This is a genomic window from Nocardia blacklockiae, assembly GCF_015477355.1.
Taxonomy (GTDB): domain Bacteria; phylum Actinomycetota; class Actinomycetes; order Mycobacteriales; family Mycobacteriaceae; genus Nocardia; species Nocardia blacklockiae.
Window position 1 is genome coordinate 57,672 of the sequence record NZ_JADLRJ010000011.1, and the last position, 57,083, is coordinate 114,754.

The 57,083-nt window shown below is 68.1% G+C and carries 55 protein-coding genes and 2 tRNA genes (2 of these 57 cut by a window edge); 26 read left to right on the forward strand and 31 right to left on the reverse strand.

Translation table 11 applies throughout. The features are described 5' to 3' along the window. From IU476_RS27590 to IU476_RS27615, 6 genes are all read left to right on the forward strand, one after another. Positions 1-351, forward strand: partial view of a hypothetical protein gene (locus IU476_RS27590; protein WP_195104935.1) — the 3' portion only. It extends 93 nt beyond the left edge of the window; the window shows 351 of its 444 coding nt (coding positions 94-444); its start codon lies off the left edge, out of view; it ends in the stop codon at positions 349-351. Positions 352-482: 131 nt separating this feature from the next. Next, on the forward strand, positions 483-1,388 hold the full coding sequence (locus IU476_RS27595; protein ID WP_195104938.1) for a metal-dependent hydrolase: 906 nt from the start codon (positions 483-485) through the stop codon (positions 1,386-1,388). Further along, on the forward strand, positions 1,385-2,494 hold the full coding sequence (locus IU476_RS27600) for a PDR/VanB family oxidoreductase (protein ID WP_195104940.1): 1,110 nt from the start codon (positions 1,385-1,387) through the stop codon (positions 2,492-2,494). The genes IU476_RS27595 and IU476_RS27600 overlap by 4 nt, the downstream gene beginning before the upstream one ends. Positions 2,495-2,533: 39 nt before the next feature. Then, positions 2,534-4,297: an SDR family oxidoreductase gene (locus IU476_RS27605; RefSeq protein ID WP_195104942.1), complete on the forward strand. Its 1,764-nt coding sequence runs from the start codon at positions 2,534-2,536 to the stop codon at positions 4,295-4,297. A 58-nt stretch (positions 4,298-4,355) separates the two neighbouring features. Then, positions 4,356-4,580 carry a hypothetical protein gene (locus IU476_RS27610; RefSeq protein ID WP_195104945.1) on the forward strand — a complete coding sequence of 75 codons (225 nt, stop codon included), beginning with the start codon at positions 4,356-4,358 and terminating at the stop codon, positions 4,578-4,580. Further along, positions 4,577-4,717 carry a hypothetical protein gene (locus IU476_RS27615; protein ID WP_195104947.1) on the forward strand — a complete coding sequence of 47 codons (141 nt, stop codon included), beginning with the start codon at positions 4,577-4,579 and terminating at the stop codon, positions 4,715-4,717. The genes IU476_RS27610 and IU476_RS27615 overlap by 4 nt, the downstream gene beginning before the upstream one ends. Before the next feature lie 573 nt (positions 4,718-5,290). On the opposite strand, the gene IU476_RS27620 is transcribed toward IU476_RS27615, so the two are convergent. Next, positions 5,291-5,788, reverse strand: coding sequence for a UCP032817 domain-containing protein (locus IU476_RS27620; protein ID WP_324194359.1), 498 nt, complete (start codon positions 5,786-5,788; stop codon positions 5,291-5,293). A gap of 85 nt (positions 5,789-5,873) precedes the next feature. Further along, positions 5,874-6,896 carry a TerC/Alx family metal homeostasis membrane protein gene (locus IU476_RS27625; protein ID WP_195104955.1) on the reverse strand — a complete coding sequence of 341 codons (1,023 nt, stop codon included), beginning with the start codon at positions 6,894-6,896 and terminating at the stop codon, positions 5,874-5,876. Between the two features lie 264 nt (positions 6,897-7,160). Here IU476_RS27625 and IU476_RS27630 point away from each other — a divergent pair, with 264 nt between their 5' ends. Beyond that, entirely contained in the window at positions 7,161-8,150 is a 990-nt protein-coding gene (locus IU476_RS27630; RefSeq protein ID WP_195104957.1) for a zinc-binding dehydrogenase, read from the forward strand. A 214-nt stretch (positions 8,151-8,364) separates the two neighbouring features. Here IU476_RS27630 and IU476_RS27635 read toward each other — a convergent pair whose 3' ends face one another. Next, complete coding sequence (locus IU476_RS27635) at positions 8,365-8,796, reverse strand: nitroreductase/quinone reductase family protein (RefSeq protein WP_195104959.1); 432 nt, start codon at positions 8,794-8,796, stop codon at positions 8,365-8,367. 104 nt (positions 8,797-8,900) lie between these two features. On the opposite strand from IU476_RS27635, the gene IU476_RS27640 reads away from it, so the two are divergent. Continuing rightward, positions 8,901-8,974 (forward strand) — tRNA-Ile (locus IU476_RS27640). Positions 8,975-9,082: 108 nt separating this feature from the next. Beyond that, positions 9,083-9,598, forward strand: a complete 516-nt coding sequence (locus IU476_RS27645; RefSeq protein ID WP_195104962.1) for a DUF6879 family protein — start codon at positions 9,083-9,085, stop codon at positions 9,596-9,598. 101 nt (positions 9,599-9,699) lie between these two features. Here IU476_RS27645 and IU476_RS27650 read toward each other — a convergent pair whose 3' ends face one another. Together IU476_RS27650 and IU476_RS27655 are read right to left on the reverse strand one after the other, a co-directional pair. After that, positions 9,700-10,137: a DUF6879 family protein gene (locus IU476_RS27650; protein ID WP_195104964.1), complete on the reverse strand. Its 438-nt coding sequence runs from the start codon at positions 10,135-10,137 to the stop codon at positions 9,700-9,702. Between the two features lie 401 nt (positions 10,138-10,538). After that, positions 10,539-10,766, reverse strand: coding sequence for a hypothetical protein (locus IU476_RS27655; RefSeq protein WP_195104966.1), 228 nt, complete (start codon positions 10,764-10,766; stop codon positions 10,539-10,541). A gap of 513 nt (positions 10,767-11,279) precedes the next feature. Here IU476_RS27655 and IU476_RS27660 point away from each other — a divergent pair. After that, the gene (locus IU476_RS27660; protein WP_195104969.1) at positions 11,280-12,641 is read left to right on the forward strand and encodes an NsdA family TPR-like regulatory protein; all 1,362 of its coding nucleotides are present in this window, start codon (positions 11,280-11,282) and stop codon (positions 12,639-12,641) included. A gap of 71 nt (positions 12,642-12,712) precedes the next feature. Here the strand turns inward: IU476_RS27660 and IU476_RS27665 are convergent, their stop codons facing one another. Further along, on the reverse strand, positions 12,713-13,009 hold the full coding sequence (locus IU476_RS27665; RefSeq protein WP_195104971.1) for a DUF6968 family protein: 297 nt from the start codon (positions 13,007-13,009) through the stop codon (positions 12,713-12,715). Positions 13,010-13,018: 9 nt separating this feature from the next. Next, positions 13,019-13,234: a hypothetical protein gene (locus IU476_RS27670; protein ID WP_195104973.1), complete on the reverse strand. Its 216-nt coding sequence runs from the start codon at positions 13,232-13,234 to the stop codon at positions 13,019-13,021. A 316-nt stretch (positions 13,235-13,550) separates the two neighbouring features. Here IU476_RS27670 and IU476_RS27675 point away from each other — a divergent pair, with 316 nt between their 5' ends. From IU476_RS27675 to IU476_RS27685, 3 genes are all read left to right on the forward strand, one after another. Next, positions 13,551-14,939, forward strand: a complete 1,389-nt coding sequence (locus IU476_RS27675) for an NsdA family TPR-like regulatory protein (protein WP_500048436.1) — start codon at positions 13,551-13,553, stop codon at positions 14,937-14,939. A gap of 15 nt (positions 14,940-14,954) precedes the next feature. After that, on the forward strand, positions 14,955-15,341 hold the full coding sequence (locus IU476_RS27680; protein ID WP_324194360.1) for a hypothetical protein: 387 nt from the start codon (positions 14,955-14,957) through the stop codon (positions 15,339-15,341). A 98-nt stretch (positions 15,342-15,439) separates the two neighbouring features. Beyond that, complete coding sequence (locus IU476_RS27685) at positions 15,440-15,742, forward strand: hypothetical protein (protein WP_195104980.1); 303 nt, start codon at positions 15,440-15,442, stop codon at positions 15,740-15,742. A 117-nt stretch (positions 15,743-15,859) separates the two neighbouring features. On the opposite strand, the gene IU476_RS27690 is transcribed toward IU476_RS27685, so the two are convergent. The 10 genes from IU476_RS27690 to IU476_RS27735 form a co-directional block, all read right to left on the reverse strand. Next, positions 15,860-17,260 carry an outer membrane protein assembly factor BamB family protein gene (locus IU476_RS27690; protein ID WP_195104982.1) on the reverse strand — a complete coding sequence of 467 codons (1,401 nt, stop codon included), beginning with the start codon at positions 17,258-17,260 and terminating at the stop codon, positions 15,860-15,862. A 182-nt stretch (positions 17,261-17,442) separates the two neighbouring features. Next, entirely contained in the window at positions 17,443-17,853 is a 411-nt protein-coding gene (locus IU476_RS27695; RefSeq protein WP_195104984.1) for a group I truncated hemoglobin, read from the reverse strand. A 165-nt stretch (positions 17,854-18,018) separates the two neighbouring features. Further along, positions 18,019-18,594 carry a F0F1 ATP synthase subunit B family protein gene (locus IU476_RS27700; RefSeq protein ID WP_195104986.1) on the reverse strand — a complete coding sequence of 192 codons (576 nt, stop codon included), beginning with the start codon at positions 18,592-18,594 and terminating at the stop codon, positions 18,019-18,021. Next, positions 18,591-19,100: a F0F1 ATP synthase subunit B gene (locus IU476_RS27705; protein WP_195104988.1), complete on the reverse strand. Its 510-nt coding sequence runs from the start codon at positions 19,098-19,100 to the stop codon at positions 18,591-18,593. The genes IU476_RS27700 and IU476_RS27705 overlap by 4 nt, the downstream gene beginning before the upstream one ends. A 6-nt stretch (positions 19,101-19,106) precedes the next feature. Then, the gene (locus tag IU476_RS27710; protein WP_040753430.1) at positions 19,107-19,364 is read right to left on the reverse strand and encodes a F0F1 ATP synthase subunit C; all 258 of its coding nucleotides are present in this window, start codon (positions 19,362-19,364) and stop codon (positions 19,107-19,109) included. 55 nt (positions 19,365-19,419) lie between these two features. After that, positions 19,420-20,205, reverse strand: coding sequence for a F0F1 ATP synthase subunit A (gene atpB / locus IU476_RS27715; protein WP_195104989.1), 786 nt, complete (start codon positions 20,203-20,205; stop codon positions 19,420-19,422). Beyond that, the gene (locus IU476_RS27720) at positions 20,202-20,582 is read right to left on the reverse strand and encodes a hypothetical protein (protein ID WP_195104990.1); all 381 of its coding nucleotides are present in this window, start codon (positions 20,580-20,582) and stop codon (positions 20,202-20,204) included. Before IU476_RS27720 ends, atpB begins: the two co-directional genes overlap by 4 nt. 413 nt (positions 20,583-20,995) lie before the next feature. Beyond that, complete coding sequence (locus IU476_RS37130; RefSeq protein WP_195104991.1) at positions 20,996-23,047, reverse strand: helix-turn-helix transcriptional regulator; 2,052 nt, start codon at positions 23,045-23,047, stop codon at positions 20,996-20,998. A 266-nt stretch (positions 23,048-23,313) separates the two neighbouring features. After that, positions 23,314-24,255, reverse strand: coding sequence for a hypothetical protein (locus IU476_RS27730; protein WP_195104992.1), 942 nt, complete (start codon positions 24,253-24,255; stop codon positions 23,314-23,316). A gap of 3 nt (positions 24,256-24,258) precedes the next feature. Next, on the reverse strand, positions 24,259-25,305 hold the full coding sequence (locus IU476_RS27735) for a 3-oxoacyl-ACP synthase III family protein (RefSeq protein WP_195104993.1): 1,047 nt from the start codon (positions 25,303-25,305) through the stop codon (positions 24,259-24,261). A 513-nt stretch (positions 25,306-25,818) separates the two neighbouring features. On the opposite strand from IU476_RS27735, the gene IU476_RS27740 reads away from it, so the two are divergent. The 4 genes from IU476_RS27740 (at position 25,819) to IU476_RS27755 (ending at position 29,896) form a co-directional block, all read left to right on the forward strand. Next, a complete protein-coding gene (locus IU476_RS27740) occupies positions 25,819-27,495 on the forward strand; it encodes a fatty acid CoA ligase family protein (RefSeq protein WP_195104994.1) in 1,677 nt (558 codons plus the stop codon). Continuing rightward, entirely contained in the window at positions 27,492-27,764 is a 273-nt protein-coding gene (locus IU476_RS27745; protein WP_195104996.1) for a hypothetical protein, read from the forward strand. The genes IU476_RS27740 and IU476_RS27745 overlap by 4 nt, the downstream gene beginning before the upstream one ends. A gap of 25 nt (positions 27,765-27,789) precedes the next feature. Next, entirely contained in the window at positions 27,790-28,821 is a 1,032-nt protein-coding gene (locus tag IU476_RS27750) for an NAD-dependent epimerase/dehydratase family protein (RefSeq protein WP_195104998.1), read from the forward strand. A gap of 244 nt (positions 28,822-29,065) precedes the next feature. Continuing rightward, positions 29,066-29,896, forward strand: a complete 831-nt coding sequence (locus tag IU476_RS27755) for an alpha/beta fold hydrolase (RefSeq protein ID WP_195105000.1) — start codon at positions 29,066-29,068, stop codon at positions 29,894-29,896. Between the two features lie 719 nt (positions 29,897-30,615). Here the strand turns inward: IU476_RS27755 and IU476_RS27760 are convergent. Together IU476_RS27760 and pabB are read right to left on the reverse strand one after the other, a co-directional pair. Next, positions 30,616-32,232, reverse strand: coding sequence for a TerD family protein (locus tag IU476_RS27760; protein ID WP_195105002.1), 1,617 nt, complete (start codon positions 32,230-32,232; stop codon positions 30,616-30,618). A 72-nt stretch (positions 32,233-32,304) separates the two neighbouring features. Then, positions 32,305-34,470 carry an aminodeoxychorismate synthase component I gene (gene pabB / locus IU476_RS27765; protein WP_324194361.1) on the reverse strand — a complete coding sequence of 722 codons (2,166 nt, stop codon included), beginning with the start codon at positions 34,468-34,470 and terminating at the stop codon, positions 32,305-32,307. A 157-nt stretch (positions 34,471-34,627) separates the two neighbouring features. Here pabB and IU476_RS27770 point away from each other — a divergent pair, with 157 nt between their 5' ends. Continuing rightward, entirely contained in the window at positions 34,628-35,677 is a 1,050-nt protein-coding gene (locus IU476_RS27770) for a phosphotransferase family protein (RefSeq protein WP_438944079.1), read from the forward strand. 79 nt (positions 35,678-35,756) lie between these two features. Beyond that, the gene (locus IU476_RS27775; protein ID WP_195105008.1) at positions 35,757-36,338 is read left to right on the forward strand and encodes a DinB family protein; all 582 of its coding nucleotides are present in this window, start codon (positions 35,757-35,759) and stop codon (positions 36,336-36,338) included. A 30-nt stretch (positions 36,339-36,368) separates the two neighbouring features. Here the strand turns inward: IU476_RS27775 and IU476_RS27780 are convergent, their stop codons facing one another. Beyond that, complete coding sequence (locus IU476_RS27780) at positions 36,369-37,559, reverse strand: serine hydrolase domain-containing protein (protein ID WP_195105010.1); 1,191 nt, start codon at positions 37,557-37,559, stop codon at positions 36,369-36,371. Between the two features lie 294 nt (positions 37,560-37,853). Here IU476_RS27780 and IU476_RS27785 point away from each other — a divergent pair, with 294 nt between their 5' ends. Then, positions 37,854-38,687 carry a serine hydrolase domain-containing protein gene (locus IU476_RS27785; RefSeq protein ID WP_195105012.1) on the forward strand — a complete coding sequence of 278 codons (834 nt, stop codon included), beginning with the start codon at positions 37,854-37,856 and terminating at the stop codon, positions 38,685-38,687. A 94-nt stretch (positions 38,688-38,781) separates the two neighbouring features. Continuing rightward, positions 38,782-39,315, forward strand: a complete 534-nt coding sequence (locus IU476_RS27790) for a DUF3145 domain-containing protein (protein WP_195105014.1) — start codon at positions 38,782-38,784, stop codon at positions 39,313-39,315. 33 nt (positions 39,316-39,348) lie between these two features. Here the strand turns inward: IU476_RS27790 and IU476_RS27795 are convergent, their stop codons facing one another. The 7 genes from IU476_RS27795 to aceE all read right to left on the reverse strand — a co-directional run bounded on the left by IU476_RS27795 (position 39,349) and on the right by aceE (position 48,275). Further along, positions 39,349-39,585: a hypothetical protein gene (locus IU476_RS27795; protein ID WP_195105016.1), complete on the reverse strand. Its 237-nt coding sequence runs from the start codon at positions 39,583-39,585 to the stop codon at positions 39,349-39,351. Between the two features lie 123 nt (positions 39,586-39,708). Beyond that, positions 39,709-41,139, reverse strand: a complete 1,431-nt coding sequence (locus IU476_RS27800; RefSeq protein ID WP_195105018.1) for an acyl-CoA carboxylase subunit beta — start codon at positions 41,137-41,139, stop codon at positions 39,709-39,711. Positions 41,140-41,269: 130 nt separating this feature from the next. Further along, positions 41,270-42,520, reverse strand: a complete 1,251-nt coding sequence (locus IU476_RS27805; protein WP_195105020.1) for a KasA/KasB family beta-ketoacyl-ACP synthase — start codon at positions 42,518-42,520, stop codon at positions 41,270-41,272. Between the two features lie 12 nt (positions 42,521-42,532). Next, positions 42,533-42,835: a meromycolate extension acyl carrier protein AcpM gene (gene acpM / locus IU476_RS27810; RefSeq protein WP_187684323.1), complete on the reverse strand. Its 303-nt coding sequence runs from the start codon at positions 42,833-42,835 to the stop codon at positions 42,533-42,535. A gap of 130 nt (positions 42,836-42,965) precedes the next feature. Beyond that, positions 42,966-43,880, reverse strand: coding sequence for an ACP S-malonyltransferase (locus IU476_RS27815; RefSeq protein ID WP_195105022.1), 915 nt, complete (start codon positions 43,878-43,880; stop codon positions 42,966-42,968). Between the two features lie 127 nt (positions 43,881-44,007). Continuing rightward, complete coding sequence (locus IU476_RS27820; RefSeq protein ID WP_195105171.1) at positions 44,008-45,306, reverse strand: PucR family transcriptional regulator; 1,299 nt, start codon at positions 45,304-45,306, stop codon at positions 44,008-44,010. A gap of 77 nt (positions 45,307-45,383) precedes the next feature. Next, positions 45,384-48,275, reverse strand: a complete 2,892-nt coding sequence (gene aceE / locus IU476_RS27825) for a pyruvate dehydrogenase (acetyl-transferring), homodimeric type (protein WP_195105025.1) — start codon at positions 48,273-48,275, stop codon at positions 45,384-45,386. 333 nt (positions 48,276-48,608) lie between these two features. On the opposite strand from aceE, the gene IU476_RS27830 reads away from it, so the two are divergent. The 4 genes from IU476_RS27830 to IU476_RS27845 all read left to right on the forward strand — a co-directional run bounded on the left by IU476_RS27830 (position 48,609) and on the right by IU476_RS27845 (position 50,324). Next, positions 48,609-49,058, forward strand: a complete 450-nt coding sequence (locus tag IU476_RS27830) for an Rv2240c family protein (protein WP_324194362.1) — start codon at positions 48,609-48,611, stop codon at positions 49,056-49,058. Positions 49,059-49,199: 141 nt separating this feature from the next. Next, a complete protein-coding gene (locus IU476_RS27835) occupies positions 49,200-49,622 on the forward strand; it encodes a DUF3052 domain-containing protein (RefSeq protein WP_195105030.1) in 423 nt (140 codons plus the stop codon). Between the two features lie 99 nt (positions 49,623-49,721). After that, a complete protein-coding gene (locus IU476_RS27840) occupies positions 49,722-50,186 on the forward strand; it encodes a peroxiredoxin (RefSeq protein ID WP_195105031.1) in 465 nt (154 codons plus the stop codon). Positions 50,187-50,252: 66 nt separating this feature from the next. After that, positions 50,253-50,324: transfer RNA gene (locus tag IU476_RS27845), tRNA-Val, on the forward strand. A gap of 313 nt (positions 50,325-50,637) precedes the next feature. Here IU476_RS27845 and IU476_RS27850 read toward each other — a convergent pair. Continuing rightward, positions 50,638-51,423, reverse strand: a complete 786-nt coding sequence (locus IU476_RS27850; protein WP_195105033.1) for a hypothetical protein — start codon at positions 51,421-51,423, stop codon at positions 50,638-50,640. Positions 51,424-51,569: 146 nt separating this feature from the next. Between IU476_RS27850 and IU476_RS27855 the strand changes: the two genes are divergently transcribed. Then, a complete protein-coding gene (locus IU476_RS27855) occupies positions 51,570-52,034 on the forward strand; it encodes an AAA domain-containing protein (protein WP_228824434.1) in 465 nt (154 codons plus the stop codon). A 62-nt stretch (positions 52,035-52,096) separates the two neighbouring features. Here the strand turns inward: IU476_RS27855 and IU476_RS27860 are convergent, their stop codons facing one another. The 3 genes from IU476_RS27860 to pglZ all read right to left on the reverse strand — a co-directional run. Beyond that, the gene (locus IU476_RS27860; protein ID WP_195105036.1) at positions 52,097-54,241 is read right to left on the reverse strand and encodes a DEAD/DEAH box helicase; all 2,145 of its coding nucleotides are present in this window, start codon (positions 54,239-54,241) and stop codon (positions 52,097-52,099) included. Next, positions 54,238-55,554 (reverse strand): BREX system ATP-binding protein BrxD, encoded by a 1,317-nt coding sequence (gene brxD / locus IU476_RS27865; protein WP_438944078.1) that lies wholly within the window; start codon positions 55,552-55,554, stop codon positions 54,238-54,240. The genes IU476_RS27860 and brxD overlap by 4 nt, the downstream gene beginning before the upstream one ends. A 91-nt stretch (positions 55,555-55,645) precedes the next feature. Next, positions 55,646-57,083, reverse strand: partial view of a BREX-2 system phosphatase PglZ gene (pglZ, locus tag IU476_RS27870; RefSeq protein WP_195105041.1) — the 3' portion only. 1,448 nt of this gene lie beyond the right edge of the window; only the last 1,438 of its 2,886 coding nucleotides appear in the window; its start codon lies beyond the right edge, outside the window — the gene reads right to left on this strand; its stop codon occupies positions 55,646-55,648.

Consider the following 57,083-nt stretch of genomic DNA (forward strand, 5'->3'; position numbering starts at 1 on the left):
GGCGAAGGCTCCACCGCTGGTCACGCCTCCGCCGCGAACGCGGAACCCGAGGTGATCGACTGCGCGTTCGACAAGCCCGCCGTCCGGCCGCCGAACATCATCATGGCGTGCGCCGACCTGGGCCTGCGCGTGGAGCAGATCCAGTGGAAGTCCTGGGGGCCCGACCGCGCCGAGGGCGACGGTGTCCAGCACGTCAACACCTGCGACCCGAACTGCGCGGCCGGGAACTTCGTCACCGAGCCGGTCCACATCGTGCTGTCCGACCTCGTCGAGCCGGGCCACGTCTTCACCAAGGCGACCGCCACCAGCGCGAACGGCAAGACCCTGGAAAGTCCGATGACGCCGCGCTGACCGGCCGATAGGCAACCCCTAAGCGCTAGGTGTTACTCCCGGTAGCGGATATAGGTAAACTGTTGCTACGTTCATGAAGCAACGGTTGCCGACAGCTGTCGGCCACCGGGACCGGAACACCAGGAGTACCGATGAAGTTACTTCCCCATCGCGCGCGCCGCGAGACGATCGATCCGGGTGAAGTGGCTCTGCAGGCCCGGAACGTGTGGTTCGACTGGCGCGACACCCCGCTGCACTGGATGCCCGCCGAGCCCTTCGGCTCGCACCTCATCAACGCGCTCAATCTGCTGCTCCCCGAGGGCGAGCGGATGTTCTGCCAGACCTTCTCCGAGGCGCTGCCGCTGGTCAAGGACGAGAAGCTGCGCGAGCAGATGCTCGGGTTCATCGGTCAGGAGTCCATGCACGCCGAGACCCACAACGGGGTGCTCGACGAGGTCTTCGCGGCGCACGGCATCGAGGTCGAGCCGTACGTGCGGCAGATGGAGTTCCTGTTCCGCAAGACCCTCGGCCCGCGCCCCGGCCGCTCGCCGCGCGCGGAGTTCCAGACATTGGTCGAGCGCCTCGGGTTCATCGCAACGCTGGAGCACTTCTTCGCCTTCCTCGGCGACTGGGTGCTCAACGCCGACCTCGAGCAGTTCGGCGCCGACCCCAAGGTGCTGGACCTGTTCCGCTGGCACGGGGCCGAGGAGGTGGAGCACCGCTTCGTCGCCCACGATGTCGCGGAGTACTTCGAGATCGGCTACGTCCGACGCTGCGCGCTGATGCTCATCGTGTTCCCGATCTTCATCTCGCTGCTGCTGCGCGGCACGAAATACCTTGTGCACCAGGACCCTTCGCTGCCGAACCTGCGTTACCCGCGGCTGACGCTGAAGATCTTCGGATCGATGTGGCGCGGCGCCTCGCCCGGCGTGCCCTCGCTGCTGTGGAGCGCGCTGTCGGTGTTCCAGCCCGGCTACACCCCGGCGCGGGTCGGCTCGACCGCGCAGGCCGTGGCGTATCTGGCGAAATCCCCTGCGGCGCAGGCGTTGGCCTCGTGACGGTGCGGCGTCCCGTGCCGGTCCGGCCGCCGGCGGATCTGTTCGGCGGCAAGCGGGCGGATCGGGCGCTGCGGGTCTTCCACACCGTCGCCGAGACGCGCTTCCGGTGGACCGCGCTGATCAACCGCAAGACTCCCGCGGGCCGCGTGGACGATCGGCGGATCGAGCTGACCGTGGCGCAGCGGCGGGTCGAGGCCCACGACACCGACGTGATCAGCCTGTTGCTGCGGGCACCCGACGGCCGTGAGCTGCCGTCCTGGCGGCCCGGCGCGCACCTCGATCTGGAGCTGCCCTCGGGAAGACTGCGGCAGTACTCGCTGTGCGGTGACCCGGCGGACCGGCGCGCCTACCGCATCGCGGTGCGGCGCATACCGGACGGCGGCGGGGGATCGCTCGAGGTGCACGACGCCTTGCCGGTCGGCGCCCGGGTCACCGTGCGCGGTCCGCGCAATGCCTTCCCGTTCGTGCTGCCGGGTTACGGATCCGACGCCGCCCGAGTGCATTTCGTGGCCGGTGGCATCGGCGTGACCCCGATCCTGCCGATGGTGCGGATGGCGCACCGGCTCGGCGTCGACTGGTCGATGGTCTACGCCGGGCGCAGCCGCGACACCATCCCGTTCCTCGACGAGATCGAGGGCTTCGGTGACCGCGTGACCGTGCGCACCGACGACGAGTTCGGTCTGCCCACCGCCGCGGACCTCCTCCCGCGCGTGGGTCCGGACACCTCGGTGTACTGCTGCGGTCCCGTGCCGATGACCGCCGCCGTCGCCGCCGCCGTGCGCGACATGACGGGCGTGGAACTGCATTCCGAGCGTTTCTCCGCGCCGCCCGTCGTCGACGGCACTCCGTTCGAGGTGGAGCTGGCGAAAACCGGTGAGGTGGTGGCGGTTCCGGCCGACCGCACCGCGCTGGAGGAGATTCTGGCCGCCCGGCCGGACACCGCGTACTCGTGTCGGCAGGGCTTCTGCCGCACCTGCACGGTGCGCGTGCTGTCGGGTGCGGTCGACCATCGCGACACCGTGCTCACGGCCGACGAGCGCGCGGCCGGCGACATGCTGATCTGCGTATCCCGCTGTGCCGGTGACCGTTTGGTGCTCGACCTCTGACATCCGTCCCCGCACGACGTAGTGCCGAAGGAGAACATCGTGACCGACCAGACCCCCGTACCCGACGTCGAGCGGACCGTGCGCAGTGGCGAATTCGACCTCGCCGTCTACGAATACGGCGAGCCTGCCGCCGAGACCGTGGTGCTGGTGCACGGCTGGCCCGACGATCACCATCTCTGGGATCGGGTGATCCCGTTGCTGGCCGAGCGGTTTCACGTCGTCGCCTACGACACTCGCGGGCACGGCCGGTCCACCCGCACCAGCCGCACCGAGGACTACCGGCTGGATCGGTTCGCCGCCGACTTTTTCGCCGTCGCCGACGCCGTCAGTCCCGACCGACCCGTGCACGTGCTCGCACACGACTGGGGTTCGGTCGAGATGTGGGAGGCGGTGTGCGAGCCGCAGGCCGTCGCGCGGATCGCCTCGTTCACCTCGGTGTCCGGGCCGAATCTCGATCATCTCGGAAAGTGGATGCGGGCCAAGCTCTCTCGCGGCGCGGTGTGGGGGCCGTTCACGCAGCTGCTCTCGTCCATGTACACCTTCCTGTTCATGACGCCTGGCGTGCCGCGCGTGGTGCTGCGCCCGCTGTCGGCGGAGAAGGTGTGGCAGCGTTTCGTCGGGCTGATGAACGAGACCGAGCCGGGAAACGTGAAGCTGGGCCCGACGTTCCGTTCCGACTTCTTCGACGGCATGCGGATCTACCGCGCCAATATCGTGCAGCGCCTGCTGAATCCGCGCGAACGCCGCACCGAGGTGCCGGTGCAGCTGGTGATCGCGCGCCGCGATGTCGCGGTGCGGCCGGCGGGCTACGCCGACTCGCAGCAGTGGGCGCCGAAGCTGTGGCGGCGGGAGGTCGGCGGCGGGCACTGGCTGCCGTTCTCGCATCCGGAGCTACTGGCCACGGCCACTACCGAACTGGTGGATTCGGTCGCCGGCGGCACGCCCACCCGGGCGCTGCGGCGTGCCGAGGTGGGCCGCGAGCGCCGGCAGTTCGAGGACCAGCTGCTCGTGATCACCGGCGGGGGCAGCGGGATCGGGCGGGAGACCGCACTGGAATTCGCGCGCCGCGGCGCGGAAATCGTGCTGTCGGACATCAATCTGGACGCGGCGAAGGAGACCGCCGAACTCATCACGGCCGCAGGCGGTGTCGCGCACGCCTACGAGCTGGACGTCTCCGACGAGACCGCCGTCGCCGAGCACGCCGCCGCGGTGCTGGCCGCGCACGGCGTGCCCGACATCCTGGTCAACAACGCGGGCATCGGGCAGGCCGGCGACTTCTTCACCACCAGCGCAGCCGAATTCGACCGGGTGCTGCGGGTGAACCTGGGCGGCGTCATCAACGGCTGCCGCACCTTCGGCGCCGCCATGGCCGAGCGCGGGCTCGGCGGGCACATCGTGAACCTGTCCAGCATGGCCGCCTACACGCCGCAGCGCGGATTCAGCGCGTACTCGACCAGCAAGTCGGCGGTGTTCATGTTCTCCGACTGCCTGCGCGCCGAACTGGCGGGCCAGGGGATCTCGGTCCATACCGTCTGCCCCGGCATCGTCCACACGAATATCGTTGCCACGACCCGCTTTTCGGGAGTGTCCGCCGAGGAGGAGGCACGCAAGCAGGCGCGCTACGACGATCTCTACCGGATGCGCAGCTACGGTCCGGAGAAGGTGGCCGCGCAGATCGTGAAGGCGGTCGAGCGCGATCGGCCGATCGTTCCGGTCACCCCGGAAGCCCACCTGCAGTACCGTTTCAATCGTTTCGCGCCGGGGCTGGCGCGCTTCGTCGCCGCGCGGATCAAGCTGACGTAGGTTCGCCTGCAACCGAACCTTAAGCGGGCCATAGGGAACCGTTCCTAGGTTTCCGGTCATGGATACCGTGACCCTTGTCGCCGCCGTCGTCCTGGTCTGCGGGTGCGTCGCGCTCATCGCCAGGGCGGTGGCCGACGCCCGGGGTCGCACCGGCGACGACACGGTTTCCGACGATGACTGCGACCTCGACCCGCTCGACGACATCGTCGAAATCTGCCGTGCCGGTGAGGACAACCGGATCTTTGGCCGTTCGTTGGCGAGCATTCATAGCGTGCAGCCATGAACATCATGTTTGTCGCCGCGGTGCTCTACCTGATCTGGCTGGCGGCGATCGTCGTCAAACACACCGTCGCCGGGCCGCGCCGCGGCCGGCATCGGGCCCGGGACGGTCGCGATTCCGGTGAAAGCGACAGCGCGTAACCGAATCTTTGGCCGTCCTTTGGGCCGAGCCGATACCGTCCGGGGCATGGCAATCGTGGTGGTACTCGCAGTTCTCGTCCTGGTGGTCTCGCTGATCACAATCATCATCAGCCTGTCCGTGCGCTCCGCCGAGGCCGCCCGCCGCCGAAACCGCTGGGGCTACGGCAGATCCGGGTACGGAGGCTCGAGCGGCGATTCCTCTGGGGGCTCGTACTACTCGAGTGGTTGTACCGGCGGCGACAGCGGGTCCGGACATCATCATGGCAGTGGCTGCGGTGGCGGAAGCAGTTGCGGCGGTGGGGGAAGCAGTTGCGGTGGCGGGGGTGGCTGCGGCGGCGGTGGCGGTGGTGGGGGCGGCGGGGATTAGCGCGTGCTCGGCGATCGTGGCGCGGCGGGGGATCCGCGTGTGCTCGGCGATCATGGCCCAGCGGGGTTAGCGCGTTCTCAGTGGTCATGGGGCGGCGGGCTCAGAGCGTGCTCGGCGGTCGAAGGGCAGCGGAGGATCAGCGCCCGCTCGGCGGTCTTGGGGGAGCGGCTGAGGGGGTTCCGCTCGGTGTCCGGGTAGTGGGCGGCTCAGCGGGCCGTGGCGGGGAGGGCCGATTCGATGGCCTCGACTCGTTCGTGCGGTACGCCCCACGGACGATCGACGCCCACCGTCTTATCCAGGTCCCACAGCACGCACTTTTCGCCGGGCCGCGCGACCATGGACCACGCCACCACCGTGCGGCCGAGCTGGGTGTCCATGGAATCGCCGGTGCCGCCGCCGAATCCGTCGCCTTCGGGGAAGTGGTGCAGGAAGCGCCCGTACGCCTCGTCGCAGAAGCGGGCGTAGCGGGCGGTGCACAGGATCAGCCCGTGCCACGCCTCGTCGACCGCGTGGGACGGCATGCCGATCACCTGGTCGTCGCGCATGGCCGCCCCGCAGCAGCGCAACCATTGGCGCAGACCGGTTTCCACCAGTTCGCGCGGCTGCCACGGGCAGGTCTTGAACACCGCCTCCGGCAGGGTCAAGTTGTCCACGGCCCGTTGGGTCCGGCTCAGGTCGACGCGGCGGAACCGTTGTAGCAGCACGGGATCCAGTATGGCCACTCGCGCCCGGCGGGCAACCCGGTGACGCCTCGGCCGAGCGGTCCGGGCGCGTCGTGGCAAGGCACGGCTAGGAGGAGGCGGACGTCGTCTGCGAATCCACTTCTCGGGATCCGCGTGTCGCGCGCAGGCTGGTGAGCGTCACCACCGCGAGCACCACCACGATCACGCCCAGCGAGGCGGCCGTGGGGATCTCGGGCAGCCAGTCCCACACGCCGTGTGCCCAGTGCAGCACCAGCTTCACGCCGATGAACGCCAGGATGATCGCCAGGCCGTAGGCCAGGTGCACCAGCCGCGACAGCGCCGCCTGCAATACGAAGTACAGCGCGCGCAGGCCCAGCAGCGCGAAGGCGTTGGTGGCGAACACCAGATACGGGTCACCGGTCACGCCGTACACCGCGGGCACCGAGTCGACCGCGAACACCAGGTCGGTCGCCATCACGGCGGTGACCACGAGCGCCAGGGGAGTGAGGGCGCGTCTGCCCGCTTCGCGCACCGTCATCCGGGTGCCGCGGTAGTCGTCGGTGACGGGCATGAGCTTGCGCATCAACCGCACCGACCGCATGCGGGAGATGTCGACCTCTTGCTCGTGCCCGCCTGCCGCGTCGATCAGGAGTTTGGCGGCCGTCACCAGCAGGATCGCGCCGAACAGCAGGAAGGCCCAGTCCAGCGAGGCCAGCGCGGCCGCGCCCAGCGCGATGAAGATGCCGCGCAGCACCAGCGCGCCCACGATGCCGAACAGCAGCACCCGTTGCGCCAGCGCGGCCGGCACGGCGAAGGCCGCCAGCAACAGCATGAAGACGAACAGGTTGTCGACCGACAGCGATTTCTCCAGCAGGTAGCCGGTGAAGAACTCGGTGGAGACGGTGCCGTTGTAACCGGCCCAGAGCACGAGGCCGAAGATCACCGGCAGCGCGATGTAGAACACCGACCAGCCGACCGCTTCTCGCATCGACACCTCGTGCGGCTTGCGGGTGACTATGAAATCGAGCACCAGCAGGGCCAGCACACCGGCGATGGTCGCGGCCCACAGCCACGGCGTGCCGATGGTCTGCAAACCACCGGCTGCGAGGACGGAATCGGTCGGGCTCATAGGTCTCCTCGGGCATGAAAAATTACCCGAGGTCTCCTTCACCCTCACTCGGGCGGCCACCCGGGGATCCCGACGGCGGAATCCGTACTGACCGGCATGGCACTTGGGAAGTACTCCCCTCGACAGCCAGGGTAGCGGAGTCGAGGCGCGATGACCAACCGACGGGCCGTGTGGCGAAGATCCGGCACACCGGCTCTTGACCTGAACCTTGCTTCAGGTAACAGGCTGGGCGGACAACGTTGCGACGAAGGGAAGTGGTCGAGCATGCGAGTGATCGAGGCGAAGGCGTTCGGCGGGCCGGAGGTGCTGGCGGTGGCCGAGGCGCCGAATCCGGTCCCAGGCACGGGCGAAGTGGTGGTCGATGTCGCCGCGGCGGATGTGATGTTCCTCGACGCGCGGCTGCGCGCCGGCTGGGGCACCGAGTTCTTCGCCGTGCGGCCGCCGTATGTGCCGGGCGGCGCGATCGCGGGCGTGGTGTCCGCCGTGGGTCCGGACGTGGACGCCGCCTGGGTCGGCAAACGCGTGGCGAGCGCCACGGCCGCCAGCGGCATCGGCGGCGGACTGCCCATCGGCGGGTACGCCGAACAGGCGCTGGCCAAGGCTGCCACGCTGGCCGAAATTCCGGACGAGCTGGATTTCGTGCCCGCCGCGGCTCTCGTCCACGACGGCATGACGGCGATCGCGGTGTCCTCGCGGGCGGCCCTGCGCGCCGACGAGTGGGTGCTGATCACCGCCGCCGGTGGCGGTCTCGGCACCCTGCTCACCCAGCTCGCGCGCTCGTCCGGGGCGCGGGTGATCGCCGCCGCGCACGGCGACCGCAAGCTCGACCTGGCTCGGCGACTCGGCGCGACCGAGGTGATCGACTACGAGGAGCCCGGCTGGACGGACCGGGTGCGCGAGCTGACCGGCGGCGTGGCCGCGGTCTTCGACGGCGCGGGCGGGCAGATCGGTCAATCCGCGCTCGGAACCATCGTCCCCGGCGGCCGCTTTCTCGGATACGGCAATGCCGCTGGCGGATTCGCGGAGCTCGACACCGAACACGCTGCCGCACAAGGCATCACCGTGCTGAGTCTGATGGACATCACCGCCGGTGGCACCGACTGGGACGCGCTGCGTCCCCGCGCCTACGCGCTGGCTGCGAAGGGGGAGTTGGAAGTTGTTGTGGGGCAGACGTTCCCGCTGGAGCTGGCGGCTGACGCGCACGCGGCGATCGAGGCGCGGCAGGCGGTGGGGCGGACGATTCTGACGGTGTGAGGGGTGGGGGTGCCTGCGGTTATAAGTTGATCGCAGGCACCCTGAGTGCTCGGTGTCGGCAGAGAAGTGCGCAGGATATGGGCTGACTGGGCCTGTGCGGCGACTGCCGTGTGCTGCCCCGAACTCGTTGGTTCGCGAGCCTTGTATCAGGACGCCGATTCCGGCGGGCGTGCAAGGCAGGTGGGCGGGCTCGGGACGACAAGCGCGAGTGGAATCAGGTGCGCGGGCTCAGCACAACGAGCGCGATCGGGCGCTTTGTCATGGTCTGGTACTGCGTATACCGGCCCTTGTTCACCTTGTCGGCCAGCTTCCACCGCCGCGCATAGTCCGGGTCGTCCGGGTAGGTCGCCCGCGCGGTCACCGGAATCCTCCGCCGCCCCACCTGAATCTCACACTCCGGCTTGTCCTTCAGATTCGCCAGCCACCCCGGCGCCCGCGGCGACCCACCATTGGACGCGGTCACCACAAAGTCCGTCCCATCCTCGGCATAGGTCAGCGCATTGGTCCGCTGCTTCCCGGTCTTCCGCCCCACCGTCCGCAACAACAAGGTCGGATTCCCGAACAACAGCCGATGCCCCACCAGCCCCCCGGACTTCTCATACACCCACTGATGCCCCCGCAACACCTTCACGAACAGATCCGCCACGCCAACCTCCCTCGTCGCCTCCCCCCACCCTAACCGGCGATCCGACTAGGCCCACCCACCCCCAACCCGGTACCATCTTGACGCCCGCAGCCACCCTGCGGCGGGGGACGGTAGCTCAGTCGGTTAGAGCCGCGGACTCATAATCCGTTGGTCGTGGGTTCGAGCCCCACCCGTCCCACCCAACCCGCCTCACCAACAGAAACACTGAATAGTTGCTCCGTTCGGCGACGATTTCGGCGACCCGATCACGATTCAGCCATAAGGTCTCGATCGGAACGGAGGCGGCATGCAGCACCTTTCGTTCGATGACCTTGCCAGCGTATTTCGTTCGCATCGACGGGCGTTCCATCTGGAAGTCCGTGACGACTACAGCGGGGTAGTCGGCGAAGCTGATCGGGTTCGGCGGTTTATGAATGGTGAGCCGCAGGATCCGTCGGCGAGCGCACGCTGGCAGGCCCTCGTACGCGAGGTCACCGGGCGAGGGCACGCCGTGCAGCGCGTGCGGGTCATCACCGAGCCACATGGTCAATACACCCGATTTTCTGTCGGTACGACAGCCGCAAATATTCGAGCGGGCGAAGATATTCGTTGGTTGCCACGGCACGACGCGCCGCCCGGTCTGCCGGATGACGACTGGTGGCTGTTCGATGATGAGTTCGTCGCGTTCACCGCGTTCGAGCGAGACGGGTCGGCGCTGCCGGGCTGGATGGCCGTCGACGATCCTGCGATTGCCGCTCACTATGCGGAGCGCCGGGAGCAGCTGTGGCGGAGGGGAATACCGCACCACGAGTACACCGAGTGACCGCAATACGTGAGGCGCGGCGCGACTTCGGGCTCGGCGTCGTGGGCTCAGAGTCGCGTGCCTGCGTGAATACCAACTAGCCGAAAGTGCCTGGAGGGCGGTCACCGCAGCAAGGACGAGACATATTCGGCATGGGCGACGGCGGCCGGCCACGCTCGATCCCGGACCGTCCGCAGGTGAGTGGCGATAACCGGGTCTGTGGTCACCGAGAATCCGGCGCCCTCGCCGTTACGAGTAAACACGCTGAAGGCGCAGAGGTGGTCATCGAACAGCCAGCAGTCGTCACTGGCCAGATAGGATGTCGGCATCGAATACCTTGGCAACCAGCCGATTTCCTCACCGGCCGCAATGTTGCGTGGTGACACCGACAGTGCCCACCGCGTGTAATCGGTATGCGGTTCAGTTACCACCCGTACCCGCTGCAGCAACTTGCCTGCCGCCGTTATTTCCTGCACCAGGTCCAGCCAGTTCTGCTGCCAGGTTGTATCTTCGGGTTCCCCGTCGAGGAACTGGCGGAGCGGCTCGCACTCACTCGACACTGCGTAGTGTCCTGGAGTTCGAGGTGGAAGGTACGTTGCCACGGTGACCGGCACAACTCATCGAACGAACGGTGGGGTGGCTCTTGGGCTGCGGTGCTAGCACTGGTCCAGGAGGAACACTGCCACTGCCAGGTGGACGCGGCACTCGTCTGGGTGGTGGTTTTGGTGGGCGACGCGCAGCTCGTAGGCTCGTGCTTCGGTCAGTTCGAGGAGTTCTACCTGGCACAGGTGCTCGGCGAGTGGGCTGTCTGCCCTTACGAAAGTGTTTGTACTCAAAAGTTCTAGTCTCCTGTCTGGAAACGGCATGGTTCTGTTCGGGGCAGGACGATGGCTGCCGTCGGTTGTAAGACGTGGAAATCGTTGGGAAGTAATAGGTTCAGCGAGGCGGGAGGTGGGTGCCCTCATTCCCACAATCTCGCGCATGGCAGGGGTGGAAGTTCGGGCCGCACTTTGTCGTCCACCGTCACGCGAAGATTCATGTGGGCGAAAGCGCCCGCCAGTTGGGCGGCGACATCCTGAGCTTGCTCCGCGCTGGCTTGGTAATCGAGCAAGAGTTCGCCCGATTCGATGCGGATGTGTTGGACGCGCCGAGGCCTTGCCAGCGTGTGACGAGCCGCGTCATCGGTCACGTCTCCGGCAGCAGGACTCGTTCCGACGGCCGCGCCGACTGTGTGTTCACCTCGCTCACCGCGGGTGGATTGTGGATGGCACCAAGCGGCCGACCTCGGCCAGGACCTGGAGTGCAGCGGCCTTACGCGGGCAGGATTTTGCTCGACACGCAACATGGAATTGCATGACGGTGTGGGCGCGGTCGACGCTGAACGGCGTCTGTGGTGCGGAGTGGGTTCGCTGCTCGGACATGGCGACGAGATGGTGAATCGCAAGCGTGTTGTAGGGCATCGTGCTGATACCTCCAGAGCGGTCCATAGGGCTGTCGGAGTCACCCGGTGCCAAGCGGTTCGCGGCCCCGTCCGATTGATCGGAAAGGGTGTGACCCGAGAGGCCACGGCCTCGGCTTGGTATCGGATGCCCGTTTCACCTTGCCTCCCAAGCTGTTTCGGCGGCGATAGGCCAGCGGTGGGGTACTGTGGGGCTACTGAACGTATTTGCCCAGGTCAGAATGGCTGAACTTAGGTGAGGGTATGGTCAGAGGGCGGGAATGGACCGGGTTCGAAGCGGTGGCGCTGCAGGAAGCGATGCGCCGATCCGTGCGAGAGTTTGCTGCCCTGCTAGGCATCGACCCCTCTACCGTCATCAATTGGCGTAGTGGGCTCGGCTCCGTACTTCCCCGGTCCGTCACCCAAGCCATGCTCGACACCACGCTGGAGCAGAGGGTTACCGCAGAGGATCTGGCGCGTTTCGAGCAGATCGTGGCCGAAGGGGAATTCGCTTGGCGGACAAGGCATGAACGTTCGCTGGCAAAAAGAGAGCCCACGGCGTCTACCGTGGGAGGTAGTCCTCCGGGTGCGGAAGGGGAAGATGCTGTGGAGCGTAAGACGTTCTTGCAAATGCTCACCGGCTCGATGGCGGGTCTTGCGCTCGGTGCGACCGGTCTGAGCGAGGCCCATGAGCGGCTTGTTGCCACCGTCGATGAACCGCCGCGGGTCGACGCTGCCCTTGTGGCGCATTTCGATCGAATTTGCGACTACTGCCGCCATCAGGACGATGTCCAGGGCGCTCAGGCTGTACTGACCGTGGCACAAGCCCAACTTCGCCTGCTACACGCCATGTTGGCGGATTGTCCTGCCCGACTTCAGCCGCAGCTTTTGGCGGTGTACAGCAAGTTCGCAGGTCTGGCGGGGTGGCTGTCACTCGATGGTCGGCAGTTCGCCAACTCCTGGCGCTATTTCGAGGTGGCTCGTGCCGCGGCCGAGCAGGCCGGCGCTCCGGCTCTGATCGGATTCACACTGGCTCGGATGAGCCACGTGGCCAAGGCGCAGGATCGAGTGGATCTGGCGACGGACTACGCCTCCGCTGCGGTGGCCACCACACAGCAGGCTGAGCCGCTGGTCCGCACCTTTGCCTATGACCAACTGGCGCGGGCATATGCCAAATCCGGCGATGAAGCGAAGTGCCTCGGTACGTTGGAACAGACTCACTCGTCGTACCAACACGCCAAATCCGAAGCGGCACCACAGGATACGTCGCTCGCTTACTTCTACGACGATGGTTTTCTGCCGCACACCGAAAGCCAGTGCTTCTTGAATCTCGGACAGCCGGAACGGGCCGTGTCCCGGGCGGAACAGTCGCTCATGCTGCACGATCCGAAGTTGGTGCGCGACAACGCTTTCTCGAAGCTCTACCTGGCTACGACCTATGTCCATTCCGATGAACCCGAGCAGGCTGTCGGAGCCCTGATGGACGCGGCCGGGTGGGCGCGGCAGAACCGGAGTGTGCAGCTGGCCGAACGTATCCAAACTGTCCGTGCATCGATGGGGCCGTGGCAGGGTTCGGCGCCGGTAGTGGAGTTGGACGGGTACTTGCGGGACCAGCCGCTGACGTAGCTGCACTTCCTATGGCAAGAAGGTCCGCCAGCTCTGGACCGGCTGGCGGACCCTAGACCTCCCGGAGCGAACTACGTTGAACTCTGCGGAAATCCGAGATCGGTGCTGCCGAGATAGGTGTACGGCTCTCCGCTGGCGGCCAGTACATCCCCGATACGGGTCAACGTCAGGTTGAGCGCCTGCATGGAGTCGACGCCGATCGTGTAGCCCTCCTCCAGCAGTCCGGATCCAGTGATGCGGAATGGGCAGAAGAAATCTTCGCTCTCCATATACGGGCGTGGGCGGCCTACTTCCACCGTCACCGGCTCCTCGCCTCGTTGCAGCGTGCGGACAGCGATCGGCTCACCCAGCTCCCACGTGGTCGGCATGCCCCGATCCTATTCGGCCGTTTCGGCTTCCGGGAGGCGCGCGTGTGCCCACCGGAACGGATAGTGCTTGCCGTTGAGGCAATCCGCGTACCACTGGTTGGCCAGTTCGTAGCATTGCCGTCGCTTGTCCGAGGTGCTGAACCGAGACTGGCAGCCGGGAACCAGTTCGTCGTAGTACTGGCGGTCGCAGTACTCCTTCACGTTGTCGGGTACGCCGAAGTGCACCGGAGCCGCGACTGGGCAGCGGCCGGGTGACGTGGTGTCCGCCGACCCGTCGTTAGCGCAGATCAGTATCGAACCGAAAACTGCCACAACCGTGATGAATACGCGAAACAGTCTGCGAGGCACGGGATTCCCCCTTGATATGAAGTGAACGGTGCCTTTCAGCGTGGCGCGCGGCCGGATTCCCTAGCGAGGGCACAGTGGTGGCCTGGTGTGTGGGTTTCGTATGGATTTGCCCAGGTCAGCGCGTACCGTTGGTGAGGCTATGGTCAGAGGGTGGGAGTGGACCGGTTTCGAGGCGGCCGCATTGCAAGAAGCTATGCGGCGGTCGGTGCGTGATTTCGCAACGCTCTTGGGGCTCGAAACCACAACTGTGACGAACTGGCGGTCGGGGCTCGGCAGTGTAAGGCCGCGCTCAGCGACGCAGGCCATCCTGGATACCACACTCGAGCAGCGAGCTACCTCGGCGGATCGGGCGCGGTTCGAGCAGATCCTCAGCGAAGGAGAGGACGTCTGGAGGCAGCGGCACCATATATCTTCCCGCTGCGGCTCGACGTCATCTATTGGCTTGACCAGCGGTGAAACGTCGGGAGATGACGTTCTGGGCGTGACGAGTGCCCAAGCCGGCGGAGCGGCTTCTACTACTGTGGGTGGCAACCCTCCCGCCACGCCCGGCGGTGCGTACCCCACGGAGATAGCGGACATGAATCGGCGAGAGTTGTTGCGGCTGCTCAGCATTGCTACAACGACTTTGGCCGCGCCGGTCACGATCGACTGGGAACGGCTGCGCTTCGCCTCGATGACGGGCCGGATCGATGCCGCCTCGTTTGCGCAGCAGGAGACGGTGAATCGGCTGTTGTGGCAGGACTACGGTGCGGCGGAGACCAAAGCTGTGGTGTTCGGAGCGGCCCGTGAGCAGTTGAGCGCGCTCATCGAGGGCCTTCGCGACGCTCGTAGTTCTGAACTGCGTCGCCGCCAACAGGAACTCATTGCCGACGTCTTGCAACTGTCCGGCGAGATCCTGCTGGACGCCAACCACTTGACCGAAGCGGCTCATTGCTACGCACTTTCGGGCACCTTCGCGGCTGAAGCGCGTGCCTATGATCTCTGGGCTTGTGCACTCACACGGCACGCCTATCTCGGCATCTTCGATACCCGCTACCGCGATGCCTTGCCTTTAGCGGAACAGGCGGCCCGGATTGCACGTCGTGGCGACAGCACTCTGCCCACTCGTTACTGGGTGGAGAGCGTGCGGGCGCAGGTCTTGGCCGGCCTCGACAACGCCACCGAGTGCGAGCGTGCTTTCGATGCCGCCCGCGGTGTGGACAATATTTCCGCGACGGCGTCTGTCGGTTGGCTGCGCTTCAACGGAGCACGCATCGATGAAGAGCACGCCAGCTGCCTGGTGCGATTGGCCCGGCCGGAACCGGCCGAGCAGATTCTGACACCGCTGCTCGACCGGCCGCTGTCCACGCGCAGGCGCGCCAGCGTGCTGGTCGACTTGGCCGCGGCAGGAGCACTTCAGAATGATCCGGTCCAGGCTGTGTGGTACGGCGGAACCGCCGTAGATATTGCCCGCCGCACAAAATCCGGGTATCTCAGCCGACGGCTCGGCCAGTTGCGTCAGCACTTGACCGCGCTGGACGGGGACCGGCATATCACCCATCTGACACAACAGATTTCGACGCTCGCGGCGTCACCCACCTAACGGATGAGGAGCACAGTGACCGGCGATATCGACCATGGCGGCAAGGTCTTTCGGGAAGCGTGGATTGCGGGTGTGACCGCTCATTACCCGGGCACGCCGAAGGACGGTTACATCACGCCGTGGGAGGAGACGCCGGATTGGGAGCGAGCGAGTGCGGCGGTGGTGTATGAGCAGGTGGCGGAGTTCATTCGGGTTACCAACGGTGCGGCTAGCAAGCTGAGTCCTGAGGTCAAGGGGCAGTTTGTGGCCATCTGTTGGGTTGGGCAGATCTATGCCCGTATCCCTGATCCGAAGCCGGGGTATGTGGCGCCGTGGGAGAAGCTGCCGGAGTGGCAGCAGAAGACGGATATTGGGATTTTCGAGGCGGTGGAGAGGGAGCTGGCTGGGGACGACCGCGTGTGAAATAGGATGGCACCGAAGCGACTTACTCCACGTGTGTCCCCGACAGCGGGCGTTGTCTGTACTCGATGAACACCCGTCCTGCTGGCTAGGGTCGGGGGATGGGTGTCAATGTGAAGTTTTGGTTTGAGGTTCGGGGGCTTAGTGGGGAGGAGGAGGCCAAGGGGGTGACGGAAGCGTTGGCGGAGTTGGTGAAGGGGGAGGATCTGGAGGATGAGGTGGGGTTGGGGTGGAGTGTGGAGGAGGGGGTGTACTGGGTTTCCGGGGAGACGGATTATCCGGTGGGTATCGCCCGGTTCTATGCGTGGCGGCCGCGGTTCGAGGATGACTTTCAGGGGCGGGTGCGTGCTGTTGCGCCGGGCGCGGTGGCGACGATCAATTGGGAGTATCCGGATGAAGAGTGAGCCGGGTGGCGTCGACTGAAGGGTGGCGCGGTGGCGTCGACGGCTTCGAGCGGCGGTGCCAGTGTCACCGGCGGCTGTCGGCGGGTGTCACCGGCGGCTGGCGGCGGGCGAAAACACTTATCCGGCAGCGTAACCCGTGAAGTCGCGGGCGGTTGTCGTGACCATGCGGCCGCCCATCGCCTTTACTCCTGAGCGGAGTCGGGCGTCGCCGCTGGGCGGGAGCGGGAAGGACCAGGCGACCGTGCCGTCGGTGGCGGTGAAGGCGTGGGCGGTGGTGCCGTCGGTGAGGATCAGGTGGGTGCCGTCGGTGATGCCGTCGTAGCGGGCGGGAGCCGGGAAAGGTGAAGGGCGACGCCAGATTTGGTGGCCGTCGATGAGGTCCAGCCCGGTGAGCTGAGAGCCGTCGAGGGAGCGGACGACCACCGTGTTGCCCACGACTCCGAGGACCGCGGTTTGGCGGCCGGTGGGTTCGTCGATGCCGAGTTGCGGGTTGGTCCAGAGGGGTTGGGCGGTGGTGCGGTCGTAGGCGGTTTCGCCGGTGAGGATCGGGGGTGGGGTGGTGGTGGCGGTGGGGTACCACTCGAGGAGGAAGCTGGGGTTGGTGACGTCGGCGAGGGGGTGGCCGGTGCGGTCGAGGAGGGCGACTTTCCCTGCGCTCCAACCCTTTTCGAACGCCTGCGTGGCGAGGATGCCGCCGTCGAAGACGTGGGCGACCGGGCCGGTGAACAACGGGTCGCCGGTGTGGAGGTCGAAGACGCGGACGTTGCGGTCGTGGCCGTCGCGGAAGTAGTCCGGCGCGTCGATGCGGGGAGTGACCGGGTCGCCGGGGACGGGTGTGGGGTACGTCCGCTGCCAGGCCGCGGCGATATCGACGACGGTGCCGCGGGTGACGACGGCGGTCATCCGGTCCTCGGTCCGGCCGGCGACCGAGACGACGCCTTCGCGCACCGTCACGTCGGTGACCTCGAAATCCGTCGAACGGTCGAGGAGAACTGCGCCCGTGGTGGCGTCGACGATCAGCACCCGGTGCGGGCCGCGGCAGGCGAGCTGTCCGTCGAAGACCCGTTCGCGGCAGCCGTTGAGTTCGCCGACATCGGTGTTCCAGCGCACCACGCCGGTGTCGGGGTCGATGCCGTGCAGCCGCACCGGCCCGGCGGCCACGCCGCCGTTGCTGCCCGTTCCGTCGGGCACCGCCGTGGCCGCGACGATCATCGTTCCGGCGTCCATCGGCGACCCGTAGCCGTAATAGCGGCCCAGGGTCTGCGGCGCGGCCAGCAGGACCGCTCCGGGCTGATCCGAGAGGTCGGCGGCGCGCACCGTCCACCGTGGCGCGGGCGCGGCATCGAGCCGGGGCGAGACGAAGAATTTCCCTGCGGCAGGAGGCATGTCGGCCGACTGTTCGGGTGCTCGGTTCTCCCACACGACCGCGGCGACCCCCGCCACCACCACGACGACCAGCAGTGCGATCCACAACTTGCGCCCGCCCCGACCGGAGAGCCAACGTGCCGCCGCGTCCATGAAGCTCCTTCGTGCACCGACCCGGCCCGAGTACGGACCGCGCGAATACGCAAGGTATCAACCCGTTTCGGCGATGAGCATCAGGCCTGCCCAGCGCTGGCGGTGCGGGAGCGGTGACGGCCGGGCACCGGACACCGGCCGTCATGAGCGATCAGGCGAGGCGGGCCGGACCCACCCGCGAACTACTGTGCGCCGGAAGTGATGTCGTCGGCCAGCGGCGCGACCGCGCCGATGATCTGCTCGACCAGATCGTCCGGCACGCCGGCGGCTTTCAGCGAATCGGTGAGATGCCCGGCGACCAGACCGAAGTGGTGCATGGTGATGCCGCGGCCCTGGTGCACCTGCTTCATCGGGGCACCCGTGTATGGGTCGGGCCCGCCGAGCGCGGCGGCGAAGAATTCGACCTGACGCCCCTTCAGCCGGGACATGTTGGTGCCGGTGAAGAACGGGGCGAGTTCGGCGTCGGCGAGGACGCGCACATAGAAATCCTCGACGACCGCTTCGAGGGCCTCGTGACCGCCGATCTGCGCGTAGATCGTGGCGGGTTCGGCGGCCGGTTCGGACTTGGACTTGAACCATGACGTGATGCTCATGGTTCCAGGACATCAGCGATCGGTTTCGGCGCTGTTATTCGACGGTCGCGGAACGTTTTCGGGTTTGTACCCTGTGCGTTGCGTCACACTCACAGCGGCGAATCGCGGCTGTGAGGACTCGAAACAGGCGGTGCCGCCGAGCGGGACGTCTCGGCGGCGCGGCGGTCAGTTCCAGCGGGGCTGCACCTGGCGGCGGACGCCGGAGCCCGAATTGGCCAGGGCCTCCAGGTCTTCCAGGAACCGTTCGATGCTCTCGGACTTCGCCTGCGGGGTGCTGACCTGATCGCGGACCTTCTCCTCGGTCAGCTCCAGCATGGCGGCGGCCAGGTCGGTCTCGAGGTCGCGGATCATCTGGCGGCGCAGTTGCAGGATCTGCGCGCGGCCCTGCTTGCGCACCCGCTCCACCTCGGCGGCGGCCGCCTCGCGCATCTGCGCGATGATGAGTTCCGAGTCGGCGCGCGCCTCGGCGCGCAGCACCTCGAGTTCGGCCTGGGCCTGCGCCAGCGCGCTGTCGTAGGCGGCCTTGGCCTCGGCCAGTTTCGCCGCGGCCTGCTCGCTTTCCTCCAGCTGTTTGCGAACGGTCTCCTGCGAGCGTTCCATCAAGGATTTGACCGGCGGGACGATCCATTTCGCGAAGACGAAGACGATCACCGCGAAACCGAAGAGCTGGCTGAGAAAAACGGGCCAGTCGATGGTGATGTCGTAGATGCCCTCGGCGAGGATCCCGGTGGGTTGATTCATGACGACGCCCGTCCTGTTTGATGGCCGGAACCCGTTCCGGCGTGCCGATCGTCGCCGGTGACCACGCGGTGGGCCAGCGCCTGAGCCATCGGCTCGACGTCCTGGCGCAGCTCCGCCGCCACCTGATCCGCCTGGGCGCGCAACTGCGCCGCGGCTTCGGCGACGATCTCGTCCGCCTCACGCTGAGCGTCGCCGCGCATCTGCTCGAGAATGGCCCGGCCCTCGGCGCGGGCCTCGTTGCGAATGTCGGCGGCTTCGGCGCGCGCCTTCTCCAGCGCGGTCTGATAGCGGGCGTCGGCCTCGGCGAACGTCTCTTTGGCCGCTTTGCTGTTGACCGCGGTCTCGGCAACCCGGTCCTCGCGTTCCGCCAATACCTTCCGGATCGGCGGAACGACGAAGAACCAGATGACACCGAGCACGATCAGGAAGATCACCAATTCGGCGAGGAAGGTCCCGTTGGGAACGAGGAAGTTCCCCTCGGCGACCACATCTGTACTCGGGGACATGCTGTGTTACTTACCGGGAGTCGCGAAGACGAACAGTGCCATGAAGGCCAGGTTGATGAAGTACGCCGCCTCGACCAGACCGACGGTCAGGAAGAAGTTGTTGCGCAGCCGCCCCTCGGCCTCCGGCTGCCGGGTGACCCCGTTGATCAGCGCGGAGCCGGCGAGACCGTCACCGATGCCGGCACCGATGGCACCACCCGCCATGATGAGGCCGCCGCCGATGAGAGCGCCCTGGATGATGGTCGCGGTTGCTGGATCTGCCATTTTTACTTCCTGTTCTCGTACGTTGGTCGACCGGCGGCGCCGATCGGGATTCCGCTCAGTGGTCTTCGTGCTCCAGCGCCATGGATTGGCTGAAGTAGAGAATCGTCAGCAGCGAGAAGATGAACGCCTGGATGAAGCCGACGAACATGTCGAACATCTTCCAGATCGCGTTCGGGCCCCAGCTGATCCAGAAGGGGAACAGCGTGATCACCGAGACCATCACGCCGCCGGCGAACATGTTCCCGAACAGCCGCAGCGACAGCGAGACCGGTTTCGCGATCTCCTCGATGACGTTGATGAAAACCATGGGGCCCCAGCCGGTGTGGCCCTTCAGCAACTGCTTGAAGTGCGTGCCCGGGCCGCGGCGGGCGATGCCCGCGCCCTGGTAGAACACGAAGACGAACAGCGCCAGCGCGTAGACGAAATTGACGTCCGAGGCCGGGGGCGCGATCAGCTCGCCGTCGCCGTATTGCACCGGCAGCACCGACAACCAGTTCGACAGCAGAATGAACGTGAACAGGGTGACCGCGAGCGGCAGCACGAACGGGGCGATCTTCACGCCGATCGCGTTCTCCACCTGATTGCGCATGCCGACGGTCACGGATTCGAAGAACAGTTGCACGCCGTTGGGCACGCCCGAGGTCAGTTTGATGCGCAGGGCGATCGCCAGCGCGATGACGATGATGGCGGCCACGCACGTCGACACGATGGTGTCGACGTTGAATTCCATGCCCAGAAAATGCGCCACCGCGTGGTGGCCGACCTTGATCTTCTGCTCCGACTCGCCTTCGGCGAGGAACGCCGGGGATGTCGAGGCGAGCAGTACCGCGGGAGTTGTCATGACTGCTGGCGGAGCCCTTTCACTTCGGGCACGAGGGTGAAAAGAATGAGGACGACCTGAAATACGGCCAGTCCGAAGAAGATTCCGATTCCATCGGGACGCGCCAGGAAAGCGACCAGGAGAGAAAGCAGCGTAATACCGCACAGTCGCCCGGCGGTGGAGGCCGTCAGCGCCTGTTTGTTCGGCGATTCCGAACGGGTTATCCGGGTGACCGATGTCCAGGTCAGCCGGGTGTTCGCCCAGCCGAGACCCAGGCCCACACACGTGAATACACCCAGCAACAAACGATCGAATGCGCCCGCCGCCATCAGGGTCAGCACGCCGACAGCTATCGCGATGATGGCCGCACGGCGTATCCGGATCCTGTTGACATTCACCTACGACACCGCCCTCGCGTCGTCCCATTCCGTGATGGGAACTCGAACGATCCTCAGCATACACAGACGAAACATCGTTGCGTAGCAAGCTTTTTGATCTTTCTTTAGTTGATCTTGAATTGTTTCGCAGCCACCTATCCGCTATCAATTTCGGCGAATCCGGGCCGAACCCGGCGAAACTCAGCGGCTACATCCGGACATTCCGGGAACGCTTTCCATCGCGGCTCGTTGCCGGGTCAGTGATCCCGATCACCCGGGCGATTCGCCGTGTGGCAGTACAGTGCGCTACCATGCCGCGAATCGGCGGCCGGAAGCGAAAGCTAATCAATGGAGAATTCCGGACAATAGGGATAATGCTCGCAAATATCCCGGGCCGCGCCGGGCATTTTCGACGCGGCGCGGCCTCGGGACCCCTAGCCGGCGGCCGATTCGGCCGTTTCCCGCACGGCCAGCACGAAGCGCAGCTCGCCCCGGCGGGCGACCGAGAGCTTGCGGTAGACCCGGGTCAGGTGCTGCTCGACCGTGCTGGTGGTGATGTCGAGGATGTCGGCGATCTCGCGGTTGCGTTTGCCGAGCGCGGCCAGTTCGGCCACCCGCCGCTCGGCGGGACTCAGCGCGTCGACGCGGCTGGGCGTGACCCGGACCCGCGGCGGCGGCACGGGGCTGCTCGGGGCGCGGTCGCCGCGCAGCCGGCGCACCAGGACCCCGGAACCGCACGCTTCGGCCAGCCGGACCGCCTCGCGCAGCAGGGGACGGGCCTTGTCGGTGTCGCCGATCGAGCGGTGCGCGCGCCCGAGTTCGCTGAGCGCGGTGGCCAATTCGAGCTCGTCGGCGCCCGACCGGGCCACCGCGACCGCCCGGCGTAACAGCGGCACGCGGCGATGCGCGTCCCCGGTGGCGGCGAGCACGCGCAGCGACACCCCGCCGCTGTGATGGCGTTCGGGGCCGCCGATCAGCTCGAGATGCACGGTCGCCAGCGCCTGGGCGCGGCGGCGCTCGCCGAGTTCGAGATATGCCACCGCCATGTCGTTGCGCCAGGGCACCAGCCACGCGAAGTCCAAACCCCACTGCCGCATCAGGGTGCCGCACTGGCGGAAGTGCCGCAGCGCCTCCTCCGGCCGGCCGGCCGCCAGGCAGTGCTGACCGGAGGCCTGGAGATACGGCAGCGCGAAGCGGGATTCCAGCATCGCCCGCGGCACCGGCCGGCGCAGCTGGGCCGCCGCCTCGGTGTGGTTGCCCTGCGCGGTGAGCGCGCGCACCAGCACGGCGATCGGCCGGCCCGCCCACACCCCGAGATGTTCTGCCGGAACGAGATTCAACGCGAGCGTGGCGTTGTCGACGGCCGCGGTGAGGTGGCCGCGGCGCAGCAGGGTGTCCGCGCGCAGGGCGGCGAAGATCGAGCGCCAGGTGGGCGCGTGCCGGGCCTCGGCCTCGGCCAGCAGCGACGCGCACCAGGCGTCCGCGGTGTCGAGGCGGTCGGTGTGCACCAGGCAGTCGACGGCGGCGACCAGCACCTCGACGGTGTTGGGCCCGAGCCGGTGACAGGCCAGGATGCGCTGCGCCGCGGCGGCCAGGTCGGCCGGCGGATGCTGCACGGTCAGCGCGGTGAGCAGATCGGCCGCCTGCCGGTGCGGCGAGTCCCGGTCGGTGGCGCTGCTCGCCGCGATCCGGATCCGATCGGTGAACAACCGGCGATGGCGTTCCAGGTGGGCCGGATGGGTGTATCGCAGCCACGCGCACAGGAAGTCGACGCGCGGGCTGAAGGTGAGGGTGCCCGCCGGGCCGCGCTCCAGGCGGGCCAGCGCGTGGTCGGCGTGCTGTTCGTGGCCGTGCCACAGCATGTGCAGCACGGCCGCGGGTAGTTCGGCGTAGGGCACGCGGCCGGTGTAGAGCGCCGCCTTGAGCCGACCGAAATTGCGGGTGCGGGTCGACGGGTTGAGCCGCCATTCGACCGACACCAGCCGGCCCGCGATGGCTGCACGACTGCCCGCCCGCCGGCTGGCCCGGTAAGCCAGCTCCAATTGCTTTGCGGCGCTGTCTATCTCGTCTTCCGCCAGGGCCTGGTCGGCCGAGGCCACCAGTACCTGGGCGGCCCAGGTACTGCGCGGGTCCCCGGACGCCACCAGTTGCGCGGCCACGACCGTGCACGGAAACCCGTTGCGGTGCAACAACTCCGCGGCCCGGCCGTGCAGCTCGCGGCGCTGCTCGTCGGGCACGTCGCGCAGGATGCGCGCCGCGATCGCGGGATGCGCGAAGCGCTCCTGTTCGGCCCAGCCGACCTCCGTGAAATCCGTGACGACCTGACGTATTCGATCCGGATCGAGCTCGGCCAGCGCGGCGGCCAGCGGCACGGTGGCGACACCTCCCAGCACCGCCAGCGCCGAGGCCGCGCGCAGCCGCTCCGGATCGCCGTCGTGTAGCAGGGAGGTGATTGTCTCGTCCCCGTCCGCTCGTCGCGGGCGCACGGCAAGTTGCTCGCGCGCACCGGCGACGACCGGCGTTCGGGCTCGGTCCCGAGCGACCGACCACTGCATTCTCCAGTCCCTTCGTCGATCGGATGTGCCCGACTGAGGGAATGTCGGTCCGACCGGGACCTGGTGCAGGGGGAGCGGCATCGTTGCGGCGGTGGACGCCCGCGAGGGCGTCCGGATTCAGCCGGTGCACTGTTTATCGGCGTGCCGCCGAGGCTCTCGCCCACCCTGGCCGACGGCGGCTCACCGCGTGAATCATGCTACACGTCAATGTGTTTGGTCTGTAGCGAGACGGCACTACCGGTCGGTTCCAGTGGTTGCGGCCGGTACGCCAGACAGACCGCCGAGCTGTCGTCCGCGGCCAGGAAGAGCACCGCGCGCGCGGCGTCGAGCTGCCCGGCCGCGGCGGCGTTCAGGTAGGCGTGCACCGGCGCCGCGGTGTACGGATCGCCGAGCGCCGGGTCGACCCCGGCGATCGCGGCCGAGGGCACACCCAGCCGATACGCCAGGCGCTCGCGAAAGCCGGGCTCGGGGGCCGGGGCCAGCAGCACGACGCTGCCGGTGGCGAAGTCGCCGCGGTCCAGCCCCTCGTCGGCGAGGCAGGCTTGCACCACCTCGGCGGCGTACGCCAGCGGGTCGCCGGTTCCGGTGCGCACCGACAGCGCCGAACGGCCGGCGGTGCCCGCGGCGGGCAGATCGACCCAGGCGGTCGGTTCGGCGGCCCCGTCGGTCTCCGCGGTGTGCGGGCGGCCGAACCCGCCCGCGCCCGGCGACGAGCGCAGCAGTACGGCCGCGCCCCCTGCGGTGTAGGGAAAGCCCTCGACCTCCCGTTCGACGGACGGATGCGCGTCACCCGCGACGATCAGCGCGTACTCGAACTCGCCGGAGCCGAGGAACGAATGCGTGGCCACCAGGGCGTGCACCAGGCCGCACGCGCCGTTCATCAGGTCGAACGAGAACGCCGGCACCCGCCCGGTCCGGTACTCCAGCCCGATCCCGAGCCGCTGCTGCAACAGCGCGGCGACCGCGGGTTCGGAGATGTTGCTGTCGCGGAAGACACCGGTATTGACGAGGATGCCGATCTGGTCGGGGGAGACTCCGGCCTGCTCCAGGCAGGCCCGTCCGGCGCGGGTGGCCAGCTCGAAGTAACTGCCGGTGTCGGAGTCGACGCAGGTCGCGGCGGAAACGATGGCGGTGCTCACGAATCAGGCCTCCAATCGGGAGATGGTCGCGGCGAGCTGGCCGGAGACGATGCCCGACGCCTCCGGGATCAACAGCACCTTCGACCCCGGCGGAATCCGTTGCTGGGCAAGGTGTTCGTGCAATACCAGGAAGTGCGAGGTGGAGGCGGTGTTGCCGTACTCGTCGAGGACGTTGAGCGCCTGCGGCATGGGCGTGTTGAAATGCTGGGCGGCGAGCTGGCTGATGTATTCGATCGCGGGCCCGCTGAACTGGTGGTGGATCCAGTAGTCGTATTTCTCGCTCTCCCAGGTGCGTCCGGTCTCGGTCAGGAAGTCCGACATCCGCTCCAGCGCCTGCCGGTAGCGCTTCTCGCTGGCCAGTTGACGGTTGTCGGTGTACATCGCGATGCCGGTCGTCTTGTCGCTGGGCATGCCGAGGCAGAACTCGGCGCCGTAGGCGGCCGTGGTCAATTCGATGTAGTGGATCTCGTCGTTGTCGTCGCCGCGGTCGTCGACCACTACCGCCACCGCGGCGTCGCCGACGGTCAGCGCGGCGAACTGGGGGTCGTAGGGCTGGCTGATCTCGCGCACCGCAGTGTCGGCGATCGGCGTGATCTCCTCGCCGCTGACCACCAGCCCGTTGCGCACCACCCCGGCCTTGATCATCCGGTCCAGCACCAGCACCCCGGTCACCATGCCGGCGCAGGCGTTGGAGAGGTCGAAGTGCAGCGCGTTGGTGGCGCCGATCGCGTTGCGCAGCATGAGCGCGAAAGACGGTGCGTAGCAATGCCGGCCGGGCCCGCGGAAGCGGGTGATCGACACCGAGATCACCACGTCGATCTCGTCGGCGCGGTAGTCGGAGTGCCGCAGGCAATCGTCGATCGCCTGCAGGGCCAGCTCGAACGACGATTCGTAGTCGTCCGGGTCGGAATTGTGGACGTGGCGATTCTTCACGCCCGTGATGCGTTCCAGATCCAGCGATCTCGGAACGGACATGCTGGCGATCACGTCTTCGGTGGAGCGCACGGTGCTGGGTGTGTACGCACCCAGCGATTCGAAACGAGTACGCATGGCCCCCTACTCTCAGGATTGTTCGCGAATGCGGTCGAATTCTGGTGCGGCGAAAGGGTATTCGGCAGAAATTCCGATACCGGGTGCCGTCGTTGTCCAGTAGCCCCGATGCCGAACCCGACGTTACCAGGGGCAACCCGCCCGGCAGGCGGACGAGGACCGGCCCGAACCGCCTCGTAACAGGTACTTTTCCCGTCCGGCGGCTCAAAAGACTAGGTAGGCGGCGGCCGCCGGGCACCGCGCGGCTAGTTGGTCATAGGGGTTCGTAGGGGTTTCCTCGGAACCTGTTACGGTACCTCGGGACACACGTAAACTACGGTGGTACAACGGTTTTGGCGATCTCACCCCGGTGGCGCCCCGATGCGCTGTGCGGTAGCCTCACCGATATCTTTCTCGCATTCCGCGACAATTTCAGGGGGCCACTGTGCCGAAATGTGAATTCCCCATTCCCGCGTTCGCGAATCTCGCACCGGTGCGAATATCGCTGCGCGCGAACCGGAACGAGGAGCGGAGGTGACCACCGCGGTCTACTGGCGCGCGCTCGACCGGTTCCGCGAAATCGTTGCGGCACATCCGGATCGGGAGGCGGTGATCCATCCGGTCGGCACCACCGCCGCGGGCCTGCCGGACTACCGGCAGCTGACCTACGCCGAACTCGACGACTGGTCCGAGGCCATCGCCGAGAGGTTCGGCGCCGCGGGCGTCACGCACGGCACCCGCACCATCGTGCTGGTCACCCCCGGCCCGGAGCTGTACGCCGTGCTCTACGGCCTGTTCAAGATCGGCGCGGTGCCGGTGGTCATCGATCCCGGTATGGGACTGCGCAAGATGCTGCGCTGCCTGCAGGCCGCCGACGCCGAGGCGTTCGTCGGCGTCCCGCAGGCGCAGGCCGTGCGCGTGGTGTTCCGGCCCTACTTCCGCAAGGTGCGCCTCGCGGTCACCGTCGGCAGCCGCTGGTTCTGGTGCGGGCCCACGCTCGACGGCTGGGGCCGCAAGCCCACGGGCCGGGCGCCGCACCGCACGCCCGCGCCGGACGACGATCCGCTGCTGATCGCCTACACCACCGGCAGCACCGGGCCCGCGAAGGCGGTGGTGCTCACGCACGGGAACATCAGCGCGATGATCGACCAGGTCGACGACGCGCGCGAACGCATCCCGCCGGGCACCTCCCTGATCACCGCACCCGTGGCCGGCATCCTCGAATTGCTGATGGGCGCGCGCTGCGTGCTGCCGCCGCTGATCCCGTCGCAGGTCGGTTCCACCGATCCGGCGCACGTGGTGGACGCGGTGAACCGCTTCGGGGTGCGCACCATGTTCGCCTCGCCCGCCGTGCTGATCCCGCTGCTGCGCCACGTGGAGGAACGCGGTGTGGCGCTGCCGAGCCTGCAGAGCATCTATTCGGGCGGGGCGCCGGTGCCGGACTGGTGCATCGCGGGCCTGCGCCGGGTGCTGTCGGAGGAGGTGCGGGTGTACGCCGGGTACGGCGCCACCGAGGCACTGCCGATGTCGACGATCGAATCGCGGGAACTGCTGGGCGGTCTGGTCGAGCGCGCGCACCGCGGGGACGGCGTGTGCGTGGGCCGCCCGGCGAAGGACGTCCGCGCGCGGATCGTCGCGATCACCGACGATCCGCTGCCGACCTGGGCCGACGTGCGCGCTCGCGAGAGCGAGCTGGCGGGCACGCGCGGCATCGGGGAACTCGTGGTGTCCGGGCCGAACGTCAGCACTCGCTACCTCTGGCCGGAGGCGGCCAACACGATCGGCAAGATCGCCGACGGAGCGGCCGTCTGGCACCGCACCGGGGACCTCGCGCGGATCGACGAGGAGGGGCGAATCTGGTTCTGCGGGCGCAAGAGTCAGCGCGTGCACACCGCCGACGGGCCGCTGTTCACCGTGCAGATCGAGCAGGTGTTCAACACGGTGCCCGGGGTGGCGCGCACCGCGCTGGTCGGGGTGGGCGCCCGCGGCGCGCAGCAGCCGGTGCTGTGCGTGGAGTTGGCGCCCGGTGCGGACGAGGCGCGCGTCGCGGACGAATTGGCAAAGCGGCGAAGCGAATTCGACGTCGCGACACCGGTGACGGAATTCCTGTTCCACCCGGGCTTCCCGGTCGACATCCGGCACAACGCGAAGATCGGTCGCGAAAAGCTGGCGGTGTGGGCGGGGCGCGAGCTACGGAAGGAGAGATCATGAAAATCTTTGTGCTCCGGGCCATTCCGGTGCTCGGCTGGCTGTATCTGGTGGTGGGCCTGGCGGCCGCGCTGACCGGGCGCGCGCCCGCCAGCCGGGCGCTGCGCACACTGTGGTGGGCCGACATGTTCCTCAGCACGGTCGGCCACGCCGCGCAGATCCCGGTCGCGCTGGCCGCCGACGAACTCGCCAGCCGGCCGCGGCTGGAGACCGTGGCGATGACCCAGATCTTCGGCCTGACCTGGTGGCGCACCCGGCCGCGTTCCGACTAGTACGACCACAGATTCGGGAGGTGCGATGAAGGCATTGGTGACCGGGGCATCCGGATTCCTGGGCGGCGCGCTGGTGCGGCGGCTGGTCCGCGACGGCGACTACGAGGTCTCGATCCTGGTGCGGCCCACCAGCAACCTGCGCGACCTCGGCGACGCGGCCGCGCGGGTACGCGTCGTGACCGGCGACCTGACCGACCCGGCGTCGCTCGAACACGCGGCGACGGGGGTCGACGTCGTATTCCACAGTGCCGCAAGGGTGGACGAGCGCGGCACCCGCGAGCAGTTCTGGATCGAGAACGTCCGCGCGACCGAACGGCTGCTGGCGGCGGCCCGCGCGGGCGGCGCGTCGCGGTTCGTGTTCATCTCCAGCCCCAGCGCGCTCATGGAACGCGACGGTGGCGACCAGGTCGACATCGACGAGTCGGTGCCGTACCCGCGGCACTACCTGAACCACTACTGCGAGACCAAGGCCGCCGCCGAGCGGCTGGTGCTGGCGGCGAACGCGCCCGGCTTCACCACCTGCGCCCTGCGGCCGCGAGCGATCTGGGGCGCGGGCGACCGGTCCGGTCCGATCGTGCGACTGCTGGAGCGGGCGGCGGCGGGCACGCTGCCCGATCTGTCGTTCGGGCGGGACGTGTACGCGTCGCTGTGCCATGTCGACAACATCGTCGACGCCTGCGTCAAGGCGGCGGCGGCCGAAAACGTCGGGGGGAAGGCGTATTTCATCGCCGACGCCGAGCGTACCGACGTCTGGCGGTTCCTCGCGCAGGTTGCGGGCGAGATGGGGTACCGGCCGCCGTCGCGGAAGCTGGACCCGCGAGTGGTCGGGCTGATCGTCGGGGTGATCGAAACGCTCAGGCGCGTACCGTTCGTCGCCGCGCGGTGGACGCCGCCGCTGTCGCGGTACACGGTGGCCGTGATGACGCGCACCGGGACCTACGACGTCGGTGCCGCGGCGCGGGACCTCGGGTATCGGCCGATCATGGACCGGGACAGGGGGATGGCCGAGTTACAGAAGTGGTTGCGCAGCCAGCAGGTGCTGCCCGAACCTGCCTAGCGGGCATGGAGGCGCGGGTGTGCCAGTGTCGTTGACGTGACAGGGCTGCCGTCGCGGCGGCCCGCACCGCTCTGACCAGCGGTTCAGGATCGCTGCCCCGGTTTGATGGGGCATGCGGTCTTCTTGTGTTACGTACGGTACCGGCTAGTATGGGTGGCGCTGCCGTGCGCGGGGTATGTCGGATGCGACGGCCTGCGGCCGAAAGAGGCAGTGCCGCTCCGCTACTCAACGAGGAGAGCGCCCGATGCCGGTGTTCGATTATCACGGCGTATCCATCTCATACGACCACGCCGGGTCGGGTGATCCGATCCTTTTCCTGCACAACATCGGCGGTGACCGCACCATCTGGGCCGAGCAGTTCCGCGCCTTGCGGCACGGGCACTCCGTCTACGCGCTGGACCTGCTGGGTTTCGGCGACTCCGAGATTCCGGAGCGCGGGTACACCGTCGACAACTATCTGCGGCTGGTGTCGGAGTTCGTCGCGGCGCACGGGCTGCGCGACATCACGCTGGTAGGGCACTGCTTCGGCAGTGCGCTGTCGCTGCTGTACGCGAAGCGCAATCCGCAGCGTGTGCGGGCGCTGGTGCTCAGCAGCCCGCTCACCGCCGCCACACTGCGCCCCACGCCGACCGGGTGGACGGCACGCGCGGCCCGGCACGTCCGGTTCGACACGCTGGCCGGGCTCACCCGGCTGCCGGGTGTGGCCGCCGGGTGGGTGGTGCGCGAGCAGCTCGGTTCGGTCGGGCGCGGGGCGGATGCGGAGTATGTCGCGAATCTGCGTCGTCGCTGGTCGGAGCCGCGGCGTCTGCTGCCCGCGGCCGCGATCGCCCGCGACCTGCACCGCCTCGGCGAACTCGACCGCTTCCGCCCCGGCCCCACGTTCCCGCCGATCACCACGATCTGGGGCGAGCAGAACCGCATCCTCTCACCCGCGGCCGGCGCCCGCCTCAACGAAACGCTCAATCCGGTACAGGCACTGACCGTCCCGTCCTGCGGCCACCTGGTGATGCTGGAGTCGCCGGACACCGTCACCGGCGCGATCCGCACCGCCACCGCCGCCGCGCTCGCCAGCTGAGTCCGACGGCCCGCTCCCGCAGTGTGGTGGGCCTGCACAAGGGCGGGGTCGCTGGAGGAATCGCAGGTTGTCCGCGTCCGCCTCGCGCAGGTCGTGGGACGGAATTGTGGATGGGATCGGCGCGAGATGTTTCAGGGGCGGCTCGCAGTGAATTCGGGAGATAGGCAGGTAGCGGGGTCACCATGCCGGGTGACGTATTTCCCGGCACGAGGACTCGGCTCCGGAGTACGGCAGGCGCGTGCAATGGCGCACGTGTCGGAGGCGGTGTCGGCACAACGGCGTGCGGCGCGCATCCGGGTTCGACCGGCCGTCCACACGGAACCTGCGCTGCGGCAGTGCCTTTCGGCGCGGCCGGAGCGCAACGACCTCCGCACCCGGTTCGTCCGGTGTGCACCTGCGTGGCGGTTCGCGCATCGCCGGCGTTGCGCGTGCCGTCGTTGTCATTCGGGGAGTGTGTGAGCGCTGGTAGGTGTCGGGGACAGGTGCGCATGTGGTGGGTGTGGATTCCGGCCAAAAGCATGCCGGAATGACGGGGAAGGGTTGCGCGACGGAACGACACGGAGGCGTTGCACGACCGAATGCCGGGGTGGTGTTGCGCGACAGAATGACAGGGAGGCGTTGCGCGACCGAATGCCGGGGAGGCGTTGCGCGACGGAAAGCCGGGGAGGCGTTGCGCGACGGAATGCCGGGGAGGCGTAGCTGTTGGGCGAGGGAGTTGCTCAGATGCGGGAGCCTTTTGTGCGGTTGCAGGAGCGGCAGAGGATTTGTAGGTTGGCCGCGCTGGTCGCGCCGCCGCGGCTGAGGGGGATGACGTGGTCGAATTCGAGGTAGTGGGTGGCGCCGCATTCGCCGCAGCGGCCGCCGTCGCGCTGCCAGACCTCGGCCTTGATCTCCGGGGGGATGGAGCGGCGGTCGCGGCGGCCGGGGGCGAGGGCGAGGCGTTTGGCGACGCGCAGCGCGCCTTCCATGGCGGCGGCGACCACCTCGGGGTCGGGCACCTCGAACTCGGCGCCCCCGCGCGCGGAGGTGGCGGAGATCGAGACGGTGCCCGCTCCCGCGGCGACGGAGACGATCCGGGACCACGGCAGCTCGACGCCCGCCTCCGGGCCCACGAACCGCATCTTCTTGTTCGAGCAGATCAGCCGTCCCGCAGTGCGTTTCGGTCCGCGCGCGAGTTGCCGGATCCGTACCGCGGGCACATCCACGTGCACCTGTTCCTCCGGGTCCAAATGCAGATCGGCGGCGCGCACGAGCGGTAGCTCACCGGCCCGCAGCCGGGCCAGCGCGTGCCCGCGGCGCAGGCGGTGGCGCAGCTCGTCGACCAGCGGCCCGGTCAGGCGCAGCGAGTCGACGGCCGCCTCGAAATCGTCGACGACCTCGGCGGTGACCTCGCCGTCCGCACCGGCGAACGCCGTCAGCCGCTCCAGCCACGCCAGGCCCGGCGCGCGCAGGGCGGCGCGGCCGGTGTCGACCTCGACGCGCCGGTAGCGCAGGGCCGTCCACAGGTCGTCCCAGGCGGGTGAGCGCGGTCCGTCGCCGGTGAGCACCCGCCACGCGCGGGCCCGCCAGCCGCGCAGATATTCCTCGATCTCGCCGGTGCACGCTCGGCAGGGCGCGGCCGCACCCAGCACGCGCCAGCCGCGCCGTCGCCCGCAGCGCGCGCAGGCTCGGGAGTCCGACGGGGGTGGCGGGGCGGTCGAGTCGGTCCACTCCGCGCCGTCCCACCAGCGCAGCACGGGCGCGCCGCCGGGATCCGGGTGCCAGTCGGCGCGGTCGGGTTCGGCTGGGGGAGGCCAGATTTCGCCGATCCGATCGTCGACCGTGGACCGGTGCAGCGAGAGCTGCCGGTCCGCCGCCACGCCGAATTCTTCGAAGAGTTCGGCGAGCCCGGCGCGGCCGGTGCCGCCCCCGCTGAACCACCAGTGCCCGTCCCGGCGCTCGAATTCCCCGAAGACCATGGCCCGCACGCCCGCCGGTGCCGCGACGTCGGCCCGCGCGACCAGCCCGGCCGCGTCCTCGACACTCACGGTCAGGCCCGGCACCTCGGCGAGGTCGCCGTCCAGCGAGCCGCCGACCAGGATGCGGGCCACCTCCGCCTCGGTGCGCGGCAGCGACACCGACAGTCGCGCCGTGCCGGGCTGCGGCTCCTGGTCCAGCGTGACCGCCTGCGACGGGTGCCGGGGCGCGTTGAAGAACACCGCGTCGCGACTCGAGCGCACCCGCCCCTCGGCGGACAGCAGCAGGGCATGCGCGTGCACCGTGTGCTCCGAACGCCAGGAGAGCAGCACGGTCAGCAGCGAGGTCGGTACCGGCGTGGAGCCTCGGGTGCGTGTCATCGTGGTCGGAAACTATGCCAGGGGGTGCCGACAAGACCGGAACGCGCTGGGCGCGGGCGGCTTCGGCTGCCCCTAGGAGGCCTGCACGGCGGTGGGATTCGCCGCGCCGGCGGCGCGCACGGCTCCGAGGGCGGCGGCGGCCTTGAGCAGCATCTCGTGGTGCTCCGCGGCGGCGTCGGAGTCGAGGACGACGGCCCCGCCCGCCCCGATCTGCCAGTACCCGCCGTATCGGACCGCCGTGCGGATGACGATGTTGAGGTCGGCCGTGCCGCCGAGCCCGAGGAAGCCGATGGTGCCCGAATACACCCCGCGCGCTTCGGTTTCCAGGCCGTCGATGATCTCCATGGTGCGCAGCTTGGGTGCGCCCGTCATCGAACCGCCGGGGAAACACGCACGCAGGCAACCGATCACGTCCACCCCGGGGCGTAGTCGGCCGCGCACGGTCGACACCAGCTGGTGCATGGTCGCGTAGGTCTCGGCGGTCATGAGCTCGGGGACGTGCACGCTGCCGACCTCGCACACCCGGCCCAGGTCGTTGCGCAGCAGGTCCACGATCATCAGGTTCTCGGCGCGCGTCTTGGGGTCCAATTCCAGTGCGCGCCGCAGGTTCTCGTCGGCGTCGGGGGAGTGGCCGCGCGGTGCGGTGCCTTTGATCGGCTTGCTCTCCACGACGCGGTCCCGGTCCACCTTCAGGAATCGCTCCGGTGACGAGCAGGCGATCTCGAGGTCGCCGAAGCGCAGGAAGGCCGCGTACGGGGCCGGATTGCCGCGCCGCAGCAGGCGATACACCGACAGGCCGTCGCCGCTGTCGGCGACCCGGACGTTGTCGGTGAGGTTGACCTCGTAGGTCTCCCCGGCGCGCAGCTGGGCCTGTACGACGGCGATGTCGGCGAGGTACTGCTCGCGTCCCCGGCCCGAATCGATGCCGTCGCCGGTGTGGCGCGGTGCGGTCGCGGGGTCGTCCGCCGAGACCGCACCGATGCCCGCGGCCTGCTGCGGTACCGGGTTCCGCCAATTGGGCACAGTGCCGACGGTCGCCCGGGTTCGCGTGAGCCAATCCCGCTGGGTCGCAAGGTGTTCCGAGTCGGACAGGGCGATGAGGTGGGTGCGGTTGGCGAGATGATCCACGACGAGCACGCGGTCGGCGAAGATCCACTGCGCGTCGGGCGTGGCCGCGCGGTGCGCCGCGACCCCACCGCACTCGGCCTTCACCTCGTAACCCAGATACCCGACGTACCCGCCCGCGAAATCGAACGGCACGTCGGGCAATCGAACGGCCCTGCGCCGCAACCGTTCCGACAGATACTCCAGCACGGTGCCCGCGACCGTGCGGTGTCCCGCCCGCGACTCCACTTCGACGCGCCCGCTGCCCACCCGGTACCGCACCATCTCGGCCAGCGGGCCGGAGGCGTCGCCGAGGAAGGAGAACCGATCCAGACCCGCCTCGACGTGCGCACTGTCCAGCCAGAACGCGGATTCCGCCCCGGCGAACAGCGTTGTGAAGGCCGCTTCGGTGTCGACCGCCCGCTCCACCACCTCGTGTAACACCGTCAACTCGGCGGGATCGTGATCGGCGGGCCCGGACGACGGCGCGCTCCCAGTCGTTTGCGCCGCCACGGCTGTACCGCCCGCGCGATGCGGCCCGGATCGGTGAATTCTGGTGAGAGCACCGAAGTTTCGGAGAATCGCCGCCCCGTGCTCGCTGGAGATCGACTCGGGGTGGAACTGCACGCCCCACTGCGGCCGGTCCCGGTGGCGCACCCCCATGACGACGCCGTCGGAGGCGGTCGCGGTGATCTCGAGGGCGTCGGGCAGCGGCCGCCCCGCGCACAGCGAGTGGTACCGCACCGCCGTGAAGCCGTCCGGTAGGCCGGCGAACAGGTCGCGACCGTCGTGGGCGATCCGATCCGGATACCCGTGCCGCGCGGCCGGCGCCTCGGTCACCGTCCCGCCCGCCGCCAGCACGATGCCCTGGTGACCGAGGCAGACGCCGAGCAGCGGGAGGTCGGCCGTCGCGATGAGCCGGCGCGAGATGCCGAAATCGCGGGGGACGTCCGGGCGGCCCGGGCCGGGGGAGATGACGATGTTGTCGAAGCCCGCCAGGTCCGGCACGTCGGGCTCGTCGTTGCGGACCACGACCGGCTCGATGCCGTTCACCTCGGCGATGAGCTGATAGAGGTTGTAGGTGAACGAGTCGTAGTTGTCGACGAGCAGTGTGCGCAGGGGTGGAACGGTCACCGGGAGGACCGCCCCGGGGTGTCGTGCGCGGCCCCCGGGCGGCGGGTCGTGCTCATGCAGTCACCGTATCGGGTACCGGTGAACCGCCCGCACACCGCATTGATGGCGGATGCCTTCAGTTGCCCGGGGTGGCTCGTGCACAATGTGGGGCATGTCTGTGGTGCAACCGGCCGAAGTGGATCGTGACGTCGTCGACTTCGCCATCGTCGGAAAATGGATGGATGAGCAGGGCCTGCCCGGCGGTGAGTTCGAGGACGTGACGTCGCTGGGCGGCGGCACCCAGAACATCATGCTGCGATTCACCCGCGGCGGCCGCGACTATGTGCTGCGCCGCGGCCCGAAGCACCTGCGTCCCAAGAGCAACGACGTGATCCGGCGCGAGGCCCGGCTGCTCGGCGCGCTGACCGGCACCGGGGTGCGCGCGCCCGAGGTGATCGCGGCCTGTCCCGACGAGTCGGTGCTCGGCGCGGTCTTCTATCTGATGGAGCCGGTGACCGGGTTCAATCCGCAGACCGAGCTGCCCGCCCTGCACGCGGGTGACCCCGAGGTCCGGCGGCAGATGGGCCTGTCGGCGGTGGAGGCGATCGCGCGGCTCGGCTCGCTCGACTATCAGGCGCTGGGGCTGTCCGACTACGGCAAGCCCGAGGGGTTCCTGGATCGGCAGGTGTCGCGCTGGCTGGGTGAGCTCGAGTCCTACAGTGCCAACGACGGCTACCCGGGTCCGGAGATCCCGGGCGTCCAGCAGGTCGGTGACTGGCTGGACCGCAACCGGCCCACCGACTGGCGGCCCGGCATCCTGCACGGCGACTGCCACCTGGCCAACATCATGTTCTCCTACGACGGGCCGCAGGTGGCGGCGCTGGTGGACTGGGAGATGTCCACGATCGGCGACCCGCTGCTGGACCTCGGCTGGCAGATCGCGACCCGCCCCGAGCCCGGCACCACGAAGGGCGCGCTGGTCGGCAAGCTCGGCGAGGTCGGCGGGCTGCCCAAGCCGGCCGAGATGATCGCGCACTACGGCCGGTTCTCCGATCGCGATCTGAGCGATGTCACCTGGTACACCGTGCTGGCCTGCTTCAAGCTCGGCATCGTGCTGGAGGGCACGCACGCCCGCGCCTTCGCGGGCAAGGCGCCCAAGCAGGTCGGTGATTTCCTGCACGCCATCACCCTCGAGCTGTTCGACATGGCCCGGGGATTGATGGAGTGACAGTGCCGCGACCGCATCTCGGCGTGATGTGGCGGTATCTCCGTGGAACGTGAGATCCCGCCAGGATAGGTTGGCGGGCATGGCGATCGTTCCCGATGACAAAGACTGGACCTGGGTGCTGGCGAAGGCCTGTCCGGAGTGTGGCTTCGACGGTCCCGCGACCGGTTTCGAGCAGGTTCCCGGGCTGGTGCGGGAGGCGGCCGCGCGGTTCGCCGTCGTGCTGGAGCGGCCGGGCGTCGCGGTGCGGCCGGACGACGCCACCTGGTCACCGCTGGAGTACGCGGCGCACGTGCGCGACGTGTGCCGCATCTTCACCCATCGCCTCGACATCGCCTCGGCGGGAACCGCAGCCGCGCCCGGCCCGGTGATCCCCGCCTACGACCGCACGGTGACCGTGGACGAGTCGGGCGTGCCGATGTTCGCCAACTGGGATCAGGACGCCACCGCCGACGCCGCGCGCTACGGCACCCAGGACCCGGCCATAGTGGCAGCCGAACTCGCGGCCGCCGTCGAAACCGCCTCCCGCGCATACGAATCCGTGCCCCCGTCGGCTCGCTCGCGCGCCGCCCGCCGCAGCAACGGCTCCGATTTCACCATCGATTCCATGTCCCGCTACTTCGCCCACGACCTCGTCCACCACCTCCACGACGTCCGAGCCTGACCCTTCTCCCGAGCGGTTCGGGGTGGGCGATCAGGTGCAGCGGAGCAGGGCTCGGTGGAGGTTGCGGGCTCGGGGGTCGTCGAGGACGGCGGTGCCGAGGCGGTTCATGACGTAGCCGAAGCCGAGACCGGTGGCGGGGTCCGCGAAGCCGCAGGAGCCGCCGTAGCCGGTGGTGCCGAAGGCGCGGTCGTCGGTGCCGAAACGGAAAGCGTCGCAGGACTTTCGGAAGCCGAGGTGATAGCGGCTGTGGGTGTGCAGAACCAGGTCGGCGGCCGGGATGTCGTCGGGGGTGTCGGCCGCGGCGATGCGGTCCAGCAGCGCGGTGTCGACGGGCAGTTCGCCGGTGCGGGCGGCCGCGGCCCCGTACACCCGGGCCAGCGCGCGGGCGGTGCCGACGCCGCCCGCGCCCGGGCTCTCCACGCCGAGGAACTCCCGGCTCGCGGCCCGGTGCGGTGCGCCGGTGCGGGGACTGCTCAGGGCCCGGTACGTCAGCCCGCGTTTGGTGTACAGCTGAATGCCGATGCGCCACGGCAACTCTCGCTCGTAGCGCAGCACATCCAGCCCGGTGGTGGCCGACAGCGTGGCGACCCGGTCGAGCGGTTCGTCCGCGGGCAGGCCGATGAAGAAGTCCAGGCCCAGCGGCCGCGCGAACTCCTCGGCGAAGACGCGGCCGAGGCTGCGCCGCCGCGGGTCGGTCCGGCGGATCAGCTCGCCCTGGTAGAGGCCCGCGGTGATGGGGTGGTAGCCGTGGCGGGCGCCGGTCCGCCAGATCGGTTGCTGCGCGGCGAGAACCGCGGCGAGACCGTCCTGGTCGGCCATGTCGCGCAGACGCACCACCCGGTCGAGCACCGGCAGCCCGGCCCGGTGGTCGATCAGCTCCCGCACCGTCACCGATTCCTTGCCGTGCGCGCCGAATTCGGGCCAGTAGCGGGACACCGGCTGCTCGTAGTCGAGCACGCCGCGCGAGACGGCGGCCGCGATCACGAAGGCGGCCATGCCTTTCGTGGAGGAGAACACCGGCGCCATCGTGTCGCGCTCCCACGGCACGCTCCGCCGCCGATCCCGGAACCCCGCCCACAGATCGACCACCGGCCGGCTCCCGGCGTACACCGCCACCGCGGCCCCGATCTCGCCGTGCCGGGCGAAGTTGCGCCGGAAGGCATCCGCCACGGGCTCGAAACCGGGCTCCACGACTCCGTGCACGGTAGGCGACTCACTCATGATCCGCCGATCCTACCGAGGCGGGCGGGCGCTCCTGTTCGTGGTGCGGAGCCTTCCGGGCCGAACATCCGACGGCTGTGGGCCTCGGCGGTGTTTCGGCACGAGTAGCGCTGTGGCGCAGACTCTTCGACGCGCTCGCCGCCGAGTTCGCCCAGGTGACGAGACGAGGCGAAGGGCGTGAGAACGGGCACCCGCCGTCGGTAGATGCGAGCGAGTGACGCGCCGGGCGATCGGCGGACCGGGGACGTCCATCCCGATGCGAGGGCGGCGGAGGGGAGTCGTAGGCTCGTGCGCGTGCGAGCGCTGGAGCAGATTCGGGAGTGGCCGGTTCGGCATGCCGCGGCGGGCGTGGTGACCGCCCGCGGCGTGGTCGGGGCGGAGGGCGACGGCGAGCGCGTCTTCGCGCTCGCCTCCGTGACCAAACCCCTTGTGGCGTATGCCGTTCTGGTGGCCGTCGAGGAGGGCGCCATCGAACTGGACCAGCCCGCGGGCCCGCCGGGCTCGACGGTGCGCCACCTGCTGGCGCACACCTCCGGCCTGGCCTTCGACACCAACGTGATCATGGCCGAACCGGGCGAGCGGCGCATCTACTCCAGCTCCGGATTCGAGGTACTCGCGCAGTTCGTCGCCGATCAGACGGGAATCGCCTTCGCCGAATATCTGCACGAGGCAGTATTCGAACCGCTCGAAATGAAATCGTCGGTGCTGACCGGTTCGGCCGGCCACGCGGCCCGCTCCTCGCTGCACGACACGCTGCGTTTCGCCGGAGAGTTGCTGGAGCCCACCTTGCTTTCGCCGCAAACGCTCGCCGAGGCCACCGAGGTGCAATTTCGCGAACGCAATGGGGTGCTTCCCGGTTACGGCTCGCAGCGACCCAATGATTGGGGTCTGGGATTCGAGATCCGGGACCATAAAACTCCGCATTGGACCGGTGCCGCCAACTCGCCGCGCACCTACGGCCACTTCGGGCAGTCCGGCACCTTCCTGTGGGTGGATCCGGACCTCCGGCTGGCCTGTGTGGCGCTCAGCGACGAAAACTTCGGGGACTGGGCGCGGGCGGTGTGGCCGACCCTCAGCGACGCGGTGATCGCGGAAATACAGTCGTCACGCGACACGGCCGAAAAGTAACACCCGTAACTTCGGGCACTCCAGTAAACTCGGGCAACGCACCGGCTCGACGGGATGTTGGGGAAGACGTCCCACGTCGAAGCTGGAGGTACAGGTGCGCGCATCGAATCAGTTCGCTGACGCGACGGCTGGTGTCGTGTACATCCATGCGTCGCCGGCGGCGCTGTGCCCGCACATCGAGTGGAGTCTCTCCTCGACGTTGAAGGCGCCCGCGAAATTGCGCTGGACATCGCAGCCGGCCGCGCCCGGACAGCTGCGCGCCACCACCGACTGGGTGGGTCCGGTCGGCACGGGATCGAGGATTGCTACGGCTTTGCGAGCGTGGCCGGTGCTGCGTTTCGAAGTCACCGAGGATCCCAGTGAAGGCGTCGACGGCGAACGCTACAGTTTCGCCCCCGGACTGGGCCTGTGGCGCGGTGCCACGGGCGCCAACGGCGATGTGATGGTGGGGGAAAATCGCCTGCGGGAAATAGTGCGGGTCGCGCGCGAGCGCGGCCGCCACACCCCGGCGGAGATCGCCGCCGAGATCGACCACGCCCTCGGCACCCCGTGGGACGACGAACTGGAACCCTTCCGCTGGGGCGGCGAGGGCGCCGAGGTCACCTGGCTACGCCGCGACGTCGGCTGAGCGCACGGGCGGCACGGAGTCCCTGTCCGGGGATCAGGGCTCCGGCGGGCCGTCGCCGCGCAGCAGGCGCAACTCCTCGGCCATGGCGCGCATCTTCTCGCGCACCAGATGTTCGAGTTCGATGACCTCGTGCCGGATGGCGATCTGCTCGTACTGCATGAGGACGTAGTCGTCGTGGAGGCGGCGGTAGTCGTCGTGCGCCTGTTCCAGGGCGTCGTGCGCGGCGAGCAGGTCGGTGCGCATCTCGGCGAGCTGTTGTTCGGCGTCCATGCGGTCCCCCTCGATGGTGCCGTGGTGTACGGACGCCTCGCAGCCTACGCGCGCGCGGTGCCCGCGGCGCGGCGACGGGCGGCCCGGATCGCTCCGGACCGCCCGCCCTTGTGCCACAACCGCTTACAGCGGGATGTTCTTGTTGTTGCTCGGCTTCGCCGGCGCGGAGGCCAAGGCGGCGGCGAGGGTGGAGCGGGTCTTGGCGGGGTCGATGACCTCGTCCACGACGCCGATGGCGAGCGCCCGGCCGACGCCGCCGGCGATGGCCTCGTGCTCGGCGGTGAGCCGCTCGATCAGCGCCTCGCGCTCCTCCTCCGGAGCCTTGGCGATGGCCTTCTTGTGCAGGATGCCGACCGCGGCCTTGGCGCCCATGACAGCCACCTCGGACTCCGGCCAGGCGTACACCGCCGTCGCGCCGAGCGAGCGGGCGTTCATGGCGATGTAGGCGCCGCCGTAGATCTTGCGGGTCACCAGGGTGACGCGCGGGACCTGGGCCTCGGCGAAGGCGTGCAGCAGCTTGGCGCCGCGGCGCACCACGCCCTCCCACTCCATGCCGACACCGGGCAGGTAGCCGGGCACATCGGTGACGACCACCAGCGGAATGCCGAAGGAGTTGCACAGCCGCACGAAACGCGCTGCCTTCTCGGCACTCTCGGAGGTGAGGCAGCCGCCCATGCGCAGCGGGTTGTTCGCGAGCACACCCACGGTGCGGCCGCCGAGACGACCCAGACCGGTGACGATGCTGCGCGCGTAGCCGCCCTGCAGCTCCTCGAACGAGGACTCGCCGTCGACATTGTCGAGCAGTTCGTGCAGGACGGGCTTGACGTCGTAGGCGCGCTTGGCCGACTCCGGCAGCATCGCCTTGAGGTCGACGTCGCCGTGCTCGGCGGCGACCAGGTCGAACTCGCCCTGTTCGGCGAACATCGACACCAGCTTGCGGCCGCGGTGCATGGCGTCGTCCTCGTCGTCGGCGACGATGTGGCAGACGCCGGACTTCTTGCCGTGCGTGACCGGGCCGCCCAGGGTCGCCATGTCGACGTTCTCGCCGGTCACCGAGCGCACCACGTCGGGGCCGGTGACGAAGATGCGGCCCTCGGGGGCCATGATCACGACGTCGGTGAGCGCGGGGCCGTAGGCGGCGCCGCCGGCGGCGAAGCCGACCACGACGGAGATCTGGGGTACCAGGCCCGACGCCCGGACCATGGCCTCGAAAACGGTGCCGACCGCGTGCAGCGCCTCGACACCCTCGGCGAGACGGGCGCCACCGGAATGCCAGATGCCGACGACGGGGATCTTGGAGTCGATCGCGGTATCGATCGCGTCGACGATGTGCTTGCAGCCCTCGACACCCATGGCGCCGCCCATGACGGTGGCATCCGAGCAGTAGGCGACGGTGCGCACACCGTCGACCTCGCCGATGGCGGCCAGCACGCCGGACTTGTCGCGGGGGTGGAGGGGGAGGACGGTTCCGGGATCGAAGAAGCGCTGCAACCGACCCAGCGGATCACGGGGATCGGTGGTGGCGTCCGCCGCGGCGGGGGCCATGATGGTCATCGCGTTCTCTCCTCGAGTGAACTGGAGTCGCTGACGCGGCTGCGAATGTGGTTGCCGCGGTGGGGATTCCGCACGGGTTGTCCGTCGCTGGAATCCCCACCGGGGCCGCTGTGGAATTGACCGGTGCTACTCAGTACCGGCCGAAGGCGAGCGCCACATTGTGCCCACCGAAACCGAAGGAGTTGTTGATCGCGTACTCGATCTCCTGCCGGCGGGCCTCGCCGTGCACGACATCCAGGTCGATCTCCGGGTCCTGGTTCTCCAGGTTCAGCGTGGGCGGCACGATGCCGTCCCGGATGCTGAGCACGGTGAGTACCGACTCGAGGGCGCCGACCGCGCCGATCGAGTGGCCCAGGGCGGACTTGGGTGCGTAGACCGAGGCGTGCTTGCCCACGGCCTTGCTGATCGCGTTCGCTTCCGCCGTGTCACCGATCGGGGTGGCGGTCGCGTGCGCGTTGATGTGGGTGATGTCCTGCGGGGACAGTCCGGCGCTGCGCATCGCGCGCTGCATGGCCCGCGCCGCGCCGTCGCCGGAGGGGTCCGGTGCGACCAGGTGGAAACCGTCGGAGGTGATGCCCGCACCCAGCAGCCGCGCGTGGATGGTGGCCCCGCGCGCCTTGGCGTGCTCCTCGGTCTCGATGACCATCAGCGCACCGGCCTCACCGAAGACGAAGCCGTCGCGGTCCTTGTCGAACGGGCGCGAGGCGGCCTTCGGATCGTCGTTGCGCGTGCTCATCGCCCGCATCATGGAGAACGCCGCGATCGGCACCGCGTCGATGTAACCCTCGACGCCGCCGGTGACGACCATGTCGGCGTCTCCCATGACGATCATCCGCCACGCGTTCGCGATGGCTTCCGAACCCGACGAACACGCCGAGACCGGTGTGACCACTCCCGCCCGGGCCTGCAGTTCCAGACCCACCACGGCGGACGGCCCGTTCGGCATGACCATCTGAACTGCCAGCGGCGAGATCTTGCGGTAGCCACCGTTCTTCAGCTTGTCGACCGAGTCGATGAGCGCGTCGCCGCCGCCGAGGCCGGTGCCGATGGCGACGCCGAGACGCTCCTTGTCGACCTCCGGAGCGCCGGCGTTCTCCCAGACTTTCTTGCCGAGGGCGAACGCCAGCTGTTCGACGTAGGACATGCGCCGACGCTCGACGCGCGGGATCTCGTCCTCGAGGTTGAGCTTGATCCGGCCGCCGATGCGGACCGGGAGCTGGTACTCCTCGATGAAGTCCCCGTCGAGAACGTCGATGCCGCTCTCGCCGTTGAGGAGACCCTTCCACGTCGTATCGACGTCGCCGGCGATCGACGTGGCCGCCGCCAGGCTCGTGACGACGACGTTGGGAAAGCTCCCGTTCAAGGTGGAAGGAGTGGTCACGGTATCGGGCCCTTACTCGCCCTGGCCGAACTTGGCCTTGAGCTCCTCGGCCGCGTCGGCGTTCTCGGCCTCGAGCTTCTGGATGTAGTTGACCGCGTCACCGACGGTCTTGAGGCTGGCGAGATCCTCGTCGGGGATCTTCACGCCGTACTTGTCCTCGGTCTGCACCGCGATCTCGACCATCGACAGCGAGTCGATGTCCAGGTCGTCGACGAAGGACTTCTCGATCGTCACCTCGGAGGGCTCGATGCCGGTCACCTCTTCGATGATCTTGCCGAGCTCTTCGACGATCTGTTCCTGGGTCAGAGCGGCCACTTGGTGGCTCCCTTCTTATTACTCTCGGGGGGTCCGATTGGTTTCGGTCTGTTTTCTTCTTCGACACGAGACGACCGGGCGTTTCCGTTCGTCGCGTTCGCGGCCGCATCGTTGCGCACCGCGAGGAAAGCTAACCGTTTGCCGACAGTTCGGCCAACGCGGGGATATCTTCGGGGGTCTTCAGCGCCAGATTCGGGGTGCCCTTGAGCTCCCGCTTGGCGATGCCCACCAGGGTTCCGGCCGGTGGCAGCTCGGCCACCGCGGAAACACCTGCCGCGCGCACCGTCTCGGTGCACAGGTCCCAGCGTACGGGTCGGGTGACCTGCGCGGCGAGTTTGTCGACGGCGTCACGGCCGGAGGCGACCGGCTTGCCGTCGAAGTTCGACAGCAGCGTCCGGGTCGGCTCGCCCGGGCTGATCTGGGCGATGGCCTCGGCCACAGCGTCCTGCGCCGGAGCCATGAACGCCGTGTGGAACGCGCCCGCGACGGGCAGCGCGCGGATGCGCGCCTTCTCCGGCGGAGCGGCCGCCAGTTCCGCCAGCGCGTCCAGCCGGCCGGCCGCCACGATCTGGCCGACCGCGTTGCGGTTGGCCGGCACGAGGTCGAGTTCGGCGAGCCGGGCGAGCACGGCGGCCTCGTCGCCGCCGAGCACGGCGGACATGCCCGTCGGCTCGAGGGCGCACGCCTTGGCCATCTCGGCGCCGCGGATGGCGGACAGCGTCACGGCCTCGTCCGGGGTGATGACCCCGGCGATGGCCGCGGCGGCGAACTCGCCGACCGAGTGGCCGGCGACGATCGTGTCCGCCGGGACACGGTCGTCCGAGATCTCCGCGTAGGCGAGCAGCGCCGCGGCGACCACGAGCGGCTGCGTCACCGCCGTGTCCTTGATCTCGTCCGCCGTGGCGGTGGTGCCGAGCTGCACCAGGTCCAGGCCCGAGGCCTTGGACCACAGTTCGAGGCGGTCACGCGCGCCGGGAAGGTCGAGCCACGGCGCGAGCATTCCTGGTGTCTGGGAGCCCTGTCCAGGGGCGTACAACGCGATCACGCCTCTACAAAACACCGTGGAGTGCCACTTGCGAGATGTCGACGCCGATGAAGCTTGTCGATCCGTTTTGTGTGGACCCCACAAAACACCATGTGGGTCGTCGGGATCGACCGGCTCGCGGGAGGCGTTACACCCCATCCTCGTAAAAGGTGCCCGAAGAGGCTTCTGGGACAGAAGTAGGCGATTCGTTACGAGTTCGTGTCAGACGACCTACTGTGGCGGCGATCCGGAGCACGTACGCGTCCCGCGGATTCATCGGATCCCGGCCCGTGATGTCGGCGATGCGCTTGAGCCGATAGCGGACCGTATTTGGATGAACGAACAGCTGGCGGGCACACGTCTCGACGGCTCCACCGCAATCGAGATAGGCATCCAGGGTGTCGGCGAGGGCCGACCCGGCGGCGGCCAACGGTAGCACAACATACTCGTTGAGAGCCTCGACCGCAGCGCGATCCCCCAGCAGCGCTCGCTCGGGTAGCAGTTCGGAGGCGTGCACCGGGCGCGGCGCCCCGCGCCAGCCCACCACCGCCTCCATGCCGGCCATCGCCTCGACCGCGCTGACGTGCGCGGCCGACAGCGTGCGGGTGGTCGGCCCGATCACCACCGGCCCGTCGGAGAACGACTCGGCCAGCAGATCCACCAGGAAGGGGGAGGGATAGCCGATGTCGCCGAGGTTGCCGCTGACCACCATGACCAGCCGCGAGCCCTGGATCACCGCCAAGGCCGCGCGCCCGTGCCGGGCGGCCAGGGTGTGCACCGAACCGACGACGGTCACCTGGTCGCTGGGGGGCGTGCCCACCAGCACCGTCGCCGGCGCGGTGGCGTCCCAGTTCAAAGTGGCCGCGCGCGAGAGCATTTCGGGCCCGGTGTCACCGCGCACAACGGCGTCGACGACCAGCGCCTCCAGCCGGGTGTCCCAGGCGCCGCGGGATTCGGCGGCGCTGGCGTACACCGAGGCGGCGGCGAAACCGAGTTCGCGGCCGTAGCGCAGCACCGCCTCGGTCAGCGCCACCAGCTGCCGGTCGTTGCGGGCCAGCGCCGGCAGCCACTGCTCGAAGAACTCCATGGCCACCCGGACCATGTCCACCGTCTGGCGCAGCGTCAGCCGCCGCGCCAGATCCTGCGGGATCACCTGGAAGGCGTCCAGGCTGAACCGGATGTCGCTCTCCGGGTCCTGCAACCACTCCAGGAAGTTCACCACCGCGGTCTGCACCAGCATCTGCACGCCCGCCCGCTGCGCGGCGTCCAGGTCGCCGAAGAACGGCAACCGGTCCTCCATCGACGCGATCGCCTCGGTGGACAGCCGGCCGGAGAACTGCTTCACCCGCTTGAGCAGGGTGTCGGGCAGCGGGTCGCGGGTCTGCTGGTACGGCGACAGCGCGCCGGTCGGCAGATATACCTCGTTCTGCGAGGACGTGTCGGTGATCCGGCGCGGCCGCGGCGGTTTACGTTCCACTACTCAATACTCTCCTGCGGCGGCCGTGCCGCCGCGCCCTGTACCGCTCACGCCAGTTGTTCTTCGGTGCTGGTCGACTTCTCCGCGGCGTCCACGTCGCCGATGCGGTAGCGCGCCGCGGCCTCGGTGACCTTGGCCTTGTCGACCTTGCCCGCGCGGGCGAGGGCCTGCAGCGCCGCGACCGCGATCGACTGGGCATCCACGTTGAACACTCGGCGCGCCGCCGGGCGGGTGTCGGAGAAACCGAAGCCGTCGGTGCCGAGGGTGACGTAGTCGCCGGGGACCCACTTGCGGATCTGGTCCTGCACCGCGCGCAGCCAGTCCGAGGCGGCGACGAACGGACCCTCGGCCCGCGAGAGCGCCTGTGTCACATAGGGAATGCCCGGATCGGTGTTCGGGTCGCGCAGCGCGGCGATCTCCTTGGCGACCGCCTCCTTGCGCAGTTCGCTGAACGAGGTCACCGACCACACGTCGGCCTGCACGCCCCACTCCGCGGCCAGCAGCTCCTGCGCGCGCAGGCCGTCGGGCACGGTCACGCCCGACACCAGGATCTGCGCCCGCACCGCGCCCTCGCCGCCGGCCTTGTACAGGTAGATGCCCTTGAGCAGACCCTCGACGTCGAGGTCGTCCGGCTCGGCCGGCTGCGGGTAGGGCTCGTTGTACATGGTGATGTAGTAGTTGATGTTCTCGCCGCCGAAGGTGTCGTTCGCCATCCGCGGGTGGGTGCCCGGCAGCACGGTCGACTCCGGGGCGGGCGTGCCGCCGCCGTACATCCGGCGCAGGCCGTCGCGCACGATGTGGGCGATCTCGAAGGAGAAGGCCGGATCGTAGGCCACGAAGGCCGGGTTGGTGGACGCCAGCAGCAGCGAGTGACCGTCGTTGTGCTGCAGGCCCTCACCGGTCAGCGTGGTTCGCCCGGCGGTTGCTCCGAGGATGAAACCGCGCGCCAATTGATCTGCGGCAGCCCACAGTCCGTCGCCGGTGCGCTGGAAGCCGAACATCGAGTAGAAGATGTAGAGCGGGATCATCGGCTCGCCGTGGGTGGCGTAGGAGGTGCCCACCGCGGTGTAGGACGCGGTCGAGCCGGCCTCGTTGATGCCCTCGTGCAGAATCTGCCCCACTTGACTCTCTTTGTAGGCAAGCATCAATTCCGCGTCGACCGACGTGTACAACTGCCCGTTGCGGTTGTAGATCTTCAACGAAGGGAACCACGAGTCCATGCCGAAGGTGCGGGCCTCGTCGGGGATGATCGGCACGATCCGCTTGCCGATCTCCTTGTCGCGCAGCAGTTCCTTCATCAGCCGCACGAACGCCATCGTGGTCGCCACGTTCTGCTTGCCCGAACCCTTGCGCACCGAGCGGTACGGCTCGTCGCCGGGCAGTTGCAGAGGCTTTGCCGCAGTACGCCGCTCGGGCAGGAAACCGCCCAGGGCGCGGCGGCGGTCCATCATGTACGCGATGGCCGGATCGTCCTTGCCGGGGTGGTAGTAGGGCGGCAGGTAGGGGTCGGCCTCGAGCTGCTCGTCGCTGATCGGGATGCGCTGTACGTCGCGGAACGCCTTCAGGTCCTCCAGCGTCATCTTCTTCATCTGGTGCGTGGCGTTGCGGGCCTCGAAGTGCTTGCCCAGGCCGTAGCCCTTGATGGTCTTGGCCAGGATGACCGTCGGCTGGCCCTGGTGCGCCAGCGCCGCGGCGTAGGCCGCGTAGATCTTGCGGTAGTCGTGGCCGCCGCGCTTGAGGTTCCAGATCTGCTGGTCCGACAGGCCTTTCACGAGTTCCTTGGTGCGCGGGTCGCGGCCGAAGAAGTGCTCGCGCACGTAGGCGCCGTCGTTGGCCTTGTAGGTCTGGTAGTCGCCGTCGGGGGTGGAGTTCATCAGATTCACCAGGGCGCCGTCGCGGTCGGCGCTCAGCAGCGCGTCCCACTCGCGGCCCCAGATGACCTTGATGACGTTCCAGCCGGCGCCGCGGAAGAACGACTCCAGCTCCTGAATGATCTTGCCGTTGCCGCGCACCGGGCCGTCCAGGCGCTGCAGGTTGCAGTTGATGACGAAGGTCAGGTTGTCCAGCGCCTCGTTGGCCGCCACCTGGATCAGGCCGCGCGACTCCGGCTCGTCCATCTCGCCGTCGCCCAGGAACGCCCAGACGTGCTGATCCGAGGTGTCCTTGATGCCGCGGTCGTGCAGGTAGTGGTTGAACCGGGCCTGGTAGATGGCGTTCATCGGGCCCAAACCCATGGAGACCGTGGGGAATTCCCAGAAGTCCGGCATCAGGCGCGGGTGCGGGTACGACGACAGCCCGCGCCCCGGACCGCCGTGGCTGTACTCCTGGCGGAACCCGTCGAGCTGGTCCTCCGTCAGCCGGCCCTCGAGGAACGCGCGGGCGTAGACGCCGGGGGAGGCGTGGCCCTGGATGAAGATCTGGTCGCCGCCGCCCGGGTGGTCCTTGCCGCGGAAGAAGTGGTTGAACCCGACCTCGTACATCGCCGCCGACGACGCGTAGGTCGAGATGTGGCCGCCCACACCGATTCCCGGCCGCTGCGCGCGGTGCACCATGACCGCGGCGTTCCAGCGGATCCAGGCGCGGTAGCGGCGCTCCACCTCCTCGTCGCCGGGGAACCAGGGCTCGTTCTCGGTGGGAATGGTGTTGACGTAGTCGGTGGAGGTCAGCGCGGGAATGGTGACATGCCGCTCGCCGGCGCGCTCGAGCAGGCGCAGCATCAGGTAGCGCGCCCGGCCCGGGCCCTCGCGGTCGAGCATCTCGTCGAAGGACTCCAGCCATTCGCCGGTCTCCTCCGGATCGATGTCCGGTAGGTACGAGGCCACCCCCTCGCGGATCACGCGCACACGGGCACCGGCCGGTCGCGCGGGCGTCGACTGCGCGTCGGCGGCAGCGCCGTTGGCGGTGGAACTCGACGACTTCGGGTGCATCACGTCTGTCAAAATCAAAGCTCCTCGTACAGGGGTGGACAAGCTGATGGCTCTAACCCCGGATGCCTCGCTGGTCGGCGGGCTATCCGTGCCTCACGGTGGGGCGCATCTCACATCCTTGTCGATGATGCGTCCCAGGTCATCATGTCAGCCGGAAATCCAGTACCGTTCTCCAGGCAACTGCGGGGCACGTGCACCGCCCATCAACACCGCCGAGGTCGAGAAGCGGGGAGGAAGATGAAACTGCTGAACCCACGCGGGTTCGGGTTGGCGTGCGCGACCCTAGCGGTCGGCACCGGACTGGTAGTAGCCGGTTGCTCTAGCTCGGTCCACGGTACCGCCACGGTGAACGAGGCGGACGCCGCGGCGTTTCGGACCGAGATGGCGGCGTCGTCGGCCGCGGCGACCTCCTCGGCCCGGGCGGCCGCGCAGGACAAGGCGGTCACCGAGAACTGCAGCCCGTTCCGCGACCTGTCCGGGGTCGCGGTGACGAAGTACAACGAGTTCGTCGACGCGCACGACGCCAACGCGCCGGACCAGGACGCCAAACGCGACGCCGCGGCGGAGACGCTGGAGAACGCGGCGCGCACCGTCGAGAGCCGCGTGACGGCATCCGGCGACGCGCTACCGGCGGACCTGGCGCAGAAGTTCACCGACTACGTGGTGGCGGCGCGCGGGCTGGCGGAGGAATCGCGCAAGATGACCTACACGGCGCCCGTCGGACCGCTCAACGACGCCAGCAAGCGGGTCAACGACGCGCTGAACACGGTGCGAAATGCGTGCCCGACCCGCTGACCGGCGTACCGGTCCGACCTGGGGCGATGGTGTTTCCTCCGCGACATTTCGGAAGGTATTCGGCCGGATCGGCTTGCGCTGCGGCCGATAACCATGTTCGCTTGCACGTATCTATTGTCGGCAGTTGAGGAGGACACCACCGTGGTCGCCGCGGCGGACGCGCAGAACAACGCTCAGAAGCTTGGCATCTCACACGGAATGGTGGTTCAAGAACTGGGCTGGGACGATGACACCGACGACGGCCTGCGGGCGGACATCGAGGAGGTGCTCGGCTCCGAGATGGTCGACGAGGACACCGACGAGGTGGTCGACGCCGTCGTGCTGTGGTGGCGAGACGGTGACGGCGACCTCGCCGACGAGCTGATGGACGCCATCAGCCCGCTGTCCGACGACGGCGTGATCTGGGTGCTGACACCCAAGACCGGCCAGCCCGGCCACGTCGACCCGAGCGAGATCGCCGAGTCGGCCCCCACCGCGGGCCTGACCTCGACCACGCCGGTGAGCCTGGGGGATTGGACCGGAACCAAACTGATGCAGCCCAAGACGCCCTCGAAGCAGCGCTGACGGCCCGCTCGATTAAGGTTGTGGGGGTGGGGCCGTGCTGCCCGCCTGTGCGCCACGTCGGGCTCGTGGACGCCGCCATCGAACACAGGAGGACTGCGCATGCCGCTCGAAGAGGGCACGGTCGCACCGGATTTCACGCTGAAGGACCAGAACAACCAGGACGTGAGCCTGTCCACCTACCGCGGGCACAAGAACGTCCTCATCGTGTTCTACCCGCTGGCGTTCACCGGTATCTGCCAGGGCGAGCTGTGCAAGGTCCGGGACGAGCTGCCGAAGTTCCAGAACGACAACGCCGAGATCCTCGCGATCTCCGTCGGTCCGCCGCCCACCCACAAGATCTGGGCGGCGGAACAGGGCTACACCTTCCCCCTCCTCTCCGACTTCTGGCCGCACGGCGCCGTCGCCCAGACCTACGGCGTCTTCAACGACAAGTCCGGCTTCGCCAACCGCGGCACCTTCGTAGTCGACAAGGACGGCATCATCCGCTTCGCCGAAATGAACGGCCCCGGCGAGCCCCGTGACCAGGCAGCTTGGGAGAAAGCACTCGCTGCGTTAGATTCGTAACCCGCTGCACTTGCTTCCCGGCAATCCCAGCACCTCCGTCCCGCACTTCCCGGCGGGCGCGGACTCGGGCGTATAGCTCAGTGGTAGAGCACTGGTTTTACACACCAGCGGTCGGGGGTTCGAACCCCTCTGCGCCCACTCGATCAGTCCAGGCCAGAGGCCTTTTGCGCTTACGCTCACGACGTTCGGGGCCGCAATTGGTGCCAGTGTGCCGCCAGTGTGCCAAGCCGTCGCGGGCGTTTCTCATGTCATCGGAAGAGCGCGGCGCCGGCTGCCTGGAGATCTTCGGGCTGTGCGTCGCTGTAGATGGACAACGACACGGCCGGGTCATGGCCGTGCCAGGCCGCGACGATGTGTGGCGGGATGCCGAGAGCGAGCATGAGGCTCACGCTCGTGTTGCGGAGTCCGGACCTTGCTCGGTGCGCTGGAGTCGGTCGATCTGGACGGAAGCTCACCAGGACGGCAGTTCCTGCGCGACGATCGAACCGGGCGGAAATGGCGGACGATGCCGCAAATGTGCGGCCAAGCTCGAATCGAGTTCTTGCACAACGGCTTCGGCGCCGTTCTGGGAGATAGCGATCGCGGTGCCGAGGAATGCTTCGAATGCTGGTACGAGGTTGTAAAGGACAAGTCCGGAGACCTTTTGGCGGTTCGAGACGTGTAGCAGCACGGCGTCCCCGGCTGGGCTGGTGTCGATACCGAGGAGCTTGCTGAAATGCCATTCGCGGGTCTTCTGGAATCCCTTGAAGATGACGCGAGAGGTGGTGATCACGGCCTGGCCGCTGTCGATCGGTGTTTGTAGTTCGGGGCCCGGGATGTAGCGTCCGCGGGAACCGCCGACGTGGTACCGGACACCCCTGGCGATGCGGACACTGACTCCGGAGTATCCACGAGTGTAGGTACCAGGATGTCGGCGAGGCTCGATCAGGGCAACGGATTCGACGGCCCACAGCGCCGTTTCTCCCTTTTTCAGCAGGACACCGTATTCGGCGCCCCCGGTGTGCCGGGTGGCATACTCGGCGGCTTGCAGCAACGCCGACAACTCGTCGTGCTCGAACTGCCACCGAGCCATCTGTGCGGCATGCTGCTGCGCGGCTTGGGCTTGTGTCCGCTGTCGCTGTTGTTCGAGGCGTGCAGATTCACGCTCGCGTTGCCGTTGGGCTTTGCGAGCGGTACGACGCTCACGCCAGGTTGACCTCGCCCAGGAGGGCTCTTCCAGGTCGGCCTGTCCGGTCATGGCCGTTCCGGTGCGATCGGTTCGGCCATGGGCTCCCCTTCTCATCGCCGCGCAACCTCGTCGATCTCTACGGTACTGCAGACCGGGGGAGGAAGCTGACAATCTGCGCATCGCGCAATCGCACACTCGATCTGATCGAGGCTCAGTTGCGCGGCCTTCTCCACGAGGAGCTTGCCGCCGATATTCCGCCCGATTGGGCGACACGGTCGGAAGGCGCCTATCAAGATGATCCGCTGGAAGCCGAACTACGCGATCGGATGGCCCGGGCTGTCTTCGCCATCAGTCCATTCCGTGAGGTCAAGTCGGGCCTGCTGAGGGTGGCCAAGGACCGGCTGCCCTACAGCCGGTTGGGCACGGTCCACACCACCCAAGGCAAAGAAGCCGACATTGTCGTCCTCGTCCTAGGGACGCAGGATTCCCAGAACGGATCCCGCGACTGGGCATCCACATGCCCGAAGCTGCTCAATGTCGCGGTCAGCCGTGCCCGACGACGCCTTATTGTGATCGGCAACTTCGAGGCGTGGTCGAAGCGCCGGTTCTTCTCAGATCTGGCCGGGCATCCCGACTTTGGACCCACCGAGCCGCCGGTGGGCTGGATCGCGCTCGAGTGAGCAATTGGCCGAGATCTGCGCGGTGGAGACCTGAGGTGGTAACACGGAGTAGGCACACAACATCACGGCGTGATGCGGAGAAGTATTCGCTCCTCGAGTGCTTCCTGCGCGCCATTCAGATCCGCCAGGCGCGCGGCGACTGTGGCCGCGGCGAGGTGATCCGGCAGCAAGGCGGCGAACTTCAGTCCGTTGACGGCACGAGGATCCACTTTGGGAAGCACCAGGCTGGTGCCGGTGACGGTTGCACGCCACATCTCCGGCGTCAGATCAGAGCGGAGTCGGATAGCGAGATCCGTTGGTCGCTGGTCAGGTTCGCTGATCGGAGCAAGGGTGTGTGCCAAGGTTGCGTTGGCTCGATAGCCGGCCCATGTCCACCAGCGGACGTTCCTTTCACCACGGTCGATGACTGTTGCGTCCGTTGTTACCGTGCCAGCACGTTTGTGGCGTTGACTGGCGAGGGCGGTAACCGCTCGGCGAGTCAGCGACACCGGTGGGTCTGCCCCGAGAACAACTTCACGCATGGCGCGTGTCAGGGCGTAGGACAGGCCTCGCAGACCCGAAGACGCCCATTTAGCAACGCCAACTCCACTGGCTGGTTCGACAAAGAGGCGGCGGCGTTTCCAGTCGACGTAGGTGATGCGCCAGCTGCGCCCGGCCAGTAGTAGCACACGTGGCCCTGGGCGATCCTCGGTTAGGAGTGACGCGTCGGTTTGGCCGATCTCGTGTCGGCCGACGAGCACAGTGAACTGCGGCGGAGCAGTAAATGCAGCGGTGAGCTCGAGGAAATTCCTTCGCCCGAAGCGCTTTTCGGCTTCTGGGCCGATGAAGAGCAATCCTTGGTCGTCCTCGAGGAAGCCGACGTTCCGCAGATGTCGCAGGATGGGCTCCCCGGAACGGTCGAATGGAGACAGGCCGTTCCATTCCTGTGCCCAGATTCTGTCGCCGATGGTCCCCTGTTGCAGGGCCACGGCGAGGATCTGCTGAGCGACCAGATGCCGAGGTTCCGGTGGGGCAGCGACCGGTTCCACCCAGCCTCGTCCCCAAAGCAGCAGCAGCCCGGCGGCTTGTAGTAGGAAATCGTCACTGGTGGTGAGGAATAGACAGTTGCGTGTGCTGCCGGATCGTCGGCCGGTGCGGCCGATGCGCTGCAGGAAGGATGCGACGGTGCCGGGAGAGTCGATCTGGATAACCCGATCCAGGTCACCGACGTCGATGCCCAATTCGAGGGTGGAGGTAGCGACGATGACCGTATCGCGAGCCTCGGCAAATGCTTGTTCGGCGCGGCGGCGTTCGTCAGCGGACAATGACGCGTGCGAAAGGAAGACCGTGGTTCCCCGGGCTCGCAGCGCCGCTCCGAGCTCCTCGACCTGGCTGCGCGAATCGCAGAACACGAGCCGCTTTTCACCGCGATGCAAGGTAGCGATCACCTTGGCGGCATTGTCGAGCGAGCCGACATAGTCCAGTTCGACCTCGACCGATGGTGGGCCCGGTGAAACATGTTGTGATGCTACGGTTTTCGCTGTGTTCAGATCCGGCGCGACGATCCGGCCCGGGCGGATCCCGGCCCCCGAGCCCTGCAGCCAGGCCAGCAACTCGTCCGGATTGCCGACGGTCGCCGAGAGTCCGACACGCTGGATCGGTTGTCCGGTCACTCGCTGCAGGCGTTCCAGTACCGCCAGCAGGTGCCAGCCGCGATCGTCACCGGCGAACGCGTGCACCTCGTCGACGACCACCACGCGGACACCGCCGAGCAGAGCGCGGTGATCGGTCTTGACTCCGATCAGCATGGCCTCCAGCGCTTCCGGTGTGGTGAGCAGAATGTCGGGGGGTTCGCGACGGATGCTATTGCGCTGTGATTCGCTGATATCGCCGTGCCACAGTGCGGCGCGGCGACCGAGCCATCGGGCGTAGCCATCGATCCGGGTGACGAGGCTGTTCAGCAGTGCCTTGAGCGGACACAGATACAGCACCGAAACCCCGTGCCAGTCCTGTTGTGCCATGGAGGTGAGCAGTGGGAAGCAGGCCGCCTCGGTTTTGCCACCGGCGGTCGGGGCGAGCAGTACGGCATCGTTGCCCGCGAGCAGCGGATCGATCGCTGCGTTCTGCAACGGACGCAGATCACGCCAGCCCAGCGTATTGACAATGTGATGGAGTACGACAGAGTCGAGCCGATCGATCGGATCGGTTCCGTCACTACGCTCGATCACAGTTCCAGATCGATCTCATCGGCGCTGGTGAGGTTTCGCTCGGCGGCGGTCAGCTCGGTCTGGGTCACCGTCAGCCGATAGTGCTGCCGTGGATCGAAATCGGGGTACTGATCGACACGGTCGAGGACATCGCCGACCAATTTCTTCAGGAACAACCGCGGCGCCACACCGACCTTGCCGCCCAGCGCGCCGCCCACCGCCTTCGCGAGGTCACCGACGTACGAATCGTCGGCGACCGCTCGAATCCGGTCACCGTCATCGGAGTCGTCCGCGTACAGGTCGCGGATGGTAATCCCCAATCGGATCAAGGACTCGAGCGTGAAGCCCGGCAGTCGGAGCTGCACCGCGCGTGGGTTGTCGAAGCGGGGATCGGTGGTGAAGTCGGTGGCCAGCCGCTGCGCCAACGGCGCCAGCCGCTGGACGCCCTGCTGGCCGTCGTAGAAGGCGGGCGTCCCGGTGATCAGGAGATAGAGACCGGGGAAACGCCCCGAGTGCACCTCGTCGATGAGCTGGCGCAGCGCGTTGAGGGCCTTGTCGCGGGCATCCGACCGCACCCGCTGCAGCGTTTCGACCTCGTCCAGAACCACCAGCAGCCCACGGTGCCCGCTGTCGCGGAGCACGACCAGGAGCCCCTGCAGGAAGCCGAGCGCACCGAAATGGTCCAGGTCGCCGCGGATCCCCGCGGCCCGCCGCGCCGCGGCGGCGACGTTCGGTTGCCCGCCCAGCCACGCCAGTACGGCAGCGGCGGTCGATTCGTCGCCGTCCAGAGTGGCCTTGCGATAGCCGCGCAGTGCGGCCGCGAAAGATGGTGCGTGCCTGGACACTTCGGAAAGGCGCGCCGTCATGAGCTGCTCCACCGCGGTCGGCAGCCCGGTGTCGGAGGCACCGTCCGCAAGCGCATCCTCCTCGAGGGTGTAGAACCAGGCGTCCACCACCTGGCGGAGGGCACTGGGTGGGAAGCTGGCGGTGGTGAGCCGTTCGGTCAGCCGCCGGTACACCGTCTCCAGCTTGTGTAGCGGAGTTTCGGTTTCGGAGATCTGGATCTCGGAGACGGCGAAGTTTCGACGCTTCGCGCTTTCGGCCAGCCACCGCGCGAAGAACGTCTTGCCGGAGCCGTACTCGCCGCGCACTGCCTTGAACACCGATCCGCCGGAAACCACGGTGTCGAGTTCGGCGTCGACCGTCGTGTCGAAGCGGTCCAGCCCGGTGGCGAGCAAGTCGAGCCCTGCCTCGGGTACGGCGCCGCGACGCAGTGCGTCGATCACCAGGCGCCGCCGGACCGTGCTCACGGGCAGGGGCTGCACGTTACTCACATGCCAAGTGTCGCATGCCATCTGCACACACGAAGCCCTCATGCGACGCACCGAGTCCCGAATCCCGGTTCCCTGAAATCGGCCCTCCGGATCATAATCCGAACTGCGCGCGCAAACGTGCAGCGTCCAGTTTCAGCGTGCGGCCGTCGCCCAGGGTCTCCAGCACGATGATGCCGTCGAAATTGAGCAGCTGACCGAGGATGGCGGCGAAGCCGCTGGCCCGGATAGACGGATAACCTACCCGCTGTGCCAGTGCGGTGATGGGCAGCGGGCCCTGGAGCAGGGCCCGGATGGCTTTGTCGACCGTAACCGATTGCGGCGGCCGGGCGAGCAGTGCGCGCTGGCCCGCGAACGCATCCGACTCGAGCAGCCGGGTGACCAGGTCGTCCTCGGCACTGTCCGATGTGAACGGCGACGTGGCAGTGGGAGTTTCGGGCAGATCGAACATCGGCTCGATACCTTGCAGCCGTTCTTTTGCCACGTGATCGATTGCGCGGCGTCGTGCGGGCGCCGCCCGGTGTGCTTGCACTGCCGCAGGTGCCGGGCGATCCGAGGACCACCAATACGGGGACTGCGGACCGAGCTGTCGCCAGATCGGTTGCCGGGAGACCGTGGGCGGTTCGACGCCGAACGGCAGGAAGGCCAGGATCGGAATGGTGACCTCGGCGAGCGAGGCGCCGCCGTGGTAGCCCGCCTTGCGCGTCGTGTAGCGGGAATCGTTGTCCCACAACGCGACGATGGCCGAGTCGGGCTCGTCCGGTCGTGGCCACAGGACGCGGGGACCGGACAGCGCGATTTCGGTGTCGGCCAGCGGACGCGACGTATCCGGATAGCGGTGCCGGGCCGATTGCCATTCGTCCACTTCGACCTTCACGCTGTGCCGGTCGATGACATGCCCGTGGTCACTGGTGATCAGGACCGCCATGCCCTGATCGGCGCCGGCCCGCAACAGGGCGTGCAGATCACCGATCTCGCGTACTTCCCAGTCCGGGTCACCGAGTTTCAGGTTCTTGTCGAGCGCGTTGTCGATGGTGTTCAGGACGACCGCGATGTGCTGATCCGGGTCGAGCAGGGCAGCGGTGAGATCGTCGCCGTACGGCTGCCCACTCTCGCCGCGCAGGTCATCCAGGTGAAAGACGGCGGCTGTCTTCTTCGCACCCCAGAACCGATGCCGGGCGAATTCGCGTTTCTCGTCATTCTGATCGCCTCGCATCAATTTTCCGGCGAACAGGGAGGTTCGGGACAGGGCCGTAAGGCTGGGCAGTGCGGCGGCCATCGCGCGGCGACGGGGCTCACCCCCGTCCGGACAGGGGTCGTATTCGTTCCATCCGCTCAGCAATTGGTCGGCCAATTCCGTGGCGATCGCCGTACTCATTCCGTCCAGCACGAGCAGCAGTACGCGGCGGTGCGCGGCAATGGGAGCGACCACCCTCGTGAGAAAGGATTCGACGGTGAGCATCCGGCCCGGGTCGGTGCCCGAAGCAGTCCATGTCGCCAGGCTTTTCGCGAATTCACGATCCAGGTCACGC

What these genes read in the sequence shown, in the direction of transcription:
- IU476_RS27595 (WP_195104938.1), top strand. Translation starts at nt 483, where the DNA reads ATGAAGTTACTTCCCCATCGCGCGCGCCGCGAGACGATCGATCCGGGT.
- IU476_RS27610 (WP_195104945.1), top strand. Translation starts at nt 4,356, where the DNA reads ATGGATACCGTGACCCTTGTCGCCGCCGTCGTCCTGGTCTGCGGGTGC.
- IU476_RS27615 (WP_195104947.1), top strand. Translation starts at nt 4,577, where the DNA reads ATGAACATCATGTTTGTCGCCGCGGTGCTCTACCTGATCTGGCTGGCG.
- IU476_RS27625 (WP_195104955.1), bottom strand. Translation starts at nt 6,896, where the DNA reads ATGAGCCCGACCGATTCCGTCCTCGCAGCCGGTGGTTTGCAGACCATC.
- IU476_RS27630 (WP_195104957.1), top strand. Translation starts at nt 7,161, where the DNA reads ATGCGAGTGATCGAGGCGAAGGCGTTCGGCGGGCCGGAGGTGCTGGCG.
- IU476_RS27645 (WP_195104962.1), top strand. Translation starts at nt 9,083, where the DNA reads ATGCAGCACCTTTCGTTCGATGACCTTGCCAGCGTATTTCGTTCGCAT.
- IU476_RS27660 (WP_195104969.1), top strand. Translation starts at nt 11,280, where the DNA reads ATGGTCAGAGGGCGGGAATGGACCGGGTTCGAAGCGGTGGCGCTGCAG.
- IU476_RS27665 (WP_195104971.1), bottom strand. Translation starts at nt 13,009, where the DNA reads ATGCCGACCACGTGGGAGCTGGGTGAGCCGATCGCTGTCCGCACGCTG.
- IU476_RS27675 (WP_500048436.1), top strand. Translation starts at nt 13,551, where the DNA reads ATGCGGCGGTCGGTGCGTGATTTCGCAACGCTCTTGGGGCTCGAAACC.
- IU476_RS27685 (WP_195104980.1), top strand. Translation starts at nt 15,440, where the DNA reads ATGGGTGTCAATGTGAAGTTTTGGTTTGAGGTTCGGGGGCTTAGTGGG.
- IU476_RS27690 (WP_195104982.1), bottom strand. Translation starts at nt 17,260, where the DNA reads ATGGACGCGGCGGCACGTTGGCTCTCCGGTCGGGGCGGGCGCAAGTTG.
- IU476_RS27695 (WP_195104984.1), bottom strand. Translation starts at nt 17,853, where the DNA reads ATGAGCATCACGTCATGGTTCAAGTCCAAGTCCGAACCGGCCGCCGAA.
- IU476_RS27700 (WP_195104986.1), bottom strand. Translation starts at nt 18,594, where the DNA reads ATGAATCAACCCACCGGGATCCTCGCCGAGGGCATCTACGACATCACC.
- IU476_RS27705 (WP_195104988.1), bottom strand. Translation starts at nt 19,100, where the DNA reads ATGTCCCCGAGTACAGATGTGGTCGCCGAGGGGAACTTCCTCGTTCCC.
- IU476_RS27710 (WP_040753430.1), bottom strand. Translation starts at nt 19,364, where the DNA reads ATGGCAGATCCAGCAACCGCGACCATCATCCAGGGCGCTCTCATCGGC.
- atpB (WP_195104989.1), bottom strand. Translation starts at nt 20,205, where the DNA reads ATGACAACTCCCGCGGTACTGCTCGCCTCGACATCCCCGGCGTTCCTC.
- IU476_RS27735 (WP_195104993.1), bottom strand. Translation starts at nt 25,305, where the DNA reads ATGCGTACTCGTTTCGAATCGCTGGGTGCGTACACACCCAGCACCGTG.
- IU476_RS27745 (WP_195104996.1), top strand. Translation starts at nt 27,492, where the DNA reads ATGAAAATCTTTGTGCTCCGGGCCATTCCGGTGCTCGGCTGGCTGTAT.
- IU476_RS27750 (WP_195104998.1), top strand. Translation starts at nt 27,790, where the DNA reads ATGAAGGCATTGGTGACCGGGGCATCCGGATTCCTGGGCGGCGCGCTG.
- IU476_RS27755 (WP_195105000.1), top strand. Translation starts at nt 29,066, where the DNA reads ATGCCGGTGTTCGATTATCACGGCGTATCCATCTCATACGACCACGCC.
- IU476_RS27760 (WP_195105002.1), bottom strand. Translation starts at nt 32,232, where the DNA reads ATGACACGCACCCGAGGCTCCACGCCGGTACCGACCTCGCTGCTGACC.
- IU476_RS27775 (WP_195105008.1), top strand. Translation starts at nt 35,757, where the DNA reads ATGGCGATCGTTCCCGATGACAAAGACTGGACCTGGGTGCTGGCGAAG.
- IU476_RS27780 (WP_195105010.1), bottom strand. Translation starts at nt 37,559, where the DNA reads ATGAGTGAGTCGCCTACCGTGCACGGAGTCGTGGAGCCCGGTTTCGAG.
- IU476_RS27795 (WP_195105016.1), bottom strand. Translation starts at nt 39,585, where the DNA reads ATGGACGCCGAACAACAGCTCGCCGAGATGCGCACCGACCTGCTCGCC.
- IU476_RS27800 (WP_195105018.1), bottom strand. Translation starts at nt 41,139, where the DNA reads ATGACCATCATGGCCCCCGCCGCGGCGGACGCCACCACCGATCCCCGT.
- IU476_RS27840 (WP_195105031.1), top strand. Translation starts at nt 49,722, where the DNA reads ATGCCGCTCGAAGAGGGCACGGTCGCACCGGATTTCACGCTGAAGGAC.
- IU476_RS27850 (WP_195105033.1), bottom strand. Translation starts at nt 51,423, where the DNA reads ATGACCGGACAGGCCGACCTGGAAGAGCCCTCCTGGGCGAGGTCAACC.